The sequence below is a fragment of the Vibrio sp. GJ43-1 genome (assembly GCF_055808835.1).
Genome location: NZ_CM147885.1, coordinates 576,716 through 633,333 on the forward strand (window position 1 = coordinate 576,716; position 56,618 = coordinate 633,333).

Consider the following 56,618-nt stretch of genomic DNA (forward strand, 5'->3'; position numbering starts at 1 on the left):
CAACGTGGCGTCATCAAGCGCCGCAAAGTCAACTTGGTGTGATGATTGATGAACGTCCATACGAAAGTATTGCAGTTAAAACTGTAGGTAACGAATACGTTCATTTACCCGCAGGAGTAAATGAGCAGTCACTTGCAGACTCAGGGATTGATGCAACAGGCGCGATTGCCATACTTAACATTGGATCTTGGTTAAACTGGGCGCAAGTGGTGTCGGAGCATACACCGGGTAGCAACAAATTTACCTATAGTAGCGATTTTTCTGGCTCTGGTACGGCGATGAAAAATGCGGCCAGTATTTTAAGTAACGCGTCATTTTGGCAAAACAAAAGTGTGAAATATGAAGAGGGTCATTACTATTTAGAAGGTAAGTTAGCGCTGCTCGATAGCCCCAATGAATGGTTCTTTGATCGTAACAGCAAAACCCTATATTTGTGGGCGCCTGATAATCAGGATCCAAATCAACTGGTTATTCGAGGGAAAACCCAAACCTATGGTTTAACCGTTCGTAACTCTAGTTATATTGTGGTTAAGGATATGGACTTCTTCGCCACCGCTTTTACCGTGATCAACTCACACAACATTACCTTTGATGATATTGACGCAACGCATTATGCCTATTCTCAGCGAATGCTGGGTAATTTGACACGTCCAGACACCATCAAATTTATCAATAACAATTCAGCGATTACTCGCACCCACAACCGTATTGTGAATAGCTACTTTGCTTACACTGACGGCCCTGCAATGGAAATGATCAAAGAGCAAGGCGATGTGATTGATAATAACCTAATCCACGATATTGATTATTCAAACTTAGGAACGGGTGGGGAAGGTTCAATCAACATGGCTCAGCAGAGTCGGGATATTACCTTTAGCAATAACACCTTCCATACCGCAGGCAACTCTGAAGGTGTCAGGGTTGGAGCCGAGTCGAAGGTGACCGGGAATCATGTCTACAATACCAGCTTATTACAACATGATGGTGCGGCGATTAACGTGGGTATTGATGAGCAAGCAGGGACTGAAATTGCCTATAACTGGGTTCATAGTACACCAAAAGCCGGAATTCGTTTTGATGGCGTAGAAGGTGCTGCGAAAACAGGGCGGGATGGTGTTGTGCACCACAATGTTATTTGGGATACCAATTTCTCAATTATTAAAGGTGACTATCAAGGTACTTACAATAACTTAGCGTTTAATAACCAAGCGGTTGACCTGATTATCTTTAATAAAGAAAGTGCCTATGGCATCAACCACAATTCGGAAACGATGAATAATTTAGTGGGGAGCTTAGTGGGGAGAAAGTCCGGTACAGCAGAGCAGCTTACAGTCCCTGGCATCACGGGTTCGAACTTAACCGCGACGTCGGGTGATGTTTTAGCTCACCTTGAAGGCGCATTGTGGGGAGACTTTAGGCCTATTCAAAGCAGCCCTATCGTCGACACAGGCTCAAGTAATACTCGATTTACGACACTAGAGTATATCGGTAACGCCCCGGATATTGGCGCTTATGAGCGAAATGACCCGCTTTATTGGCTACCTGGACATCAAGGGTTGAAGCCGAGTAATCCCGTGCCATTTAATGGCTCTGAAGGTGTGTCATTAAATCCCTATTTACGATTCAATGTGCAAGCTTTAAGCTCGGATGTCAGGGTACTTTTTGGCGCGACACCCATGTCTTTAACGACGGTATCTGTCATTGATGCAGCGTATAGAATGAATGGTTTAATTGGGAATACGACTTACTACTGGCGTGTAGATACTGTACAAGGCGAACAAACTATTGAGGGTCCTGTTTGGTCATTTACGACGAAACCATAGAGCGCTGAGAGTACCATCGGAGAAAAGAGCCACTGTGCTTTTTTCTCCGATGAACCATGCTTTTAGTCGACATGGGCCAAAATGAAATCAATGCATGTTCTCACTTTGGGGATGTGGTACTTAGCATGCTGGTAAACAATAAATATGTCTAAATTGCTGGCTTATTTATTAGATATTGGATGGCGTAGCACCAAGGCTATTGGCTAAAAAACAACACGCAACCAAAGTAGATCATCACCACACCGGCATGATTCGGTTTACCCAAGAGCCTGCGGAGGAATGTTGCGTACTGCCCTTCATTTTCAAGATAACCAGCGCGACAAAATAAAACCAAGTTAATAGCACAAGACTGTGAATCGCCACTAATCGATAGGCATCGACATATTGGAAGTTATCAAAGTCGACAAATTGAGGAAAGGCTGCCAAATAAAACAGTATGCCTTTGGGGTTTGAAAATTGAGTGAGAAAGCCCTCGAGAACGGATTTATATGCTTTGGGAGCGGCGTAGTGTTTCAAGCCGGGTACACGAGTGGATGCCTTCGTACTATAGGAGCCGACGAGCATTTTTATCCCTATGTATAAAAAGTAGCCCGAACCAATGTATTTTAATGTGTTGAAAAAATAAGGAGATCCTAGCAATAGCGCTGAAATGCCAAATATCCCTAAACTAGCCTGAATAAACATAGCGAGAATAAAGCCAACAATATTACAAAGAGCGGCCTTTTTCCCAAACAGAGAGGTACTTCTGAGGATGAGCACCCCGTTGGGACCCGGAGACATGACTAATAATATAATAATTAGGCTAAAAGAAAGTAGGTCTACCATATTCAATTCTTGATGAAACAGAACCACGAGTGTAGCAAGCTCGTTAGTCACTGAGAATATTTTAACATGGAGATTGTGAAGAATTACGTCTGTTGAGAGTTAGATTACCGACCAAACCCGTAGAGCGCTTTGATCGCATGGTGAACGGGCCCGGTTTCCGCGCCAACCTTCCATATGAGGGCCGCAGGTATTTGTTTTTTCAGTGATGATTCGACATTGAGCTTAACTAGCTGACCGGATTCAATCTGAGGCCGAATAAATGGCTCTACAGCCATGCCCCAACATAGCCCATAACCGATGGCTGTTTTCGCAGCAGAGATGGATTCACATTCCCAAATGTTCGGCGAAATTGCCGTCTCATTGTTGTTTGCATGATTCGGTAAGTAAGCTTGTCGGTAATGCTTTAAGTCGATGAGAGAGACGGTATCTAATGATGCTAACGGATGTTCTGGCGTGGCAACGTATAGCAACTCAGCTGGGGGGAGGGCAATGGATCCCAAGTTACTGAATATCGGTTGCTCTAGCAAGGTGAATCCAATATGAGCTTGCTCTTTTATGACTGAGCGGATCACTTCCGATGAGGTTTTCTCAATCAGCTTGAGTTTTAAGCGAGGAAACTGCGTTGCCAGCATCGCCAATATCTCTTTTTCAAAAGGGACGCTGTATACACTATCTAGTGCGAGCGTAAATTCGACCTCTTCTTCTGGCTCAATGTCATTTGCCAACCTTTCAAAGTTTTCACATTGCGCGACAACAAGCTTGGCTTCTTTGAGAAGTAATTCTCCAGCTGGCGTTAAGGTTGGGTTTCGCGTGGAGCGATCAAACAACTCTTGATTCAGATCTAATTCTAGATTGGAGATGGTCATGCTTATCGCTGAGTGGGTTTTCTTCATCTTTCTGGCGGCAGCGGAAAATGATCCCGTTTCGGCGGCGCTGACAAAGGCTTGAAGCTGTAGCAAGTTGACGGTCAACATGTCAGTAATATTTACACCTTATAGAGTGAATATGTCGTTTCTACTTAATAGTAGAGCATTGGTTGTCCGTTGCAACTTTGTCTATCAAGCCGCCGTAGCACTTATTAACTGTCAATTTTTCTTAAGGTTTACTGAATTTTTATTTAAGAAAAAATGACTAATATGGTCGGTGTCAGAGGGGAAAGCGCTAAACACGCACTGACAATAACGTTGAATGGATGCGCTCAACTAGGTGACACGAGAAGGTAAACACTATGACGACTGACATCCAATCGGTTTATAACGAAGACATTGACCCAGTAAAAACATACGAGCGTAAAGTTTCTCCAAACCTTGAGTTTTATGACCATGTTCGCGGCACAAAAGCGTTTGAAACTCGCCAGCATGTCTATGACGATATTCTACTGCCACATACTGGCAACGCATTTTTAGTGAAAGCTTGGTCAAGTGATTCGTTTTGAACAGCGCCCGAGCTTGCATAATAACCGCACGCAAATTATCGATGTGCATTTTGTTACCCCTGACCTCGAGCAATATGGTGACCATTTGAATACGAGTGCAGTAGAAGGGTTAAACCAAAGACTGTACAGCGCGGTTTGGTCACAAAGCGGTCATATGGAGAAAATGGTCACTCTGGTCGAAGGTGAGTTCCCTTATGAAAAAATGGATGACGGTTTTAGCCATATCTTTTTTGCGGCGCACTGTTGTCCGGAATGGTTACACATGTGCTACGGCGAAGAAGGGAATGTAAACAGTTGCCAGGAGAACTTTATTCAAGCCTTTAACCGTGTTCCGGCTATTGCCGCGATGGAAGACGAAGTTGAACGTCGTAAAGTAGTGCAAACGTTCGCTGACCGAAATGATGTCAATATGTTCCAGCCTAATAAATTCACGCAAGACGACAATGGGATTACTCGTTGCGTATTGGCACCCACTCCTTCTGTTGCAGATGGCGTAGGCTGTGAGTTTTATGCGGAAAAAGATATTTACGTTGTTGTGAGTAACTGCCCTTACGCAGACCAAGCTTTGCCTTATCCGGAGGCGAAACCGAACCCAGTTTACGTGAGTGTCTTTGATACTGGAATCGAGCCAGAAACTATGCATTTAGGCAAGATTGGTGGATGGGAGCAACGTATTTATGAGCGCATTGCGACGAAAGACAATTCAATTAAGTAATGTGGAGTGGTTATGTCACATCAACCAGAAATAGGCATTAAAGCCTTGGTCGATACACCACTAAAGAAGGTGGCGTTAGCCGCCTTCATATTGACCAACATAGGCATGTTTGCTGTGCCCGCGCTAGTAGGTGCTGTGGGGGCATTAATGAACTGGCCAGCAGCCGATACTCTTTCTTTAGCAGGGATCAGTTTTGCCGCTAATGAAGTCGTTCTCTTTGTATCCATTGCTATTTTAGGAAAACCGTTAGTCAGTCTGTTAAAGCAGAAAATTAAAAACTACTCAACCCGACTAGCCATCAATAATTGGTTATTTCTTCTCTTCCCCGCATTAATGCGGGGTTAAGGGGTTGTAACTTGCGTCGAATGGCGCACCATTTCTCAAGAAATAGAGGTTTTAGAATGAAAAAAGTACTGTTAGTTGCACTGATGGTTGGTTGCTCCAGCATGGTTCAAGCGAGCAATGACTATACAGGCCTTCGGATAGGCGCTGGCGCAACAACAGGGATGAAAGTGGATACGATAGGGACACTAAAGGCGCAGCCAAAAGTCGAATTTGGCTATGATTTTAATAGGATCTTCTCAATTAATACGTCATTGATGAAGTTCCAAGGCGACCATAACCACTATTCATCAGGTGTTTACTCTGGTGGCAATACTGATGGTTATGATGTTCGACTTGAAGGTGAAGTAGGGTACGCGTTTAATTTAGGCGGCAGTTGGGATCTAAAGCCCTACATTGCGATTGGCGGTGCGCATGTGAGTGGCAATAGGGAGTTATATAATAGCGGACTCATCGTCCTCCCGCTAGTTTGAACTATGACGGTATTGATAGTCATAAAGAGAGCTTCTCAGGAAATTATCTTACCTCCGCGGCGGGTATTAGGTTGACTGCACCGTTAGGTATCTATGTTGATACACGAGTACAGAGCCTTTATATGACAGATAATCAAGAAGTAAGAACTCCGGTGAAAGAAAACACCCAGCTTGGCGTTACCGTCGGGGTTAAGTTCTAATAAAAAAGCGAGGATAGTCTCCTCGCTTGCTCTCATATTCACTAACTCATCGTTCGGCTGAATCTAAGGCTCGTCATCCAAGCCAACACACCAATGCCCATGTAAATTGCAATGTGAGTCCACCCCGCTTTGGGTATGGCATTCAGTGGATTAGCGGCAAGAATAGCGTGCAGCGGTAAATAGAATATGTCGGAAAAGAACTGGTCGACACCGTAATAACCAAACAGGGCGATTGGCATCCAGCGTAGCGCATAAATGGCAATTAATAACACCAAGAGCGGGGAATTCACTTTCTGAGAAATAGCCATTGCTGTCAGTGCGAAGGGTAATAGAAGAATGCCTGCGATTACCATTCTTAAACAAAATGAAAACCAGTTGAACACCACGTCCACGAGAGATGCATGACGATAGAGCAGCGCCAGCTGGTGGTCAGTTGAGGCATTGAGCATCCACAGCATCAGATCGGCAAAAAAGACCAATATCGAGCACACCAAAGGAATGACTAATAAACCAAACGCCAATTTTACTATGTGCGTTTTCACATCACTCACAGGCATACTGCGCCAAAACATCAGGCTGCCCTCAACACGCTCTTTACGAAGTGTTCTAGGGAAATATTGAGTGCCAAGTAAAATGGACAGCAGCCCCACGCCACCCGCTACCAGCATATTGACGTTGTCACCCATTTCTCTGTGAATATCACTGACATCGCCGCTAAAGCTCATTTCGTAAAACATATTATGCTGTAGGGTAGTGCTGCTCATCAAAGTCACAAAAAGTAGCAGTCCGCAGGCAAACATGAATAAAGGAACACGCGTAACCAGTGGGTTTTCCAGCCACTCTTTACGTAACATGGCAATAGTCGAACGCATTATGCTTTCTCCTTCTGTAACGCTAAAAACAGATCCGCTAACTTCACGCCATACACATCCCCAAGCGCTTTTGCCTGTGCGGCATATTGAGATGAAAGCAGCCACTTAGTGGTGCCTAGCCCTTTTTGAGAAGAGAGCGGGTTCATGGTTGTAATGTGGTCTTTATGTTCATCGCTAGCATCAAGAATAAAGTAATCGTCGCTAATACTATCCATTGAGGTTTGCAGTACTGGGCAACCATGCTTAAGAATCAGCACGTCGGTGAGTAGATGCTCGATCTCTGCTACCTCATGACTGGCAATGATTAGCGCTCGCTCACCATCGTGAAACCACTCTAATAGGTGGCGGTAGAATGTGTCTCGGTAGACGAGATCCAGCCCAAGGGTAGGTTCATCTAAAATTAAGATTTGCGTATTGGTGGCGATCACAATCGCTAGGTGTAATTGAACCTTCATTCCTTTCGACAGGGTTTTTATCCGTGATCGGGGTTTAATGTCGGTTTGCTTAAGGGCTTCGTCTGCTTTGCTGCGGTTAAAGCTGGGGTGAACGCCTTCTGTATAGTTGAGAAGCTGGGCGACAGTCATCCAGCCGGGCAGCACATTGACATCTGAGATATAAGACAAGCTGTGCATGATTTGATCGCGTTGCGAGACGGGCTCAAAGCCATTGATGCGAATACTGCCTTGGTATTGGTGCGCGCCGAGCAACGCATTAATCAAAGTGGACTTTCCTGCACCATTATGTCCGAGCAGACCAAGGATTTGGCCTGCATGTAATTCAAAGCTAATGTCATGTAAGGCTTCACCATTTCTATGATATTGCTTAGATACGTGCTTGACGCTAACAAGTGCGTTCATTGGTCACCTTCAATATGTGGTTTCAGTTGCTGGATAAACTCTGACAGTGACATATCCAGATGTTGTAACGTGGCGGCGATTTGCGGGATTTGTTGTTGAAGAAAGCGCGCTTTTTCGTCGGCCAACAATTTTAGTTTTGCTCCGTGAGTCACAAACATGCCCTGACCACGCTTCTTTTCAACCAGTCCATCGTCAACGAGTAATTGATAGCCTTTCATGACGGTAAGGTGATTGATTTTCATATCCGCAGAGACGCTTCGTACCGAAGGCAAGGCTTGACCCTCTTGCCAAATTCCTTGCAGGATTTGCTGAGTGATTCGATCAGCCAACTGCCGAAATATCGGCTGGCGATCATGCCAATGCGTCATATAGGTTTCCTTGGCTGTTTTGGTGTTATATATAGGTATATCACCAATGGTCGCTAGATGGGAAGAAATTATTTTAAGATGATAGCTTAGTGTGTTGTCTCACTTTGTTAGTCATTGAAATTAATAGATTAAAGATATATTTGGTCATGACGTTTTTGAAACCAGTTTGCGTTGGTTTGTATGTGAACATGAGTTCCTATAAATATTGGCGCGGTCACATAATAGGCAGTTTGAACAAAATGTGAGCCATAATGTGATAGCTATCACGCACTATACTGGTATAACAGGTATAGTTATTACAGCCCAATACAACATTCAAGGAACACAGATGGATTTTTCAGGTTTCTATGCAGCAACGCTGACACCATTTAATAAAGACGAAAGTATCAATTATGAAGATGTCCAAAACTTGGTGAAATTCAATTGCGACTCCGGACTCAAAGGCCTCTACGTAGGAGGTTCTACGGCGGAAGCTTTTCTATGTAGTACTGAAGAAAGAATTGAACTACTTAAAGCCACGGCAGAAGTCGCCTCAACTTCACAAACAACGCTTATCGCTCATGTTGGCGACATCTCGACAAGAAAGAGTGAATTGTTAGCAAGAGCTGCCGCAGATCTTCCATACGATGCAATATCTGCGGTGACACCTTTCTACTACCCGGTTGGGTTTGACCAATTAAAGCAGCATTATTCAGACATCATACAAGCGGCTGGGAAACCGATGATTGTTTACAATTTTCCTGCTTTTTCTGGATCAAGCTTGAGTGGTGCACAGATCAGTGAACTTCTTAACCTTGATGGTGTTGTTGCGTTAAAACAAACATCTGCTGATCTTTATCAAATGGAACAACTCACCCGACGGAATCCGGACAAAACTGTTTTCAATGGTTTCGATGAAATTCTGGCTTCTGGCCTTGTTGCAGGGGCAACGGGTGGTATTGGCTCTACTTATAATATTCAAGCACAACGGATCTTAAACATTAATGCCGCTATCCAGGCCGGAGATGTTGCTTTAGCCAAAAAACTGCAACGAGAAGCCAATAAGGTGATTGATACGTTAGTCGATGCAGGTGTGATTCCGGGATTAAAGTATGTGCTTAAATTAAAAGGGGTTTTGTCATCAGAACTGTGTCGTCGCCCATTTAACGCAGTGTCTGATGACAGCAAATCTCAGTTGGCGCAATTGGTAGAGTCTGGCTTATGTTAATTGGTCTTGATATTGGTGGAACTAAGATTGAAGGGGTTATTGTCACGCCTAACAATCCAGACGTTGTCTTTCGATTGCGTGTATCAACCCCAAAATCTAACTACGTTGATTTTTTAGACGCAGTCAAAGGCGTCATCAATGACTTGATTGAAAAGAACGAACAGTTAGATATAGCGGCGATTCAATCGATTGGGATTGGTTGTTGCGGTTCTATTAATAAGACCAGTGGAACAATGCAAGGCGCTAATATCTTGTATTTGAATGGTGAGGATTTTCTTGGTGATGTTCAGTCCGCGTATAGACTGCCCGTTGCATTAACCAACGACGCAAACTGTTTAGCGATTTCGGAGTTCAATACAGGAGCAGCGAAGAGCGCCCAAAGCTCTTGCCTTGCGGTGATTTTAGGGACGGGGTGTGGCAGTGGTGTAATCATTAATGGCGATATTGTTGATGGTCTGCATGGTCTCGGGGAGAAATAGGCCACAATCCGTTACCTAGCTTCGATACAAGTGTTGATGGCCCTAATGTGACCTGTTATTGCGGCTCTGAAAACTGCATTGAATCCTTTCTTTCTGGCACAGGCTTTGAGCGTACATGGGCGGTAAAACATAAACCATTGCCAGCGACAGTCATATTTGATGCGTATATCGATGGTGATAAAAACGCTGTGGCGCATGTTAACCATTACACGGATTGCTTGGCACGAGTGCTGGGTTCTATCATCAATGTCATTGACCCAGAAGTCATCGTGCTTGGGGGCGGTGTATCAAATCAAGAGATTATCTACCCTCTCGTTCAAGGTAAGTTAAGCCGCTATACCTTCAGTAAACATGTATCAACACCTATCGTTAAGGCCTTGCATGGTGACTCTAGTGGTGTGCTCGGCGCTGCTTATTTACCGCTAATGAAGGGACTAGTTTGATGGTAACCATTAAGAGCGTTAGACCCGTCATTCTAACGGGTAAGTATGGTTTTACTGGCTGTGCTGAAAATCAGCTCCACCTGCCCGAAGGATTACGTTGTTGCTCCATGGTAGAAATTACGCTTAGTAATGGCTTGAAGGGGATAGGCGAAGGTTACTTAGGAGTATTCGCACCGGATGTATTTAGTGCCATTGTTCGGCTCATCGCTCCAACTATTGTTGGCTGTGATTTGTCATCAGGCTACCTAGCAACGGTAAAAAAAGCCAAAAACATAACCGCATATTGGTCACTGCAAGGCGCTGCTCAGCATGTCATTTCAGCGATTGAAATTGCATTGGTTGATGTATTTTCTAAGTACAAAGAAGTGCCTGCAATAGCGCTTTTTGGAGGCGCGAAAAAAAACGCTATTGCCATGTATGGTTCTGGTGGTGATTCACTCCATCCGGTTTATATGGCGCAAGAACTAAAACTATTGGCTGAGCGTGGAATCAAAACAATTAAGATTCGATCTAGGGTGCATCAAGTTGAGAAAGCGGTTTGGACAATCAAAGCTGCTAAGCAATACGGGATAGGTGTAGCGGTTGATATGACGCAAAACCTTGCTGTAGATGGACAAACACCTGAAGAGGTCGTGTCATTTTGTGAAAAGGTATATGAACAAACAGGTGAAAGGTTGGTGTTTGTTGAAGAGTGTTTAGGTCTTGATAAGTTAACAGAGCTTCCACGGTTGTCGCTGTCACCAGATATCCAGATTGCTGGTGGTGAAATCGTTACAACTAAGCAAGAGCTTTTCGAACGCATTGACAGCCACTATTACAACATCGTTCAGCCAGATGCCTCCGTGATTGGTGGGATAAAAGAAACCATCGATGTATGCCAATATGCGCAAGGTTCGCATACCAAAGCCGTCGTACATTCATGGGGAGAGCTTGGTCGCGATGATGGCCAATTATATTGCTGCCTTTGCCTCTGATTGCGAACTTATTGAATATCCAATGCCAAATTTTGAACTTCGCCATGCACTTTTTGACTTCGAATCCTATATACAAGATGGAAAACTCACGCTTCATGAAAAAGTAGGAATAGGTATCGAATTAAATGAAGAGGTCGAAAAAGAGTTTGCCTACCAAGAGAGTGCGGTTTATCACTGTATCCCACTTGCTAGTGGTCTTGAAGCGTTAGAGGAAAGTCACTCAAACTGGAAAGAGGGGGAATCATGAAGCTCTATATTCACCCTGTTTTAAATAATGATGAGAAGGTCTACTTTTCTGAACAATCAGATACTCGTGTAGAGCTTATTTTCAATGATGGTACGAATGATTTCAGTCGATGCCAACACTGTGAGGTTGCGATAGGTAACTTTGACACTGATTGGATTGAGCGGATGGGTAACTTAACAACGATCTTGCTAGATTCTGTGGGAACTGACAATTTCAATAATTTCCAGTGGCCTATCGAGCGAAAGATATCAGTACACAACCTGAATGATTTCTTTTCTGTTCCCGTCGCTGAAGAGGCATTGGCTAGTGTGTTGTCGGTTTATCGTCAATTACCCGCTTTAAGGGAAGCCCAACGACAGGGACGATGGATAAAAGACGAACTAAGGCCTTTAAAGCGTCTAATGTCAGGGGAAAAAGTGCTGCTGGTGGGTTATGGCAATATTGGCCAGAGGTTGGAGCAATTGTTGACGGTGTTTAACTGCCAGATTACCACTTTTAATAAGCAAGACATGGAATTGGGGGAAAGGAAAACTTAATTAGAAAAGTGTCAGAGAGTGACATCATTTTTTCGACTATTCCAGCTACACCAGAAACCCACGAAATATTTAACAGGGACGTTTTTTCAGCGATGCCAAAAGGTGCCACATTTCTAAATGTTGGCCGTGGGCAAGTTGTTGACGAGTTTGCACTTTGTGATAAAGCAAAAGCAGATCCCAGTTTTAACGCATGTTTGGATGTCACGGTTCAAGAACCGATAAACCAAGATTCTGAATTATGGCAGCTACCAAATATTCATCTGACCCAACACACTGGTGGTGGTTCTCTGGATGAAAATTATAAGAAAATTGACAGTTATATAAGTCAAATTAACCGATTGCTAAGTTCTGAACCACTTATCAATACGATCCAATTCTAAAAAAGGATAATTAGAAAATGACGATGAAAGCAACCCTTAAACTCAGTGTGATCGCAGCTGCTTTACTGACGGCTAATGTATACGCAAAAACGGAGCTTAAAGTAGGCTTTAATGAAGCGTATAACAGCCCAATTTACCACGGAATGGTGAAAGCCTCTGAAGAGCTAGAAAAGCTGTCTGGCGGTGAACTAACCATGAGACTGTATGAAGGTGGTCAGCTAGGTAGCGTCCACGAAATGCTAGAGCAAGTTTCATTAGGTGAAATTGATCTGTCAATGCAGGTGTTTGGTGGTTACGCACAGTATGTACCAGAATTGGGTGCGTTAGAAACAGCATATATTGTTAAAGATTATGCTCATCTTCAGCAAATTTTCAACAGCCAATGGGGGCTGAAAATTCGTGCCGAGCTAGAAGATAAATTTGAACTTAAACCTATCGACAGTTGGTATTTCGGTGTTCGACAAACTACATCAAATCGACCAATTAATTCATACGATGATATGAAAGGAATGAAACTCCGTACTCCTAACGCCAAAGCTTTACTCGATTACGCAAGAGCAACCAAAGCAATTCCATCTCCGATTGCGTATGCAGAAGTGTACCTAGCGCTACAAACTAATGCTGTAGATGGACAAGAAAACCCAATCCCATCGATTGAAGCGATGAAATTTTATGAAGTACAAAAGTATCTAGCAATGACCAATCACGTTGTACAAGATCAAGCTATTTCCATTAACTCAAACTCCTGGAATGACCTATCAACTCAAGAGCAAAAGTGGTTAATTTCAGCATTGAATGCAGGTGGTCAGGAAGCCGAAAGTCGAATTAACGAGAAAACCGATCAATACCTCGCTTTATTTAAAGAGTCTGGTGTAACAGTCACTTACCCAGATCTTGCGCCATTTAGAGCAGCAATGAAGCCGTACTATGCTGCTTTAGATAAGCAATATGGTGAAGGGTTTACTCAAACACTGATTGACGCGAGATAACTTCACTGGTGGCGAAGCCTTAAGGCTTCGCCATGCTATGGGATTTAGGTATGTATAAATTAATAAAAAAAATGGAGTGGGTAGAGAAGCACCTATCAATATTTCTGTTTTTGGCCATGTTGTCGGTGTTAACTATCCAAATTATAAGTCGTTACTTTTTAAGTATCGCGATACCTTGGACTGAAGAGGTTTCCCGCTGGTTATATATTTATATCGTCTTTATTGGTGCAAGTGAGGCAGTCTCTAGGCGTGACCATATTGCCGTTGATATTGTTCCCAATCGGTTAAGTAATAGGGCTAATTTAATTCTAGATATAATGATACACGGCGTATTCTCAGTAATATCACTAATCATTATTTATCGAGGTTATATTTTTGCAGAACGAATGGACAGGTTAGGTTCCGTGACAATGGATGTTCAGATGTCGGTACTTTATGCTGCGATTCCACTTGGTTTCTCTCTGATATTCATTAAATCGTTTTTAAATACGGTGATCTCTTTATCAAAGCTAGTTAAGCCTAATAGAGATAACGCCACCGTCACTTCTCATTTATGTGAGTAAGGTAGAGTACTATGTTTGGTATTTTTGGTGGCTGGGGTGCTTTGCTCGCAGTAGGTATGCCAGTCGCGTTTACACTTTATGTTGTTTCAATCATCTATTTAATGGTGAATGGAGGGATAGCCTTAGCACCACAAAAGGTAATCGCGGGGTTAAACTCTTTTCCGTTGCTTGCTGTACCATTTTTCATTTTTAGCGGATTATTGATGAATTCAGCGGGTATAACCGACAAAATGTTTAAGTTTGCCCGTGATTTGACAGGGCATTTAACGGGCTCATTAGGGCATGTTAATGTTCTAGCCAGTCTGTTGTTTTCGGGTATGTCAGGTTCAGCGCATGCTGATGCGGGTGGACTAGGACAATTAGAAATAAAAGCTATGCGTGATGAAGGTTATGATGATGGATTTGCAGGTGCGATTACTGCTGCGTCCAGTGTTATCGGGCCTCTGATGCCACCGAGCATTCCTATTGTTATCTATGGCGTGATGTCGGGCGCTTCGGTAGGGGCATTATTTTTGGCGGGCATAGTACCAGCATTGTTATGTGCGGCTGCTTTGATGGTTATGGTGTATTTAATCGCCAAGAAAAAAGGTTATCCGGTTTACCCTAGAGCTTCTTTTAGAACGATTGCTTACTCCTTTAAAGACGCCTCTTTGGCTCTATTTACCCCGGTTTTAATTATTGGTGGAATCTTCTCTGGAATAGTGACACCCACAGAAGCTGCGGTTGTTGCCTCTTTATACGCGATGTTTTTAGGGTTTGTCGTTTATCGTGAACTTACCTTTAAACGCTTTATAGAACTGGTCCATGAGACCATTAATACATCGGCAGTCATCGGCTTCCTTATTGGTGGCGTGGGTTTGTTTGGTTACGTGATCATCAAAGAAGACATCCCGTTAAAAGCCGCCGAACTGTTTTTGCAAGTAACCGACTCGCCGCTTGTATTCTTACTGCTTGTTTCCATTATGTTATTTATTCTTGGAGCATTTATAGAAACGTTAGCGTTGCTACTGATTTTGGTGCCAATTTTATTGCCGATTACCGTCAACTTGGGGATTGATCCTGTCCATTTTGGCATTGTCGTTGTAATGAATATGATGCTGGGGATATTGACGCCACCAATGGGCGTGTCTCTATTTGTCGTCGCTAAGGTCGGTAATATAGCTTACGAAACATTAGCGAAATCTGTCTTGATATTTTTAGTGCCATTGATTTTTGTGCTTGGGCTCATCATCTTATTCCCTGAGATGGTGCTGTTCTTACCGAACTATTTCCTTTAATTCAATAGCAGGCAGCAGCGAGTGATCGATGCTGATAATGATGATAATTTCAACCATCGACAGCTCATCCATAGATCCATTGCTTCATCCTATTATTAACAGGGTGCTTGCTGAAGATTTGTCAGCATTACCTGATGGGATTAGTGCCATTGATGGGGAGGATATTTTTGTTAATCGAGTTCGCGCTAAAGCGAGAAACATTGCAGATTCAATGGCGGAATTGCATCGAGAGTATATCGATATTCACCTTACCTTATCGGGTACTGAAACAATTGGATTTGGAGTTGACCCTGAAGATTTAGGTAGTTTAGGTCTTCTACCCTTTAAGAATGATTGCGTGCTCCAGACTAACGTCCCCAATGAACAGTTTGTCACGTTAGAAAAGGGGCAATATTGTGTGTTCTATCCTCTTGAGTGGCACAGACCAATGATTGGAAAAGAAGGGATTGATGATGGTGTTGATAAAGTCGTGATTAAAGTGAGGGCATCAATACTGTGAATACTAACGGTTTAATTTCGGGGAACTGGGCAACACTTTTACTGCCTATTCATGATGAGTCGATTGAGTTCGAAAAGTTATCTACTCAGATTGATTACTACATTGCTGCTGGGGTAGACGGTATATATTCCAACGGTACGGCTGGGGAGTTTTATACTCAGACAGAGAGTGAGTTTCAAGCCGTCAATCGTTTGTTGGCAGAAAAGTGCCACCAACATGATATGCCGTTTCAGGTGGGGGCTTGTCATTGTCATCCGCAAGAGGCATTAGAGAGAGTGAAATTTGCGTCAAGTCTTACGCCCACGGCGATACAGGTGATATTACCAGATTGGTTTCCATGTTCGTTTGATGTTGCGATGGAGTTTATGAAGGCCGCTGAGCAAGCCGCGAATGGAGTGAGCCTTGTTTTATATAACCCACCTCACGCCAAGGTTAGGCTCTCAGCCAATGAACTTGCTGATCTGTATGATAATATACATAGTTTAGTCGGTTTTAAGCTGCCAAGAATTACACCGGATATAGAGAAGACTGGTCTTGCTAAGAGAGCCTCCATATTTGTTGCGGGGCACTTCTTAGCAACCGATGCATATAAAGGGGCAAAAGGGGCATATTCTAACGTATGTTGTCTTAACCCAAAATCTGCACAAAAATGGACAGATGACTGTTTAAAACTGAAGCCTGCTGCCCTAGAGCTAGAGGCGAGAATTCAACAATATATGGCACAAGAAATTGCGCCATATATAACAGAGCAAGGCTATTGCAATGCGGCCGCCGATAAATTCATGGCAACACTGGGAGGTTGGTCGAATCTGGAATCAACAATGAGATTCCCATTTGCATCAATCCCAAAGAGCGATATAGCCGACAAATTGATAGTGATGGGTGAACTGCTTCCGGAGTTTAGAAGCCAGTACTAAATTCGATTTCAACGGTTCACGGTTACTTAGGTGTTGAACATAGTATATGTTCTTCAAGTCGAAATTATTTTAATTAAAGGAAACTCTTATGGAGTTAGCGTCCTTTCCACTAAAACCAATGAAAAAAACAAAGCTATCCGATAGCGTTGCTGAAGAGCTGGAAAAGCTGATTATTAACAACACGCTCAAAGAAGGGGACACATTACCTTCCGAACGTGAACTAATGGGAGCATTTGATGTTGGGCGACCGTCAGTACGTGAAGCGTTGATAAAGCTATCTCAAAAAGGTTTAGTTGAAATAAAGAGCGGTGAAAAAACGCGCGTGACCAAGCCATGTACGGAAACGTTGATGAACAATGTTTCTGGCCTTGCTATTGCACTCTTGTCTCAAAAAGACGAGAAACATCAATTCGAGCACCTAAGACAACTTTTTGAAATTGCAATTGTAAGAGAGGCTGCGCTTGTTCGTAGCGAAGACGATTTGAAAAAATTACATGCTGTGTTGGAACAAAATAAGGCCCATTGTGAGGACTACGATGCATTCGTGAAGTCCGACATTGCGTTCCATCGTTGCATAATAGACATGATTAATAACCCGATGGTTTCATCCTTGTATGAATCATTGATTTCTTGGTTAATATTGACGCGAGATCCAGCCGATTACACACCGTATCATACGCAGAATTATCATGAGCATGTGATGATTTACACGGCGATTACTGAACGCGATCCAAATAAAGCAGAGCAATGCATGCGAGATCATCTGGATGCGGTAATGAGAATTGAGAAATAGCATTTTAACCTAGGTTGAATAGCAAGACTGAATTTTATCCGTAACATTCTGATTAGCAATATGATGACTTAAAGTATTTGTCTCTTCGGCGCTGTGATATGTCGAAGAGATGGATTGAAAACTTACTGCGAACAAATCGATCCAGTGGGTTGTCATCGAACCATTGGTATAACAGGTATAGTATCGCATAGGTGTCATTTTATGATGTTTGTACTGTGCACGTGAGCAATGATGAATTTGCTCGTTACATTCACCCGAAAAGCAAGGAAGAAGCATGAATAGACATATAATATTGTTAGCTATTTGCAGTGCAAGTCTTGGGGCTAATGCCTCGAATGGGATTGGTGTGCCAGCACAAACAGAACAGTTTGTTTTTGAAAATGGTAAAAATTACGGAAACCCTATCGTTCCAAATTATGCGTGTTATAGAATACACAGCGATTGTAAAGCTCGACTCTGGAGAGCTGTTGGCTTTTGCCGAAGCTCGTGAGTTCAGTTGCTCTGATCATGATGCAAATACTGAAATTGTGATGCGTAAGCGAAATGAGTCCGGCGTTTGGGGGCCAATATCAATCGTTGCAGATCATGGTGGTAAAGTAACGAGAAACCCAGCACCAGTGGTGGATGACCAAGGTAACATTCATCTAGTGTATAACGTCAATTATGACTCACAGGATCTAAGCAGTGAAGCGGCAATTAGTGAAGGAAAAATAAACGAGGACAACAATCGTTATCGCGCCGCTGTTTATTACATTCGTAGTGCCGATAATGGCCTAACTTGGACGGACTATTCTTCTGAGCCTGCGAATATCGATTCAATTGTTCATCCAAACGCAGGGAATGACTCGTTTGAAACAGGGCTTTGGACTTGGTACGCCATTACTCCAGGGCATGCATTGAAATTGGATAATGGAAAACTGCTTTTTCCTGCAAACCATACAGAGTCTAAGCACGGATTTACATCGGGCACTCATCGCCATTACTCCCATTCTTTCACACTTGACACCGCCACCGATACGTTTGTTTTAAATGCAACGGTTGGCCCTGATACTAATGAGAATATGGCGGAACAACTCGATAATGGTTGGGTATATATGAATATGCGTAACTATCATCGTTCAGTCGGAGAAATCCGAGCGGTTTCTTACAGTAAAGATGGTGGCAAGAACTGGATGGGGACGGAATACGATTATGTCCCTCAACCGGGAAGTACAAATTATTGGCGGAATATTGGTTATGACCCCACTCTGATCTCACCACGTGTGCAATCTTCAGTTATACGTTATACATCTGATAAAGATGAGACAGGGGTATCTCGTTTACTGTTCTCAAACCCTGCACACACGTCTGAACGTAAATTTGGCACCCTCCGGCTCAGCTATGATGAAGGAAAGACATGGACACACGCCTACCGCTATAACAGTAGCGTTTCTCAATACAGTGACCTCGTGATTAACGATGACAAGTCTATTGGCATCTTATATGAAGAAGGCTCAACGGGTCATGATGGCATTTATTACATAGAGGCTAACTTAGAGAAAGTTACTGATGCGAAAGATGCCTATATTCCAACCGTAGTTAACCAGCATTACGCCGATGGCGTCTCTCCAATCACCACCCCATTAGGGGCTCCACACCAACTTGAGCTTGATCCGCAAATCGGTGACTTAACGATTACTGTTAACTTTGCTTTGTCTGCGACGGCAAACAGGCAAACAACTCAATTCCTAGCAAGGAAAGGAAATCGACTTTCTAATGACGAAGGGTGGGGTTTATTTATAGAAAGCGGGAAAATAAAATTCCGGGCCAATGAACTTGGTAATCGATATGGAATTCAAGCTGATTTGCCAAGTTCTTTGGGTATAGAAAAGCATACGATAACCACAACGTTTGACCGCACGCCTGAAGCGGGGAGCGAGATAATGAGCATTTACTTAGATGGGGTTAAATTGGCAAGCACACCACTTTATGATGCACTCCAATCTAACACCGCGATAGCATCAAACTCACCGCTGTCAGTCGCTGGGTCAGATGGTGCCCACCCTTTGGATGGTCTAGTGTTTGGGTACTCTGTTTATGGTTATGGACTGGATAGTTCCACCATCGAGAATTATGCGAAGTCACATCTGAAAGATTACGACTTCTCGGCGTTTTTCGATAATCCTGAAAACAACAATTTCGAAGATTTCTTTAAGGATTAATCAAAGACAATCCTACCTCTAATTTTGTTTTAAAACGGCTCACTTCCATTATCCATTCTTCGGTGAGCCGCCCTTTTCAATCTCAACTCCAATCAGCAGATATAGGACGACTATGCCCATGATCCGTTTAAAATCCGATTTTTACCCGATGGAAAACGTAATTAATACTTACAGTTGGGGGAGTTATACGTCGATAGAAGAAATATTTGGTATCAAAAATCAAGATAACCAGCCGCAAGCGGAGCTGTGGATGGGCGCACACCCGAATGGTTGCTCTAAGGTAAAAACGGAAGATGGGACGGTATTTCTTTCCGATTTCATTAGCGATGACGCAACTAACATTCTGTCACCGGAGACTGAGCAAACTTACGGTGAACTGCCTTTTTTATTTAAGGTGCTGGCGGCAGAACATCCTTTATCGATTCAGGTTCATCCCAATAAGCGAGATGCGGAAATAGGCTTCAAAAAGGAAGAAAAAGCTGATATTCCACTTACAGCTGCGTACCGAAATTATAAAGACTCTAACCATAAGCCTGAGCTTATCTACGCATTAACACCTTTTAAGGCAATGAATGGTTTTCGTCGTTTGGATGAAATTTCCTCGCTGTTATCGTTAATCGACTCAGTGGTTGTGAATGGTCTCTTAAAGAAGTGCTCGGGAGGTACAGAGTCAGCCTTTCTCAAGTCGGTATTTACTGGACTATTATCGTTAGAAGGTAAGGATAGGGTAGCGGCAATTACTTCCCTTACTAAGTACGCAAAGGCTCACTCTACATTATCGCCTTTTGATCTCATTACTAAGCTGGTGGCGCAGTATCCTAGTGACATCGGCATATTTTCACCATTGTTGCTAAATGTAATTACTCTAGAGCCAGGAGAAGCGATGTATCTTGATGCCAGGACACCTCATGCATATATTGGAGGGACAGGACTCGAGATAATGGCAAGCTCGGACAACGTTTTAAGGGCGGGCTTAACGAGTAAATATATCGATATTGAAGAGTTAGTAAAGTGTACAGATTTTGTATCGAAAAACTTGAACACCCTGATTTTACAACCAACCTTTAGACATGGTGAAATGGTTTATCCAGTGCCAGTGTTAGATTTCAAGTTTTCTATATTATTAACAAGTGAGAACAGAGAGATTCATGTTGCAAGTGCTGAGATTCTACTCGCACTGGACAATGACATGATATTAACTAAAGGAGAGGAGAGTGCGATTACCATTACCAAAGGGAGCTCTGTGTTTATCCCCGCTTATGTTAATCGCTACACCGTATCATCCGTTGGAAGAATTGCTAGAGCCACATCCTCTGGTAATTGAATGAAACAGAAGATGCTCTCACCATTTTTCAGGCAATTAAGCTCCGCCTTTGATAAAGGCAGAGCTTGGCTTAGCCATGAGTCGAGTTAATAATAAATTAAACCGCTTCTATAACGGTACCGGACGTTCTTTGCATGATTTCAGAGGCATAGGCTAAATCACCGATGTAGCTCTTATGGCCAGTATTCTCAACAAACTGACAGCAAGCATCCACTTTTGGCCCCATAGAGCCTGCTGGGAAGCTGTATTGCTTCATCTTAGCAACGGCAATGCGCTCGATTTTCTCTTCTTGCGGTGTGCCCCAGTCTAAACAGACGTGAGTGCCGTCGGTGAGGATCAGCAAATGTTCTGCGCCAAGTTCTTCTGCAATTAATGCCGCTGTCATGTCTTTATCAATCACCGCTTCAAAACCCACATAAGCGCCGTCTTTTTCAATCACAGGTGCGCCGCCGCCACCGCCACAAATGACGAGGTGTTCTTTATCAAGAAGATCTTTAATCGCTTTGATTTCTAATACTTCTTTTGGTGCAGGGGACGGGACCACGCGACGCCAATGTGCGCCATCGGGCTTGACTACCCAATTGTTTTGTTCGGCTAGGGATTTTGCTTGGTCCTCGTTATAGATAGGGCCGATAAATTTGCTCGGATTAGCAATGGCTGGGTCATTTTCATCCACCACAATTCGAGTCAGAATTGTGGTGGTATAACGATCGTTAATGGCCGCATTTAGACCTTGTTGGAATAGGTAGCCAATCATGCCTTGCGTCTCTGCCCCTAAGACGTCAAATGGATATGCAGGGCACTCTTTGTAAGCGTCATTTTGCAGTGAAAGTAGACCAACTTGCGGGCCGTTACCATGAACAATGACTAAGCGGTAATCTTTGCTTAGCTCTGCCAGTGAACGTGCCGTTTGAGCAATACTTTTCTGTTGGTTTTGACAGCTCATTACTTCACCACGTTGTAATAAAGCATTGCCACCAACCGCGACAACAATAATAGGTTTTGACATGTTTAACTCTCCAAGTGACGGAATTAACCGAACGGCTAACAAAGTGAATTTAGTGTATTGAAATGCTTATTTATGGTTGGAGATAAAAATCACAATTCGGTTTTTATTTGGATTTTAGATAGTTTTGTTACGCACCGATCACAGAGTGGGATAATAATCGAAACCGGCAGCGGATATGTGATTCTAATTGCAGGTTTTATAAGTGGTAAATAATAGCAAGTTAACTTGATTAAAATCAATAATATGGTTTTCTCCCCCTGTTTAATGCAGATCTGTCGTGTCCATATTAATTTTAGCCATCATTTGTTGCTTCAAAACCGATACCAAATTCTCATCTCAGTTTTAAGTGTGTATTTACCGTTAAATAAACCTCGTACCAGATAACGGACTAAAACTAATTACCCATAACTTTATGAATATAAAGTGAATTAAATTCTGAAATGAGGGACATGTTATGAAATTACCGACTTCTAGCGCGACTGAACTCAAAAAAGCAAACTTACAGCACATGGTGTCAATGAAAGACTTCTCTGTCGAAGAGATGGATAACATGATGGAGCTGATGGCGTATCTAAAACAAGCGCGTAAAGACAACGCAGTACCACAGCTATTTAAAGGGAAATCAGTTGGGATGATCTTTGAAGCTGGGTCAACACGGACGCGTGTGTCGTTTGAAGTGGCTGCGACGTTATTGGGCGGTCATGGCTTATTCCTATCACCAAAAGATATTCATTTAGGGGGCAAAGAGTCAATTGATGATACCTCACGTGTGCTTTCTCGCATGTGTGACATCATTATGGCGCGTACCAATAGCCCAGAAACATTAGATGGTTTACTTGAAATGTCGACCGTACCGGTTATTAACGGCCTAGATACTCGTTTCCACCCAACGCAAATGCTCGCCGATTTGTTTACCATTAAAGAGCATATTACCGATGGTCGTAAACTGTCTGACTTAACGCTGGCCTTTATGGGTGATGCGACTGACGTATGTCGCTCCCTCATGTTGACGTGTGCCAAATATGGTATGGGCTTTAAGCAAATTGGTCCGAAAAAATATCAGATGCAGCAAGAATGGGTGGAAATGGCGCTGAATTTCTGTGAAGAATCTGGTGGCACCATTGAAATTACCGATGATGTAGAGCGTGTGAGCGATTGTGATGTGGTTTACGGGGACAGCTTCTACTGGTCGACGCAAATGGATGAGAAAGAAGAGCGCCTTGCTGCTTTCATGCCTGATTACGTGATTTCAGAAGAGTTGATGGCAAAAGCCCGTCCGGGAGCAATGTTACTTCACTGTCTGCCCGCTAATGACAAAGAAGAAATTACCCGTGGCGCATTAGAAAGTGAATATTGTGTGGCGTTTGATGAATCAGAAAACCGTCTCACGGCTCAAATGGCAATTCTAGTGTACTTTACCCACAAAGATGAAGTTATTCCTACACAACAAACCATTAAATATCATGAAGATAAAATCACTGGATTCCTTAAAACCTTGTAATCAATTTATTGGCGATATTTAGCTAAAGCCAAACCAGTTTATCTTCCTTTAGCTGGTTTGGCTCTCTTTGCCTACGATTACTCAACTTCATAATATTCATGTATTGAACTGGATATTCACGCATTAATTTGGAGATAGAATGCGATGACAACTAGTATCATTAAGATCTCAAGAAATACTGAAAAGGCTCCATTGAATGTTCACTCTTCTCAATCCGTTGCCTTTTCCCATTATAATAATATTTCTGCCCAATTGCCGATCGATCCAGACACTAATACGCTGGTTTTTGGCGGTGTCGAAGAGCAGGCCAAACAGTGCTTGAGTAATATTAAAACGATTGTTAACAGTATCGACCACACCATGAGCGACGTGGTGAGAATCAATGTCTATCTGAAAAATATTACCGATTTAGATAAAGTGAATGAAGTCTATTGCGGATTTTTCAATATGTATGTTCCTACTCATACTTCTCTCGCTGTCGCCGCATTGCCTTTAGAAGGGGCGTTAGTACAAATGGACGCTGTTATTTCCAATGGTGAGGGAACCTATCCGCAAGAAGCGTGTGACTTAGTAAAATTGGCAAGAAATACACCAAATGCGCCAGTGACGTCACTGTCTACACAAAGCGTTGCTTTCTCTCATTACAGTCACGTGTCAGCACAGCTACCTATTGAGGCGACAACAGGTAATGTGATTGCTGGAGGAGTGCGAGAGCAAACTCAACAATGTTTAAAAAACATTAAAGCCATATTGGAAGGCATAGAAGTGCCTGTTGATGATGTGGTAAAAATAAACGTTCATTTAAAAAACCTTGCGGACTTGGATGCCTTTGATGAGGTGTATACCAGGTTCTTTCCTGACTCATCGATCGCAAGAGCGGTGAATTATATGCCTGCGCGCTCGGTGATTGTGGCAGAGGGGTTACCCATGAATGCCTTGGTGCAAGTCGATGCTACCGTTTCTCATGGTGATGGGACTCCGCCGCAAGTGGTTGAAGATCGCCATGGTATTGTGATTAGAGCTCACAATACTAACAAAGCGCCTGTTAGTGCTTTGTCGTCGCAAAGTGTGGCTTTTTCTCACTACAATAACCTTTCCGCTCAACTTCCTATAGACCCGTCGGTAGGGGCGATTGTGGCCTTTGGAGTGAAAGAGCAAGCCATGCAGTGCCTGAACAATATTACGTCCATTGTAGAGAGTGTTGGTCATGTTATTGATGACGTGGTGAAGCTCAACGTTCAGCTCAATGACATGGAAGATTTAGCGGCATTTAACGACGTGTTACCAAGCTACTTTGATAACACATTGCCTGCAGTGACGGTAATTGGCGTGTCTAGTCTACCCAAGGATGCGGTAATACAAATGGATGCCATTGTGTCTAATGCTGAGGGAACGTCACCGACGAAATCTCAGTAAGTCATATAGTGAATATGACCAAATGGGGCACATTAACATGTGCCCCATTTGATCTGACCTTAGTCTTTAAATCTAATACCTACACTTAATCTAATTTTAACATCTAATCTAATTTCAACACCTTGGCTATTTGCCTCTAAACAAGCTGGCTAAGATGATGAGGTTCGGCTGGCCGCTCACTTGTTGGCTCAATACGCTGTAGATACTGTGGTAAGTAAACAGAGAGATAAGCAAGCGCTAGTCTGTACCCTTCTTTTCCTGCTTCCGAGCTGATCTGGTTTCTTCCCGTTGCGTTATAAAATGTGCTGTAAACCTTATCAGCCGCCTGAAGTGCTATCGCAAAAATATTGTAGTTATTAGGTAAAGCTGGCAGTACAAAATGCTGTTGGTAAAGATTACGAATACGTTCACCCAGCGCTTGGTCATGTTCAAAGTCGGCCTTTCTTAGGTCATAAAACTTGTGTTGCCCAAGCACGAGCTTCGTGGCGACTGGATTATTTTGGTAGTATTGAAAATAAGCACTTTCAATACGCCATGTAATAGCCTGCCAGTTATCAAAAAATGGCGTTTTCTCAATGTTAGCGAGCATGTGGTCAAAGTCACGAAATACATCATCAGCAATACATAGAAGTAATGCTTCTATATTAGGATAATGGTGATATACCGTTGAAGTGGCTATTTTGGCATGTCTGGCAATATCATAAATAGAAATGTTATTAATATCACTGCGTTCAATTATTTGAAATGTGGCTTCTTTTATTTTTTTAATTTTTTCTGTTTTGGTTATTGATGTCATTGTTAATATCCTACTGCCGTTGGATGAAGGGAGTTGAATTTGACCGATAGAATATATTTAGCCCATCAATGTAAGGCAAATATTAAGATAAACACTACGTCAATATATGTTGCAATGATTGATTAGAATCAATCATTTTCAAAGTAAATGCATAGCTTGTTAATACTGGTATGAGGGTCACGATTTTCTGGGTTAATACACCACTATTACCGATGTCAGATTCCAAGCTCAGTAATAGTAGTACTGGCTTGGTTTAATGGTTTCAAGGCTACACATAACGCCGATTAATACTACTTACCTTGCTGGTTCCATTGGAGAATCTATTATGGAAGAGAAAACAAAGAAAAAACTAGGGCTTGTCGATATTGTTCTTTTTGGGGTATGTACCGTACTGGTTGTGGATACCGTTGCGGCGACCGCAGTGGCTGGGCCGGGGGGAATATTCTGGTGGTTGGTTATTTTGATTTTGTTCTTTTTACCTTATGGCTTAATTACCGCGGAGCTTGCGACAACGTATCCAGCCGAAGGTGGGATCTACGATTGGGTGAAACGCGCATTTGGTCGTAACTGGGGAGCAAGAACGGCGTGGTTCTATTGGGTCAACTATGCCTTGTGGGTGCCTGCGGTATTTTATCTCTTTGCGGTTGTGCTAGCGCAGGTATTAAATACTGAGTTTTCACCATGGCAGATAGCTAAGTGTTTCCATTGCAATGAGTTGGTTGTGCTCTTATATCAGCACCAATGCGTTTGCCGACGCGAATTGGATATCTTCCCTTGGCGCTATTTTGAAAGTGCTTATTATGTCCGTTTTGGGTATTGGCGGTCTGATTCAAGCGTTTAATGGTGAAGTGGCGAACGACTTTAGTGCCAGTGCTTTTGCGCCATCATTTCAGGTTGGTTTTGCTATTCTTTCCGTGATGTTGTTTAACTTGCTGGGTTTTGAAGTGGTGTCTGCAGCGTCGGATTCCATGGAAAACCCGAAAAAAGACATTCCGAAAGCGACGGTACTTGGCGGAATATTGATTGCCTTTTTCTATCTTCTGGCCACGTTTGGTGTGCAAGCAGCACTACCTCTGGATCAAATTTCAGCGTCGGCGGGTTTGTATGAAAGCTTAGTCATCTTATTTGGTATTGAAGGCTTTACTGGTGTGGTTATTAATATTTTGGCGATTTGTTTTATGTTTACCTTGGTCGCGAATATTACCAACTGGTCAGTGGGGGTTAACTATGTGGCGCTTTACGCGGCCAAAAATGACGATATGCCGAAAGTATTTGCTACCACAACTCAGTCGGGTACGCCGAAGGGAGCCGCGATTTGGAATGGTATTGTCGCCACGATCACTATGATTGCTTATGCACTGATTGCCACATTTGGCGGTAACGAAGATCTATTTTGGAACGTATTTTCACTTGGCGCTATCATTCTATTATTGTCTTACGTTGTTATGTTTCCTGCATTTCTTAAGTTGCGTAAAATCGACGCGGTACTGCCACGTCCTTATAAAGTGGCAGGTCAACCGTGGTTAATTCGACTCATGTGTTTTGTGCCAATGTGTTTGTTGATTGGCGGTATTATTACGTTTTTCTGGGTGCCGGGTCAGCCATTTGATTGGACGTACTTCTGGCAAGTAGGGACGGGTATCGGTATCGCGATATTATTTGGTGAAGTGTATATTTTTAGAACAACAAAGCCGGAGCAAGATTCGCAGCCAGTATTAGGTGATTCATAACGTAAAAAATCAAGCCAGAGCGAATGTTCTGGCTTGATTCACATCACAATTCACGACGTGTCATTTATTGAGGGAGCACCACTTGCCCCGCCACAATAGGGAAGAGACTGGTTTGTGGCTTTTTGTCCATGTGTACGGTGGTTTTGGTACCTAAGCAACGTCATACGTGACATCGTACCCAGAGACTTGAGTCGAAGTGACATATTCCGTCTTGCAACGTCGTTCTGTAGTGCTGACGGTGCTATTTTTCTGTGCATTTTCTTGAATCTTTCGACCTGTCATGGCACCAGCAACCGTGCCAACCGCAGTGGCGACAGTTTTTCCAGAACCTCCACCGACTTGATTACCTAATGCAGCGCCTGCGGCGGCGCCACCAAGCGTACCAAGCAGTTTATCTTCATCTTTTATGTCAGCTTGGCGTGTTACGACGACATCGTTGCATACTTGTCGCGGCGTTTTTACTGAGCTGGTTACCGCTTCAACTAACGTGACCGTTGCGTGTGTTGGTGCTTCTTCTTTACAGGCTGAAAGGACAATCATCCCTGTTGCTGCTAGTACCACTGCTTTCATTTTCATTGAAAATTCCTAATTATGTTTTTGTATAGGCAGTATGGTAAGGAGAAAAATGATAGATAAATCAGCAGTAAATGAAGTCTATGTCAGTGTCTGGTGAAGAGTCAGGGCAGTATGAGCATTGTGTAAAAAGCGATAAGGGGTTGGGTAATCATTACGAATAAGGAGCAAGTTACTTGGGAAGACGCGGGAGGAGGTTGGATACATCATGACCTATATTCTTTGCAAACCAACCAGATTTTCTGATGTGGTTAAGGTATGATGCCTGCGTATTAAATATCGTGTGGTGTGCATGCTTTCTTGTCGTTATCATTATCGAGGGTATCTCTTAATGTCAGTGATGTTGCTGGTATTGAGTTTTTTTGCCGTTAGCAATGAAGCGAATGAGGCGATGTCGCACCAGGGCGTTCTCAACTTCAGCCAAACCCCTATCTCATTTGCCACGAACTCACACAAACTGGAAACAGCCACGCAATCTCATTGCTGCGCCTCATTTTGTTTGCTTAAAGTCCCGTGTGGTCAGTCTGTTACTTTTCTAAATCAACATCGAGTAACACGAGCACTTATGCCAAGGGACGAAGCCGAAAAGGCCATTGCTCGCATTCAAACCTTGTTCCGCCCTCCAATCGCATAATCCTTATTAATATCAATTTATTGCGAGTTTTCGCACATCATTAATATTTTTGGAATTATGCCCAATGAAAACACTATTTACTTTATTTACAGCGCTTATGCTGAGCGTGTCTGTGCAAGCGTCAACCTTTGAAGAGGGCACGCATTACACCGTTTTGGATGTTGATAAATCGACGATGCCAAAAGTGACGGAGTTTTTCTCGTTCTATTGTCCACATTGTTACAAATTTGAAGCTGTGGTTGAAAATTTAAAGCCCGCACTTGCAGAAGGCGTTAAGTTTGAAAAGGTTCACGTTGCCTTTATGGGTAATGACATGGCTGTGCCAATGGCGAAATCGTACGCGACGATGGTGGCACTCAAGGCGGAAAAAACCATGGTGCCCGCGATGTTTAACCAAATCCATGAGATGAACAAAAGACCGAACAATGAGCAACAGCTCCGTCAAATCTTCTTAGATAATGGTATTGACGCGAAAGCCTTTGATTCGGCATACAGCAGCTTTGTGGTTAACTCAATGCAGAAGAAGTTTGATAAGCAGTTTGAGGCCAGTACATTGACGGGCGTTCCCGGTGTGTTGGTCAACAATAAGTACATTGTTCAGCCGTCTGGAATCAAAAGCTATGATGAATACAATGAGCTCGTGAATTACTTGCTCACCCTTTAATGGGGGTTACACATCGTTGATAAAGAAAACCAGAGCTTTGACTCTGGTTTTTTATTTGAGGCGAGAGCCCTATAACAGACCCCGAGGATGCGTTAGTTAATCGCCGGGGTAAACTATTATTAATAGGCTTGGTTTCATGATTTATGTTGAGGAGAACTAACCATGAAAAAGGCCGCTTAGAGGGGCATTTTTATAGGGAATACTGACGCCATACGCTTTACTGTAAGCGGCGAGAATTTGACCTATTGGCCCAACATTTTCCATTAATCGTCCTCCTTTTTCCGTGGCGAGCTTTGTATTGTTTCCCCCTATCAGGACAAACGGGAGATCGGATGAACTGTGCGCTTGGCCATCGTCCATTTCTGATGTAACCATAATAATGGAGTTATCAAATAAGGTACTGCCGCCAGTATCTGGCATTGTTTTTAATAGCTCTATCAAGCGCGTCACTTTGCTAAGGTACCAACGGCGATGTTGAATATAAATCGGTAGCGTTGCTGAACTATAGTGCGATGCATCATGGGGTACTGTCCTACTGACGCTCTCGACGACCTTTGAGTCATTTGAAGTGCCGAGTTGTAAAGACACAATGCGTGTTTTTTCACACGATAACGCTAGGGCAGCATTGGCGACCTGTAGGTCTGCTCGCCTGTCACGACCTTCTGCGGTACTTGAAAATATACTTGTGTTGCAGGTTTTTCCTGCGTTACCAATAGCATTATTCAATTCGGTGTTTACGTCTTGCGATGTCGTTCTGAAAGCATTCGTTTTTGCTGCTTCTAAGCCGCCAAGTTGTTGCTCTAAAAGCTCAATATCTGGAATGGATTTGGACAGTAGCGCGAGTTTTCTGCTCTCAATCGAGTTGCCCTCCGATATGTCTCCCCAAATAAGTCGTTAAAGATGGCTTGAGGATCATCATTGTGCATGAGAGCGCCATTTAAGTTACGGCTTGTGACAAATCCGCCATGGCCCCAATAGTTCGTATCTACCCCGAGGCGTAAAGCCCTTTTGGGCATTCCAGAGGAAAAGTAGTTCTCAAAGTGAAAATCAATAGAGCCTTGACCGACATTTTCCTGCCAAACCCCTTTATAGCCATCATGTCCGGTTCCTCCGGTACTTTTACATCCCGAAAAGAACACGATATGGTCTTTGTACTGCTCTAACTCGGCGGTGCAGTCATTCATTTCTAGACCATTTGAGCTTTGTTTGGGATGCCATTTTCCTCTAGGATAACCATCAGAAAAGTTAACAAAGATAAACTTGGTATCTGAATTGTTTGTTGTGGTACTTTTTGCAAAGGTTGGGAGAGTGCAAAACCCTAATCCGACACCAGCCGCTATACTGGTTTTCAATAAGTTGCGTCGCGATTGATTAAAATGATTTGTCATGTTGTTACTCCTCGCGCTCTAGCACTGTATCGGAACTTAAGATATTGATAATTAGCTGTTTAAACTGTTCAAAAGATGCAAGCTTGTTGTATAAAGTACTATATTCAGGTGAATTAGAGCCTAATGTGTAAGTCATGTAATTTTTCACAAAGGTTTTTTTAGCATCAGTACTGATGCTCAGCGCTGTCGCCATATCACCAAGTCCACTAATTGCGACATCTTGGTTATCAATACCGCTAAGTGTCCCCGATGTCTCTAACAACACATTTGGATATTCTTCGCCGGATAAAGAGATATAGTCTTCGTAGGTACGATAACGACCATTTTTGTCTAGTACGTCATAAGCAAAGCCGATATCGTTCATTTTTACATGACAGCCCCAACAGCTTTGACTTGGCCCTGTAGCTTGAGTCCAGAAGTCACGCGTTGACACCTCACCGATTACATCATCGGGTGCGGCCCCTGAGGGGACAGATTGATTCCAGCCAAGTAAAGAGTGTTGCACCATGCGGCCACGAGGAATCACTCGAGTTTTATCACTGGTACTATATGCCACGGCAATTGCTCCTAGGCTTAGTAAACCTTTACCGCGCGTTGGTGGGATAGTGACGGCCTTGAAATCGGCGCCAAATGAACCAGATAGGCCATAGTGCTGTGCAAGGGAATGGTCGACAAAGGTTGTTGTGGAAGACATTAAATCTTCAAAGCGCCCTTGATTATCGTCAAATACAGCATGCTCAATGTAGTGCCTAAATTCCTCTAGCATGGCGGTACCGATTTCTTTACTAAGGCCTTCTCGATCGACAATGACTCGGTCATCACTAAATTCGAGCGTTTGCATCATAAAGTTAGCGAACTGCCTTTTCGCATTGTCATGGTTTAGCATGCGAGTAATTTCGTTTTTGAGAACGTTAGACTTAAGTAACTCGTTGTTCTTAGCAAGAGCCCAAAGCACATCATCGGGCACGCTTCCCCATAAGGTATAGGAAAGAATCGTAGCCAGTTCATAACTGTTTAAGCTGTAGCGGTGGTTAGCATTAGAGGCGCCCACCTCTCGACGATAAAGAAAGTGTGGTGACACCAACATCGCACTTAGGTTTTGTTTTATTGTAGGCACATCTTCGCTGATATACGTTTTGATCTCACTATCAGTGAGTGGTCGATGGAACAGTTTTTCTGCGGTATTTGTTAGCCATTTAGGTAGGCATTCTGAGTCACCTTCGCCGTGAGGGCCAATGTATTTCCAATGGTCACCGGGTCGATACTCCTTCTTAATCGGTTCAATATTAGGGCCGACCCAGTACATAGATTCATAAATATCACCTTTATGAGAGACTCGAGTCCCTGAAGTTGGATAGTTGATTTCGCTGTTCCAAGGTTCAACGGAGCCAGTATTGATCTCACACCCACTCGCGGCGGAAATATCGAGATTGTCCTGAACAAAGAGTGCGGAATTCAGGTACGCATTGAGTTTGTCACTTGTTAGGTAGCCGAGGGATGGAGGGTTGTCATAGAGAGAAGACACGGAACGTTCATCTAATGGCAATACATTCGGAGGAACGTGAACCCCTAACAGATCTTGTATGGAGTTAATGTACTCTTTACGCGTCAACATACGAATATGTCGCTTGCCATAAACATCGTCACGTGGTGCGATATTTCCTAATGCTTCAGACCACAGTTCGTCCTCTAAGTAACGAGACATCGTTTTCTGACACTGTACGTCGCAAGTGACACCAAATCGAATCGCCATTTTGTTCAGCTTCTGACTGATAATGTTTGGGTTGGTCGCGTACTCAGCTAACAACCCTTCACTAGGACCATCAGTTAGCTTTGATTTATACCCACCATTATGACAAGCCGAGCAGCTCTGAGAGTCCATTTGTTTGAAGTAAGATTCATCAGAGCTGTGCTCGTTATAGCGCCAACTTAGTGAAGCTGGGTCTGTTTCAGAAATGGCAAATGTCGCAGACATTGGATCAGGGATAGCGGACTGAGTGAAAGGCAGCACGGTGTTGTAATTGGCGTTTGGTATCGTTGCATTGGTTGTCTTGCTCCAATCAACTGAGATAATTTCGACCGTTCCAGTATCAGACGTTAAAAAGAGCGAAGCTTTATCAGGAGCATTGCTCGGTTTAGCTGGCGTTTTAATCGTCAATGAAGACGATGAGCTTTCAGCTTTACCTGGTTATCTTTACTTGAGCTGAAGTTTCGTCTTCGCCATCACTGACCATGACTTGAAAGAGGTATTCCGTATCTTGTGATAGAGGAGGAATAGAAAAGTAGGCGATAGCTTGATCTTGATTGTTGATAGCGACATCGGGACCACTTTCCTGTGTCCAGTAGTAAGATAATGGGTTGCCATCTGGATCGAAAGACTTACTCGCATTCAGTTCGACTTGCGGGGCTGGAGATTGAATGGAAACGTCACTGCCTGCGTCTGCGACTGGAGGGGTGTTACTTGGGGGAGGCTCTACCGAACTGCATTGTTCTGAGTCCAGCAAGGGAAGCCAAGGTGCTACTCCCCAGTTTGGTTGTGTGTCCTCTGTAGGGCCGTTCACGTCAGGTACATCGTTACTATTTGCCCACCATTTCGCTTGAAAATGATTGGATTGGTAGCAAACTTCGGCGCCACCACTATAGTTTTGGGGCTGCCAATCTTCTATAGCGAGTACATTACTAGAGAAGGAAAGTAATGCTGTAGTGACTAAAGCACTTATTACGTTCTGCTTCATAACATTTAGGTATCCTATTTTAGGTGAAATAGACCAGATATCTCTCTGGCGTGTTTAACACGAACACCATTGGGAATAATGGTATTTTACGATGCCATTATTGATATTAATGGCATTAATATTTGTATGGTCTTTATGCAAGTGACTTTATAGACTGAAAATTAAAATATGCTAGTTTAATTGAGTTTTTGTTCTTCCTGTTCGTGAAAAATGGAACGAATCACAAAGGTTTAATCTAATTGTATTAATGTCAATAATAGTGATTACGACATAATGTGCATGTGGATTTATGTTCGTGAATATAAGAATAATGTTTTCCATAAAGTTTGTATTTTGTTTGCCTATGAATATTCATAAACGGTTGGTGACCATACGTGTGAGTTGTCTAAGAATACGTGTGAGGCTTATTGCTATACCACGCTGATAGGTTAATGATGTTACTGTTGCTATGTGTAATCTTTCAGTGGTGAATAAATGGCAATAAAAACAGTTGGTTAATTCTATTTTGGTTATTGATGCGAACAGGCGGCTTAGAAATAGGGGGGCCCTTAAGTAGGGTCTTAAACGTATTCATAAACGTAGCGGATTATGGGGGATGACTTTCATTGACATGTTGTTAGACGTTATTTTAAGTATTCTATAAATAGTGGTGTAGGTTATAATGCGAAGAGGTGCAAGAGTAAATATAGGTCATGCTGTCAATGGTGAGTAAGTTGTTGTTCGTGAGTGTGTAATTTGCTCACTTTTCGTTATTGTTTAATTTTGACGTAGAGTTTGTTTGGCTGGCAAATATGTAACACAATGTTAATGCGGCAGGTTTTTGAATAGAGGTGAATGTGTTTATCTAACTTAATGTGCTATTTGCTATTTGCTATTTGCTATTGTATAGAGGGTGTTTCGTTATCTTTGAATCTATTATTAGAGGCTCAAGCCTCACGTTATATTAAGGTGTGTACTCAATGCAGAATAAGTTCGATAAGTAATGTCAGGCAAGCGTATTCTAGTATACAGTGAGTAATAAGTGCGTTGCACTGGCATCAAACTCGATAGTGACGACAATAGTTAGTGAATTACCGATATTTCCCCCTAGTGATTGTCGCCACTCATTGAAAGGCCAGAGCTTTTACTCTGGCTTTTCTTTCTCTATGTTTTTTTCTTCAGCGTAAACATTTGATAGCCATACTCACCTATCGAGTGATTAAACACGTCAACCTCTCTAGCAATGTCTTTCAATGCCGTGGACTCTGCCATAGTTGGAGCAAGAGTTTCAATGCGACGCTTCAGTGGTTCATAGTAATTTTCCCATGCCTCAAGGCTGAGTGTGAAGTGGCTTACCACTTCGTATCCCGCAGCCGTCATTTGCTCAAGGCGAGTCTCGACAGTTTGCATGTCGGGGTATTCACTTTGGAAGAATGATTGCGCTTTTTGGCTTGGTGAATCGGTTAACCAGACCATGTCACTTACCATAAGCAGACCGTCGCGCTGTAATAAAGGCCTCCATTGCGATAACGCGTTGGTGACGCCCATTATATAGGCGCTGCCTTCCGCCCAGATAAGCTCAAAGCTTGAACTCTCAAACGGAAGCTCCGTCATGCTGGCGCAAACTGGGGTAACTTGTGATGATAGCGCGGAGGTTTCTAGTCGCTGTGTAAGCTGATCTAGAGCGCTTGGCTCATTATCTACCGCAGTAATTTCAGCCCCACTATGGGTTGCGAGTATTGTCGTCGCGAGTCCTTTCCCACAGCCGATTTCAAGAATTTTCTTTGGAGTGCTTGGAAGCGCTTTCAGGGCGCGTAAAGTTTCGCTCTCGCTGCCTGGACCCCATCGTTCGAGTGTTTCAAAGACAGTCATAAAGTCTGCCATGTATTGTTCATGTTCATTCATGTTTTTTGATAACCATTTTAATCGCAGGGCTTCTTTCTCGTTAAAGCCTTGCTTCTTTAACCAATCTAAATGTGCATCGGGGGCAAGTTTGTCGGTTTGTTCATGCCAGCTTCGGGTATCCCCTTCACCCAACATTGCCGCCAGCAGTTGACGAGATTGTTGCTTTTGCGCAATCTCTTCATCTAAGGCTTTTAACCGCTCGAGTAGCAAGTGCCGATCTACTTTTGCTTGTAAGCAAGATTGACACTCTTTAAGCGTCAGTCCACCAGCTTGTAGGCGCTGGATCAAAAGAATTCGTTGCACATCATGGTCGTTATAAACGCGATACCCATTATCGAGTCGATGACCTTGGATAAGGTCTTGCTTCTCGTAATAGAGCAGTGCGCTGCGCGATAGCCCGACTTTGCTCGCTAACTCTGAGATTCGATACACGTTAGTACTCCACATCATTGATGTATTAACTGGACTGTAAACTATGAAGCTATAGACAGGTCAAGACCAAGTTAGTCCTGTTTTATCTAGTTGTCTAGTCATTCGAGTGATGCTAAAGGTTATGAGCAAAGAATGGCTAATCAGTATGCAAAATAGGGTGAGAGTGCCTTTATGTCTAATGCTATGGTGCTGCCAAGATACTGATCTTCTCTTGCATCTTGGAATGCATCAAGTCGTTTGTAGATAGTAAAGTAGCGCTTGATATTTGCCACATAGTTGACTAGGTTCTTTGCTAATGTTTGCTTTGGCGACAATCTCGACATTGTTGAACCATTTATTGGGGTTGTAGCCTTGTTTCTTAGCCAGTGCTCTCATGCGGCGGATTTTAGCAGGACCCGCATTGTATGCGGCTAAGCTGAAGTAAACTTTGTCTTCTTTTGAAATCTCTGGTTTATCGAAATAGCGGTCATGGATAAACCGCAGATACTTTGCTCCTGCATGAATATTACTTTCTAAGTCGTTGACATTATTGATGTCTACATACCAATCTAGCGCAGTCTTTGGCATGACTTGCATGATGCCGACAGCCCCTCTATGCGAGACTTTAGAGTGATCTAGGGCGGACTCTTGAAAGGCTTGTGCGAGCAAAATCATCCAATCGATGTCGTATTTATCACCATACTGCCCGAAGAGTATTTCTAGTTTTGCGCGTTCTTGGTTTTTTATCGGGTTGGATGCTCGGTTCATCCAATTGGTCTTTTTTAGGTAGCGATTATCAATGACATTTCCCAGTAGCGTCCCTTGCTTTGACGATGCGAGATAGCTGTTAATGGTTTTGCTTAGAAGTGGGCTGTCTTTCCTCATTGCCCAAGCCACTTCGCCTTTATTACGAAGCGCTATACTGTCGTGAATTTGTATTTGACTGCTTAATTGGGTCCAGAGTTTGAGTTTATGGTTGTCGACGATGGTTGCGGTGATCGCGCTAGATTCGAGTAGCGTTAACAAATCTAAGTCTTGCAAATTGTCATCAATGATTCGAATCGTTATCGGTTTTCTGCCACCGCGTTTAAGCATTTGATTGACATTTTGTACGCTGTCTAAATGGCTAGACCCCGCTTTTACCCACACTTGTTTCCCTGCTAACTGCTCAATTTTCGTTAAAGCGGGCATGGATGGATGCGTGACTAAATATTCCGTCACATTTCGTCGAATGGGCTGGCTGAAGTCTACCTTCCTCAGCCGTTTTTCTGTGATGGTTAAGTTGGCGATGGCAATGTCTCCCAGACCTTGCTCAATATTGTCGATGATATCTGAGCGTTTGACCGGAACGACAATGACCCTTAACAGTGGGTGACTTTTTTTAATAGCGCGTTCAAAGTGCTGGATATGCTCTGCCGTAATACCCTTCGGTCGCCCATTTTCCATGTGATAAAAACCGAGATCGGCTGAGACTAAAATACGGATCACGCCCTTTTTTTGCATGCTATCAAAGTCACCTATGTAAGTATTTAAGGTCGAGGTGGGTAACTCAAGTGAAAAAGAAACCGGAGTTACAAACAACGCGAAAATACAAACGCTGGATAATATAGAGAACTTAAAAGGTTTAAACATGTACAACGTACCTCATGTTAAATACGGTTGGGCGTTAATCACGGGATCACACTTTGTCATCGACAAAGCGCCGTAAAAATAAGTGGTTTGGTGGGCGCTATACGCTACGCGATGAACGTTTTATGGTGTGGGAGGATGTGATATTTCGCTCTCAAGTGGGCACTTATTCCAAGCCAGCTTGTTGTTGCTCGCCCGTTAAGGTGTGGTAGAGCCATTTCACGGACTCCGCTTCGCTCTGCTCCGCAGGATAGATTAACCAGTAGTTAATAGGTTCAATGACTCCCGGAAAAGGCAGGGTTTTAATGGGAAGGAGTTGTGCTTGTTGCAGGGCAAATTGTTTAGGACACAAACACAGGGCTTCTGAGCGAGCCACCAGTGATAGCATGGAGGTTATCGATGTTTGTGTTGATAAAATTTTGCGTCTTATCGGTGGTCGGTTATAGAACATTTCAAACAGAGAAGCATTTCGAAACTGATAGTTCAAGATGACATGAGATTCACGCAGGAACTGGGCTTCAGTAATGCTGTCACTTACTCTAGGGTGATTATTGGCAGCAACCACAACCATTTCATCTTCAAATAAAAAATCGTTGCAACTATTGGGCTCGGTGATCTGGAATATATCGATGATCGCATCAGCATTATGAAACTTTAGTGTCTCATAGCTATCACTGCTTCGATATAAGATGTCTACCCACTCGATGTTATATCGAGTGGTGTCATTATTCACTTTCTCTGAATCTTTTATATGCTTGTAAATCAGGGTTTCTGGAGCGTGAACGATGAGCGTTCTCGAATTGGGCTTTTGCTCGTTATAGATGCAGCCCTCAATGACGTTGTCAAACTGAGAAATGAGCGGTGACACTTGTTCGATGAGTTGCTGAGAGTGAACGGTGGGGGCAATTCCTCGCCCTTGGCGTACAAAAAGAGGGGTATTTAGATCGGAGGAGAGTTTTTTAATGGACTGGCTTACTGATGCTGGTGTCACTCCTAATGCTTCCGATGCGCGACTGATAGAGCGGTGTTGGAATACCGCGACAAACACTCGAAACAGGTTTAAATCGATATTGTGATATTGAGTCATAATACGGTCATCTTTAGTAAATTAGCCGAGTAACCATCCTTGGCTATGTTATTAACTATAGATATTTATTGCTATGAAGCTGAAAATTCTTTCTCTAATGCGTCCAATGTTGTTCTAGAGACTAATTGACCTTCAATGTAATAGCTGATGGTATCGCCTTCTTGAACACCAATGACTTTTGAAGATTCGCCATTACTTAATACCACTTCCATTTCAATGGTATTTTCGTCTAGATAACGGATCGTTCCGTTATTCGGCTCTGTCATCGTTAGGGGATCAATGGGCGCGTCGTGTAGGCTTGAGTCAACTTTATCGTTAACTTCAATATAAGTTTCAGTTTTAGAGTCAAAAACGTGAGTCTTCCCATTGATTGGGTTGGTACCAGACCAAAACTCAATAGAGTTCACCACGAATACATCGGATAACAATGTGAAGCCATACACAGGAGACAATAAAAAGTTAACCCCTGCTCGAGCGTAGCGGTTGTCAACGACCTTAACGTTAAATCCCATCAATTTCTCTGTCACGGCGTTACTACCCACGCAGCCACTTAAAGTAATAGAAGAAGCAATTAATAGCGCGAGTTTGATTTTGGTATTCATAATTTTCCTATTTGTCAGTCTAAAGTCTTGGTCGCTCACTTCATTCGCAAATCGCGTGTGTAGATAAGGTCTCAACAGTGCTGAGCGACAAGGGAGGCGGAGTCTATAACCAGCAAACATAGTGATAAATGGGAATGGATTAAGAAACAGTTAACGATAGCTTAAAGGTTAGTATGAGTACGATTTATGACTTTTAATCATGCGGTTACCTTTTGTTTAGCTCGTGGAAGGACATACAATGAAACATTTTGGTGTTATTTTTACGATTTTACACATAGGGTCATAAACATAGCTGCGCTTACTTAACGTTATAACGGAGAGTTAAAGGGCTGCAGTGACAACGCGACGTTTGGATATATAAAAAAAGCGACCGTGCGTGTCGTCTTAGAACGGTATGAAAAGTTAAAGTCTGAGGCGATCTTTGCTACAGTTCGTCGCGAACGATAGGGGTGAGTGACGGGAGTAACAAGTGGAAGAGATTTATTTTGCTGGTGGTTGTCTATGGGGCGTGCAGGAATTTATGCGCCATTTACCCGGTGTCATTTCAACGCAAGCAGGCCGTGCCAATGGTTCTGCAGAGACGACTTTAGCCAACTATGACGGTTATGCGGAGTGCGTTCGGACTCAGTTCGACCCGAAACGGGTATCGGTAGAGGCGTTAATGGGTTACTTTTTTGAAATCATCGATCCTTACAGTATCAATAAACAGGGTGATGATGTTGGAGAAAAGTATCGAACGGGTGTTTATAGCCTTGATTCAGAGCATTTAGTTAAGGTGAAGCGTTATCTACAAGCGCGAGAAGATGTGGATAGGATTGCGATAGAAGTACTGCCGTTATCTAATTATGTGAAAAGTGATGATGAACATCAAGACAGGCTAACAGTACACCCCAATGATTACTGCCATATTCCGCAAAACATTCTGCACCGATACAAAAAGCGTTAGCGACGACTTTTTTCTCTGGAACTGTAAAGAAGAACACCAGGCTTGAAGAAGAACACGGACGGGCCGCCAGTGTTCTTCTTACTTTTTATTTCTTATTGTATTTACCCAAGCTGTCGGTCACAAATGAACGATGGCGCACTAATAGCCACAAGAGCCCTCCTGTTATACCAACAAACAGCTGAATAGCGCCTAAGTTATTGATCAGGGATTCAGGATGAAGGGACACTAATACCATGCCAATGGAGCCGCAAATCATGGCGAAAAACTGAATTAGAGCCACGGCAGAGCCTGTGTCGTGATCTTGTTGGTCTAGCATTAAGTTTGTTCCCGGCACTCGCATAGCAATAACCATCACCGTGGCTGGCGCTGCGATGCAGGCAAAAAGCCAAGGAGAAGTGTCGCCAATGGTGAGGGTGAGGATGCCAGCAATCGCGAGTAGTACAAAGCAAAGCGAAATGACGTTTTGTACTGATATGTGGCGAGACAGCTTCATATAGATTGTTGGACCAAAAGAAGCACACATGGCATTAAAGGCAAAGGCGTAGCTAAACTCTTGTTCCGTTAGGCCAAACCCATTGATATAGATATAAGATCCGCTAGCAAGGAACGCCATGAGTGCCATCGGTGTCACGGAAAAAATGGCGAGCAATGCAACAAATCTTGGGTTTTTCATGACAACACCGAGTCGGCTCCATGACCGAAGCATTGAACCATCGTATTTGTTTTCGAGTGTTTCTCTGTAGCAAAATGCCAGTATAGAGGCAAAGCCCCCAAATACTGCGAGTGTGACAAACATCATTCGCCATGATGCAATCTGCAGCAAAAAGGCCCCAAGCACTGGTGCAATCATCGGGGCGATGATCACTAGTGACATAATGGTGGCCATTATCTTTTCTCGTTCCCTACCATCATAAAGGTCTTTAACAATGGCCGTTGCCACCACGGTAATGGCACTGCCAGCAAAGGCTTGTAGAACGCGCGCAGCAATGAGTTGCTCAATACTACCCGCTAAGGCACAAAAGAGGCTCGCAAGCATATAACCACCAATACCCGTTAATAATATCGGTTTGCGTCCAAACTTCTCACTGAGTGGCCCCCAAAATAGCAGACCGATAGCGTAGGTCACAAAATAGCTGCTAAGGGTCAAATTGACCATGGCTTGCTTGGTATCAAATACCTCAACCATTTGTGGTAATGCAGGTAAATATAAATCGATGGTGAGCGCTGGAAAGGCACTAATAATAACCAGAAAAAAGAGCATGCCTTTTTGACCTAGTATCGGTTGAGGTTTTTTCAAATGGTAACTCCTGAATGCGTCCGTGAATATTTTGTTGTTGAGACGTTTAAATGGATGAATGGTTGATGAGTACGGTCCGAACTTAACTAATAAGCCAGGTTGTTGTTAACGCGTTTAAGCAGGGCGCGTAAGGTTTCGGATTCGTCGTCCGAAAACCTAGGTGAGCATATCGTTGATCATGCCCATTTCGACCTCGTCTAATCGCTCAAGCAGTTTTAACCCTTTGTCACTTAGCATGAGTTCGACTGAACGTTTGTCAGTAGTGCTTGCCTGTTTGATGATCAAATCTTGTTTATGTAGTCGCGCGACGATACGGGCAATTTGCGCTTTGTCGCGGTTCATTGACTCCACGAGCATTTGCTGTGACGCCCCTTGGCTGTCTCGAATATCACTCATCGCTTTATGTTCAAGCGGAGAGAATTCAACTTTCTGGCGAGTGACTTCCGCCACCATTTTCCCACGAGTCTTCATGCGAATTTCACGCAGGGTATGGCTGATGTCTCGGTATGTTGTCATTGATTGCTGAGATATTTGGTTGATTTAGTCAACGATTGTCGGCTTTTTAGTTGATTTGGTCAACTAAAAAGCCGAAGAAGGCGCCTTATATCCGATATCGAACGGCAACAATATCAAACTCGTCTATTGATAACGTTCATACCATAGTCATAAAAACATCGAAAAACCGTCAACTAGTTGCGTTGAAATAGCAGTCAAATAAATGAAAGGTGATTCGGAGAAACGTTATGGCGATGATTGCGCCGGAGCTGACCGTTGTCAGTGAAACTAGTAATGTAGTCACACCCCTATTAGGGCGTAAGGTGCTGGAGACTCGAGCACTTACCAAGTCGTATCAAGACGATAAAGTAGTGCTAGATGGCATTGATTTTACGCTGCATGCTAGGTGAGTTTGTTGCGATTGTTGGTCGTTCTGGTGCGGGTAAGTCAACGTTATTACACACACTTAATGGCACGATTGCAGCGACAAGTGGTGAGATCTTAAATGTCCACACAGACCAATCTACGGACAACGTTTTGTCGATGACTCGCAAGGAACTTCGCGATTGGCGAACACACTGTGGCATGATTTTTCAAGATTTTTGCCTCGTACCGCGTCTTGATGTGATTTCAAATGTATTGCTTGGACGTCTGAGCCACACCTCAACATTTAAGTCGTTATTTAAAGTATTTAGTGATGAGGATCGAGCGGAAGCCATTCATTTACTCAAGTGGCTAAACATGCTGCCTTATGCCCTTCAACGAGCGGAAAATCTGTCAGGCGGTCAGCAGCAACGGGTCGCTATCTGTCGAGCCATGATGCAAAACCCTAAGATTCTGCTAGCAGATGAGCCCGTTGCCTCACTTGATCCCAAAAACACCGTAAGAATTATGGAAGCATTGCAAAAAGTCAGTACTGACGGCATCGCAGTGATGGTGAATCTTCATTCTATTGAACTGGTTCAACAATACTGCACGCGCGTCATTGGTCTGGCAAAAGGACGAGTGATATACGACGGACATCCGTCAGGATTAAATGATGACGTTTTACATCGCCTGTACGGTGATGAACTCGATCAGGTTGGCTGATCACAAACAATTTTGCTGACTGGCACCTCGGCCACCAGCGATCATAATGAACAAGGAAGACAAAATGAATAAGCTTTTTTCAGTAGGTTGTGCCATTGCGGCTGCCCTTTCTTTTAACGCGCAGGCGTCTGCACCAAATGAAATTAACCTCGGTATTTTAGGGGGGCAAAATGCAGCAGCACAGATCGGTGATAATCAATGTGTGGCAACGTTTTTCCATAAAGAGCTGGGCGTAAAAACCAACATACGAAACTCAACAGACTATAACGCCGTCATTCAGGGACTATTGGGCGAAAAAATTGATCTCGTGATCAATATGTCGCCAAAATCTTATGCGGAGATTTATCTAAATGACCCGAACGCGGTCGATCTTGTGGGTATTACCGTCGATAACAGTGATGACTCACGTGGTTATCACTCGGTGATTCTTGTTAAAGAGGACAGTCCGTATCAGTCCATTGATGACCTTAAAGGTACGGCTTTTTCATTTGCCGATCCTAACTCAACGTCAGGGTTTCTTATTCCCAATAATCAGTTAGAGACTCGCTTGGGAGGCAATATGGATAATAGCTTCAATAACTATTTTACATCCGTTAGCTTCTCCGGTGGTCATGAGCAAGACATTGTTGGTGTACTTAATGGGCAGTTTGATGCTGCAGTAACCTGGTCTTCAATGCTCGGCGATGCTCAGCAAGGGTATACCGCGGGCGCACTACTGCGCTATATGAGCCACGACCCTAAATTGATGGATAAAATCCGTATTATTTGGGAATCACCACTTATCGCCAATGGGCCAACAATTGTTAGCAACAAGCTTGAGCCTCAGTTTAAAGACGACTTAGTTGCGGCAGTGAAGAAACTCGCTAAAGAAGACAATGAGTGCTTTAGCAAGGCCGCGGGAGGGAAGTTACATCTTGCTGATACCAGCGTTGCAGAATATCAGTCGATCATTGATTTAGTGAAGGCGACGAAGTTTGCTCAGAGATAGTCGGCTGGTTCAACGATGATACGTTAATTTAATAATAAAGCGTTTGCTTCGCGATAATTTCTTTTCCCACCCATAGAGGGAGAAATGCCGACTTGGTCTTTGCTCCCGCTATCTCATTTTGGTTTTCATCATGTTGTTTGAACACTATTACCAACAGATTCGACGTAAGCAGAAAGTGGACGCATTTATGTGGTCTGCCATGTTTATGGTTTTATATCTTATTTCCGGGCATTTTGCCGAGTTTAGTCTTGGTCAGATTATTCATAATGCCCCTGCGTTTTTTGACTATATCTTGGATACGGTTCCGAATCTGTCTTGGGACGTTTTGTTTGCGGGGCGAGATGAAGCAGGACACGCAGTACCTGGCTCTCTTATTTACTGGGGTTATCGGTTACCTATTCAGCTTCCGCTGCTTTGGGAGACGCTGAATGTAGCAATGGCTGCGACGCTTGTGTCTTCGATTATTGCGATTATTTTGGCGTTTCTCGCGGCGGGCAATGGTTATGCGCCGCCATCAGTTCGTATGGGTGTGCGCGCTTTTGTCGCGTTTTTGCGCACGATGCCAGAGTTGGCGTGGGCGGTCATGTTTGTGATGGCTTATGGTGTGGGTACGTTCCCTGGATTTGTGGCATTGGCTTTACATACGGTTGGGAGCTTGACCAAACTCTTTTATGAATCGATTGAAACGGTATCTGATAAACCGATTCGCGGGTTAACGGCCGCAGGAGCAAGTCCGTTGCAGCGTGTGAGGTTTGCATTCTGGCCTCAGGTCAAGCCGATTGTTCTTTCTTATGCCTTTTTGCGGTTTGAAATTAACTTTCGTTCGTCAACCATTCTTGGGTTAGTAGGGGCGGGAGGCATTGGGCAAGAATTAATGACGAATATCAGTTTAGGTCGTAATGACCAAGTCAGCATGACATTACTGCTGATCATTCTTGTTGTGGCCTTGATTGATATGTTGTCCGGGTTTTTGCGCAAGCAAGTTATCAGCGGAGAGATAAAATGAGCACTTTAACGTTGCAACAAGTAAAACAAGAAAATAAAGAAATTTTTGCAAGCCAAGGGCGTTATCTTCGCGTGGTCATTATTGCCGCCTTAGCTGTGGTGGTTTATTACCTAACATTTTTTGCCTTTTTCGGTGTTACACAACAGCAGTGGGAAATGGGAAATAGCAAAATTAGCAGCTATTTTTTGCATATGTTTGTTTGGCGTGACTTTTGGAATTGGCCGTTTGCGTATTATTTTTCTCAGATTGGAATCACGCTCGCGATTGTACTCGGTGGCACGTTAACCGCTTCTGTTGTGGCGCTTCCCCTGTCATTTTTTGCGGCGCGTAACGTTATGACTCGGCCCCTTTGCGATAATCGCTCTATTTATTCGCCGTATATTTGATGTGCTTCGTGGTGTCGATATGGCGATTTGGGGGATGATTTTTGTACGTGCGGTTGGGTTGGGCCCACTTGCTGGCGTGATGGCGGTATTTATCCAAGATCTTGGGTTGTTTGGCAAGTTATTTGCCGAGAGTCATGAAGCCGTCGATCGAAAACCGACTAGGGGGCTAACTTCTCTAGGCGCGAACCATATACAAAAGCATCGCTTTGGGATTTTTACCCAGTCCTTCCCCACTTTTTTAGCGCTCACTTTATATCAATTAGAATCTAATACTCGTTCAGCCGCGGTACTTGGCTTTGTTGGTGCGGGGGGCATTGGATTGGTCTATGCAGAAAACATGCGTTTATGGAACTGGGATGTGGTGACTTTTATTACTTTGATACTGGTTGTCATTGTGATGGCAATGGATAAAGTATCGAGTGTGCTACGTCAAAAATACATTATCGGTGAGAATATCCCGCTATTTGATAGTAAAACGTCGTATGGCAAAGGATCTTAGGTCAGCCTTCAACATCTAATGTGTCAGCTGGCGTATGTAGGCTCGGTGATTCAGGGGGGAGATCCGCTGCGCGAACGAGTAACCGTAAGGCTTAAAAAGCAGGAACAGGGGAGGCCTTGTTCCTGCTTTTCTATTCTTTCGCTGGTTTCTTGCTATTGGGAGAACGTAGCGTTATTGCATTTCTTTCATCGCAGAGATGACAGAAGGGTCATTCAGAAGATTGAACAGAAGGCTCTTAGCGGAAGAACGTTGAGCGTCGGAGAGCATTTTCTTTGGGTTCTCTCTAGACTGAGTCAGAATGTTTTTGACGAATCGACTGTTGGTTCCTGACAGTTCGTACACGAAGCGGAGAGTGTCGAGTAACTCATCTTGAGCCAAGCTATAAACGGCCATTTCACAACTTAGGTTGTCCATAGATAGAAAGTTGTTTACCACGATCTGGCGTTCAGCGTTAAATTTCTCTTTGGCTTCAAAGGCATCAATCAAAGCTTGAACCCTATCGGCGATCGCGACAGGCACTTCCATTGTTTTTGTTTCATGAGTCATCGTTGATTTTCCTTTTCTTACTGGCACTCACCATATCCGTTTCAATGGGCTATGGATCACTCCTGATTGCTTTAGATGAGCCGCCTGTGGCTGATATCATCTATTTCTACTGTCTGTCAGTCTACGCTGTTGTTTCTCTTTCAGCATCTACTTTAGGGAGATTGTGGGGTAATGCAATGGATATCAGTTGAATTACATTTTTTTACGTTCGTTAAGGCCATGCCTTAAGCAATTGGTGGTGACTTTATGAGCAAGTTGTGTTTGTGGCCATGGGTTTGAGCGTTCTGTGCGCCTGACAGTCCGTTTCGGTCCTATTTAAACAGAGGGGGTCTCTCCTAAGGATAAATAGCGCACAGATTCGTGAATATGACCTCTACAGAAAGCGACTTGAATTAAAATCTGATTAGGTTTTAGTTTGTCTAGGCGTTTGGTTTTATATCATCTTGGTGAATAAATAATAAGAGAGATATATTATGAAACGGACAGGGGCTTGTATGATTTTGGCATTCGCCTTTAGCGGATACAGTGCCGTCACTCATGCTGACACTATTTTGCATGCTTTTAATTGGAAGTATGCCGATGTTAAAACCAATGCGACTGAAATTGCGCAGGCAGGGTATAAGAAAGTATTGATATCACTAAGCGATGAAATCGAGTGGTAGTGAGTGGTGGGCGCGTTATCAGCCACAAGATCTTCGTACTATCGATTCTCCCTTAGGCAACAAACAAGATTTGCAAACCATGATTGATGCCTTGAAAGCGGTGGGTGTCGATGTGTATGCGGATGTGGTGCTTAATCACATGGCGAATGAAAGTTGGAAGCGTAGTGACTTAAATTACCCTGGAGTAGAGGTGCTGAGCGACTATGCTAATCGCTCAGATTACTACGCTAGTCAGACCCTATACGGTAATCTTGAACACGGTTTATTTTCTGAAAATGACTTTCACCCGGCGGGCTGCATAAGTGATTGGAATAACCCTGGTGATGTTCAATATTGGCGCTTATGTGGCGGTGAGGGAGATACGGGATTGCCGGATCTCGACCCCAATGATTGGGTGGTTTCTCAGCAACGTTTATACCTTAATGCATTAAAGACTATGGGCGTGAAAGGTTTTCGTATTGATGCTGTTAAACACATGAGTCAATATCAAATAGATCAGATATTTACAGCTGATATTACCTCAGGCATGCACGTATTTGGTGAGGTGATCACAAGTGGTGGTAAGGGGGATGGAGGCTATGAAGCTTTTCTTGCTCCTTATCTTAATAACACCAATCATGCGGCTTATGATTTTCCTTTATTTGCCACAATACGCTCGGCATTTTCCATGAATGGTGGCTTAAATCAGCTGCATGACCCAAAAGCCTATGGTCAAGCACTTGATGATTCTCGAGCGATTACCTTTACCATCACCCATGACATCCCTACTAATGACGGCTTTCGTTATCAGATAATGGATCCGCAAGACGAACAACTCGCCTACGCGTATATTCTTGGTAAGGATGGGGGAACACCGCTTGTTTATAGTGACGATTTACCCGACTCCGAAGATAAGGACAACGGTCGCTGGGGGCAGGTGTGGGACAGTACCTTGATGAAGAGTATGTTGAGCTTCCACAATGCCATGCAAGGAAAACCAATGACGGTTTTGTATAGTGATCAATGTAGTTTGCTCTTTAAGCGAGGCAAAGAGGGCATCGTGGGCATTAACAAGTGTGGTGAGGCCAGAACGATTACCGTGGATACGTATCAATTTGAGTTTAACTGGTATGTGGAATACCACGATGTATTGAGTGATGCTAAAGAGACTATCACGACTCGTTACCATGCGTTTGCTCTGCCACCGCGCAGTGCCAGCATGTTTAAGAGATGAGAACAGTTGTAGTGAATAGTGAATAATGAATGACGGATCGTTAAAGATGACCCGTTATTGATGACGACATCATTGCTATGTTCATTGAATACGACAGACCTTAAAGCGCTCGTGAGTATGAAAATTACAGAGCGCTTTATTATTTAATGTGTGAATTACTTACTGTGTGAGTTACTTAACGTGTTAATAGTTAATAGTTAATAGTTAATAGTTAATAGTTAATAGTTGATGCCAATCGCTTAATGACCGTTTTTTGAACGCCTGGTCTAACCTACGCTTTGGAGCAAAGCGATTCCTTGGAAGCGAATATAACTTTCTTGAACTAGACTCATTGTGCAGTTAACGCATTGTTTCAGTACATTGTTTAAGAGGTCTTAAATGGAAAATTCGAATCAGTCACCACAGTCTGCTTTTCTGTCTAAAGGTTGGAAATACTTTGTCATCGTCGGAGTGGTTATTTCGCTGGCAGGAATAGGGGCGATGAGCTTACCAATACTGGCGGGTGTGACGATTTCAACGCTTATTGGAGCGGTATTACTATTCAGTGGTTTAGTGCAGGCATACCACACATTGTCGATCCATTCGTGGAAAGAAAAACTGTGGTATGTATTAAGTGCGGTGTTGTATATCGTTGGAGGCTTATTTATTCTCTTTAAGCCACTTGCGGGGCTAGTGACTATCACAATGCTCATGGTGATAGTCATGATATTAAACGGTCTGACTCGCGTGTTTTTTGGTCTTGGCAATCAAGGGTTACCTAGCCGGGGCATTATTATTGCCAGTGGTTTACTGTCGACGGTGATTGGTGGCTATTTCTTTTTGTTACTCGACGACCCTGCATTCTCTACCGCACTGTTGGGAACGTTTATTGGAATTTCGCTGTTAATCGAAGGCATCAGCTTTGTGTTTCTCGGCATGAAACTAAAAAAGCTCTCTTAGCTCCATAGTGAAGAGAAATTATTTTCTAAACTTGCTCGTACCAATAAAAGAAAACCCCTTGCTTAGATTGCGTTTTTAGTGCCTTAAATTGGCGATTTAAGCTCCATGTAAATCACTGTTTTTAATGGGTTTCTATTTCTAGGAATTAAGATTGCTGGATGTTAGTCTTCTTCTGTAGGTAGGAGCACTAACATGATTTTTAAAAATAAACATTTTGAACACCACGATTTTTCTAACCAAGACTTATCTGATTATCGGTTTGACCATTGCCAGTTTACCCATTGTGACTTTTCCAGAGCAGATTTACGTGACAGCGCTTTTATGCACTGTAAGTTTGTAGAAACAACCGATTTAACAGGCTGTCACTTTGATTATGCAAACTTAAAAGACGCCAGCTTTAAGCAGTGTCAAATGGCGATGTGTAACTTTGAAGGTGCCGAGTGCTTTGGGATAGAGCTGCGTGAGTGTGACTTAAAAGGTGCGAATTTTTCACGGGCTCGATTTGCCAACCAGGTCAGTTACAAGATGTATTTTTGCTCGGCGTATATTACCGACTGCAACTTGTCTTACACCAACTTCGAACGCTCGGTCATCGAGAAGTGCGATTTGTTCGAGAACCGTTGGGTAGGCGCGAACCTTCAAGGCGCGTCGTTTACTGGTTCAGATTTGAGCCGAGGGGTTTTTTCTCCTGATGCTTGGTCTCAGTTTCGTTTTCAAAATGCTAACTTGTGCCATGCGGATTTAGAAGGGCTTGATCCGCGACGCGTTGACCTGACAGGAGTAAAAATTTGCTCGTGGCAGCAGGAGCAGTTGCTAGAACCACTTGGGTTGGTTGTGATGCCGGATTAAGACCTTAGTATGGAGTCTTTAATGTCGATAGGCATTAAAGACGGGTGTTGTCTTAACGCGTCTAAAGCTAAAGCGCAAAAAGGAATAAGGCATAGCCGCATGATTGGGAAAGTGCTTATTTAGTTAACGATCAAGGCAGTGCTAAAGCTATTGGTATAGAGCTGGGGAAGTCTGTTTTTCATCTAATCAATATAGTGTCTACTGAAATCGGGATATCAACACAGATTAAGTGCTTTTAGAAAAATGCTAATGTTTAGGCACTAACATTTTTCGATGAGATTCATTAAAGCAGTTACGACTCAAGCAGTTAGATGGGTCTTAAACTTATGATGATTTTCTATTCAGCACAACTAACTTTCTCAATATTCGGCATCACCCAACTATTGTCATACCATGCGTCAGTAGGACCATAGATTCTAAAATAAGGAAAAAATCCTTCATTAGAATTAGTTTGAATTGAGTTCTCATTATTCTCGATGTCTGGCCCCCAGAAAATACTATAAGACCCATCTTCATTCTGTTTCAAACCTTCTTGGTAGCTGTTAATTCCCCATGAAAAGTGATCGTTTTGAATCATTGAGCGTTCAGGCGCGTTGTATGTGACCAACGACCAGAAGTTACTGTATGGAACCTCTGCTGGTATGTTCAGTTGATAACATTGTGAGCCATTCAAATAGTTTCCCTCGTTATCCACATAAGCCGCGACGTATACCGCCCCAGTCCCCTTAGGCGGTCTAGTCATTGCTGCTGCAGTAAAGGTCGCTTGATGAGCCCAAACTACCTGAGCGATGGGGTCAACAATATCAAAATTGCGATGCGTCCAGTTTTCATCGGCAGTTGTATTAGGTAGAACCCATTGACTCTGCCCTCGATCCCATTTGAAGGCGTTGTCCTCTCTGTTGGCAAAAGTTAATGTAAGTACGCGCTCCCATGCTAAGTCCTTTGCCTCTTTAAGCAACTCAGCTTCCACTGAATTGTCAAAGAAGCCCGCATGATGAAGGTGTGCGGTATTGTAACTGTGCTTCTCAGCATCATGGCCATTTAACAAATAATACTGCTTAATCAACGCTGGAATATCCTGTTTGTGGAAGAGCATGTCTTGATATCCACCATCATCGTATACCGGAGCAGAAGTATTGTAGAAGGTCGTTTTAGGAGGCGCATTCAAATTGGTGAGAGAATAAGTCTTAATGCCATTTGTTAATTCATTGACGGCTCCTTGCATTCCCTCATTCCCTTGAAATGCTCTAATTAACCAGACTATGGTGTTGGTTGGAGAAGGTGCGTGAATCATGCCTTCGGGGAGCTCTCCTTCCCACCCTGGTGCGGTCAGTAAGTAGGTGCCTCCTTTGCCTCGATCAGGACCTGTCAACCCAAAATCTGCAAATGATGTCCATCCGGGACCGTTTGCCATTCCCATCACACCGGGTGGGACTTCTAACACTACAGCTCCTCCTTGTACTTCTAGATTCACTGGGTGTACGGCATAAACGGTTTCGGAGTTTGCGGTGAGTACTACTTGTCTAGGATCTACGGATGTTTCCATAATGCCAATATTTTGTTCTGTTGAACCGAGCATCGAAGTAGGAGTGGTATAGAGACATAAAAGCCGCTTCAGGTTGTAAATCGACAAAGGCTCTTGTTAGATTCTCGAGGTCCATTTGTTGATAGACGGCTTCACTATCAAGATGCGGATAACCTGATGGAACTTCTACGGCGGCACTATTAAAAGCGACAGTCGCTAAGGCTATAGAAATCATTGATTTTTTCATAATACAAAGCTCACTTATGGAGTTGATTAAGTACAGCGCAATAAAATCACTAAAGTTATGGAACCTAAGGATGGAATTATTGAGCTTACTCTAGAAGAGAAAAATAGACATTCCATAGTCAGCATTTCTGCAAAAATATGATGAACACTTTCCATGTCATCGACTGGCTTCAATGTTAGTACTTTTTTAAATAAAGGCGAAATAACAATTTTTACATTGAATAATAACCTAGTGGAATATCTATTAATAGTCGACTGATAGAATGTATTTAATGGTAGTTATAGAGATAACTTAAGGTAATAATTAAAAGTACCTATTCTCATTTCTTGATGTGTTGGTCTTGACATAATATTTCTCACAACGCAAAGACAAATAGGTACAAGTCTTTGTCGTTAATTATTATACGGTTCAGTTGGAAACTGCCTTACATACTCACCAAGGAGGGAGTAGATAAAATAAGAGTTATTATGAAATCAATCAATTCTATGAAAGTAGCAACCATCGCATCAATTCTATCTGTCGCATTTAATACTGCTGTTGCCGAAGAGTATCAAGACATGTCAGATCCCCTAGCGGTCTATTCACAAGCAGGAATAGGTGCAACGAATAAAGGTCTCAATTTCAAATTTGGTCAAGCCTACGATACCAATAATGATTCAACAATGGCAATGCATGTTCTTGAAGCAAAGGGCTTTGCAGCTGATACCTTGGGTTTAAAAGGAAACGATAGCTTCGACTCTCTTCGGTATCGCCACTTTAATGTCAATATGCAAAATGGTATTGGTTCGCAAGTGGATATTAATTGGGATTTCAATCAAAAGCTGGGTTCAGCTTCCTATTCAATGATTCAAGCACTTCCAGCTATGGGAGCGATACAGTTATACCCTTTAGCTGGTATTGGAATGAACGTTGCCGATGTTGATTCAGCGCTATTGGTCGGCGAGGATGAAGCTGTCGGGTCAATAGGATATGCTATCCCATCAAGCTTTGGCTTGCTTGGTTTCTATTCAAAGATAGAGGTTAATGAGCATATTTGGTTAAACTATAATCCAATGTACACCACACAATTGGGTGGAGTAGAGTCTTTTAGCGATTTATATGGTTGGCAACATGAGGTAGCAGCAAGTTATCAAATAAACACTCAAAGTAATATCAGGGCTTTTTGGAACTTTGGCGAAGTAATAAAAGGCACTGATTTTAGGGTGGAATATAATTATCAATTCTAAAAAATAAAAAAAACAGCTATAAATTAAGCTAAGGATGGCGGTGAAATTGTTAAAGATTATTATATGTCGGAAAGTTAAATATGTTGTCTAGAAAAACACTGGTCATTTTCATATTGCCAATCATAACGTTAAATGTTTGGGCCTATGGGATGATAGACGAGGAAAAAAACCAAGAGGATCCCACTAAGATAGTTACGCGAGTTGGAGCAGGGTATAACGGAGATTTGACGCTCAATGGGTCGTTGGGGCTTGATGAGTCGAGAATGGTAAGTGGTAATATTAATTCAGACGGAAGTGAATGGCGTATTGGTGGCTCTTGGTTATTTAGCAAGGGGATCGTCAACTTCAACTTCAAGAAAAATCAGTATGATAGTGGCGGAGACAGTACCAGTTATAACTTGGGAACATTTGTGCCTCTTAGTGCTTTTGGTGTAAGCCCAGCAGGCTGGCAACTTTTTCCAGCCTTTGGCTATAACTACACAGAAGGACGTACTGTGATTTCTACTGGTCATTCATATCAAGATACACCGTTAATGATGCCAATAAAAAGTCATGGAGGGTATGTAGGGATGCTCGCGCTAAAGCCTATGAGAAACGGACTAACACTAATGTTGGGTGGTGGAGGGAGTGCAGGTAGTAATAATACCAATAATGCTTATCTTGGTGGCGGAGTGAGTTACCGAATCGATAGTCATCAGTCGGTCAACGGTCTTGCGGCGGTCAGCAATAGCTCTCAATTTGGTTCTAAAGATACTTATTCAATTAACTATCGATACGAATTCAATTAGTTATTAAAAAGGTTTGCTCGCGAGATAAAAGGAGTGCATTGGAAAATGTACGCCTTTTATCCATTCTCACTACCCACGATGAGATATTGTGCAATACATTTAACTTCATGATAACCTGAATTAATGGTCATGAAGCATGGATTGCCGATGAAAGAGTCAGAGATGTTAAAACTCGACTTTAATTCTCTAAAGTTACTTAAAATACTAGGAGAAGAAAAGAATACTAAACGAGCTGGTGAGAGACTTTTTATCAGCCAGCCTGCGGTAAGTAAGTCTCTACGAAAACTTAGAGAGCAGTTTAATGACCAGCTTTTTTTAAGGAAAAAGCATGGATTAGAGCCGACACCAAAATGTGAGGATTTACTTCGACAATTGCCCGATGTTTTATCGAGGTTAGAAGCCATATTTGAACAGGGCAGCAGTTTCAAACCAGAAGAGTATTCAGGTGAGATCAGTATTCACATTAATACTGTCCTCTGTTACCCATTAATGGGGTCTTTATTTCATGCCCTCACTCAAGCGGCACCCAAGGCAACGGTCAACATTCAAAATTGGTCTCACGATACTGAACTAAAAATTAAAACCAGCCAAGTGGATTTGGGGATTAATTTTATGCCAATAGCTATCACCAAAGAGATCGTTCAACAACATGTTGCCGCGACTAATTTCATGCTTTGTTGTTCAATACATAATCCAATAAGTAGCAAAGGAAGTATTACACCAGAAGATGTTGGAAGTATGCCATTAGCGTTGATGTTAATGCCTGATTACCACAAAGGGGAAACGTTCGCAGAGACCTATTTGAGAGCGCGGGGCATTGAGCCAAGAGTTATGCTGCGATCAGATAAAATCGATCTTTGCTATCAGGCTGTGAGCGAACACCATTGCCTTTTCCCAGTGAGTCACATTGTTAGACATTCTATCCCCGACAATATGACGTTACTTGATATCAAGCATTTTGAAGATGGGCCAGATTTCTCTATTGGAGGCTTTTATGCTCACCGCTCTAGGCACTCATCATATATAACTTGGTTAAAAGAACTTGTTTTTAAGAAGGTAAAAGACTTAGGTTGATCTTGTATGCTTAGATTAATGCCTCGCACTTAACTTTGCCGAGCTTTTTGTAGCACACTAAGGTTGGAAAAATCGTAGCGAGAACAGGGTTCACTTATCCTTACCCGTTTTCAACGGTATGCTTTACACCAAGGTAGATGAAAGGCTAAGCCCTTATAACGCTATGCTGTTTTAAGCTTCTTAATAGTTATTATCGACTAGGTCATTTGTACGATACTCGGAAGAATCTGTGATTTGACAGGCTAACGCCTCATACAACTGAGTTAAATAAAGCGTTAAAATACCGCCAGTGTTAAACAATAAAAACTAATCAATACGACAAAGAATCCGATTAGTACCTAAGGTACTGGTCTGGTTTAATGCGCGCATAAATGTTGTTCATTTTTTTATTTGTTTATTTCAAGGTGTATACATGTTCGCGATTGATGATCTAGTAGTAGCAACGAAAGGTGTGGATTTGGGTCAAATGGTAGTTGTTGGCACAAGCGCTGGCGGTCACTACGTTCACGTTAAAGTGGATGGCGCGACGCTGACTTACCCAGCACGTGACCTTCAAAAAGCATAATTATTAGCGTATTTGATTTTAAAAGGCAGCCTTCAGGCTGCCTTTTTCATTTTGGGGCAAAGAAAGGCGTTTTTGTTATGACTATTGGGCATCTTACGCTAAGTTGAGTGACTGGGTGTGGCGACATGACCTAGATTGATCTTCATTGAGTGAAATGGATAAGTAGGATGATTAAATTTGAGTAACGATCGAAACCCAATAAAAAAAGCGACGCGAATTGAGAGCGTGATGAACTCAGCTTTGTGGCATCTTGGCCGCCAAGACATGACGCAAAGCGAGTTGCTGAGCAAGTTGCGAGTCAAAACAGACAATGAAGAATGGATCGCAGACACAATGGCCAAGCTGCAAGACTTTGGCTATTTAAAGTCAGATAAAGACTTTGCACTGCAATTTACCGAGCGTGCATTTATGGGGGAATATGGTTCTGGTTATATTATTAAAAAATTGAAGCTCAAAGGGTTAACAGACGCGCTTATTTTGGAATGCATCGATAGGGTAAAAGCAGAGAAAGCCATTGATGAACAAATCATTTTGAATGATAGGGTAAACCACTACTATCAAGAGCTTACAATGAGTAAAGAGAAATTGTTCTCTACTCTACAAAACCGTGGCTTTAGCTTTTCCCAAGTAAAAGAAGCCGTTAACCAACACGCCGATGTGGGTCAACTTCAGTCTAAGCTGGAGATTAAGGCTCAAAAAGCCGACATAGAGAAAGAGGTTTTAAAGCTGGCACGTAAAGGGAAAGGGCTGATTGTGATCCGCCAAGAGCTAAGGCAAAGAAAGATTGATATTTCTGATTTGGAGGCGGTCGTCAATCGTTTGACTGAGTCGGAACAGGTCGATTTCTTTCAGCAATGCTTAGAGCAGCTAGAGAAGAAAGCGTATGATCTTACGAATCGAAAAGAACGCAGCAAAGCCTATGGAATGTTGAGTCGTAAGGGATACTCCTCGGAAGAGATTCAATTTGCTTTAAGTGAAGCAGAACAGTAATTCAATGGTCGAACAATGTTTGGCTTTGCGTTTTAAGACACATTTCTGCGCGCTGATAACTTCTATACTCATAAGTAATTAGACGGAAGAGGGAATGCCGATGCTCAATGAAAATCATGCTTTTATTTTGGATTTTCCAGAACTTAAACTCGATATTGTTCAACTTAACCACGATGACCCGACATTTAAAGCCGACCTTCAACAGTACCATCAGCTTGATTATGATATCCGCCAGCTAGAGATTTCCGGCAGTCCTATTGACGATGAGAATATGCATATTCTTAAAGTGAAGCGGATGGAGCTAAAAGACCAACTTTATCTACAGCTAACAGAGCACCATAAGCACACCAGTCCGCAATAAGATCACTGGCTATTATAGGCGTAATTAGCGATGCCAACTCTGAACTCCATCATGACAGAGTTGGCAATGGTTTGTGTTGCACATAAAGACAAGTCGCCATGAATAGCAAAGAGAAGAATTATGAGCGGC

General features: G+C 43.0%; 62 protein-coding genes and 2 pseudogenes (2 of these 64 running past the window's edge). 42 read left to right on the forward strand and 22 right to left on the reverse strand.

Annotated elements, in window-relative coordinates:
* Positions 1-1,823, forward strand: partial view of a right-handed parallel beta-helix repeat-containing protein gene (locus AC0L66_RS19810; RefSeq protein WP_473570531.1) — the 3' portion only. The gene continues 637 nt to the left of window position 1, outside the view; only the last 1,823 of its 2,460 coding nucleotides appear in the window; the start codon falls outside the window, past its left edge; it ends in the stop codon at positions 1,821-1,823.
* Positions 1,824-2,057: 234 nt separating this feature from the next.
* On the opposite strand, the gene AC0L66_RS19815 is transcribed toward AC0L66_RS19810, so the two are convergent.
* On the reverse strand, positions 2,058-2,648 hold the full coding sequence (locus AC0L66_RS19815; RefSeq protein WP_473570532.1) for a LysE family translocator: 591 nt from the start codon (positions 2,646-2,648) through the stop codon (positions 2,058-2,060).
* Positions 2,649-2,752: 104 nt separating this feature from the next.
* A complete protein-coding gene (locus AC0L66_RS19820; RefSeq protein WP_473570534.1) occupies positions 2,753-3,622 on the reverse strand; it encodes a LysR family transcriptional regulator in 870 nt (289 codons plus the stop codon).
* A 254-nt stretch (positions 3,623-3,876) separates the two neighbouring features.
* Between AC0L66_RS19820 and AC0L66_RS19825 the strand changes: the two genes are divergently transcribed.
* From AC0L66_RS19825 to AC0L66_RS19840, 4 genes are read left to right on the forward strand one after another with little or no spacing between them, the layout of a single operon-like run.
* The gene (locus tag AC0L66_RS19825) at positions 3,877-4,083 is read left to right on the forward strand and encodes a hypothetical protein (protein ID WP_473570536.1); all 207 of its coding nucleotides are present in this window, start codon (positions 3,877-3,879) and stop codon (positions 4,081-4,083) included.
* Positions 4,070-4,798, forward strand: a complete 729-nt coding sequence (locus tag AC0L66_RS19830) for a DUF1989 domain-containing protein (RefSeq protein ID WP_473570537.1) — start codon at positions 4,070-4,072, stop codon at positions 4,796-4,798. Before AC0L66_RS19825 ends, AC0L66_RS19830 begins: the two co-directional genes overlap by 14 nt.
* Before the next feature lie 12 nt (positions 4,799-4,810).
* Complete coding sequence (locus tag AC0L66_RS19835) at positions 4,811-5,143, forward strand: hypothetical protein (RefSeq protein WP_473570539.1); 333 nt, start codon at positions 4,811-4,813, stop codon at positions 5,141-5,143.
* Between the two features lie 56 nt (positions 5,144-5,199).
* Positions 5,200-5,613, forward strand: a complete 414-nt coding sequence (locus AC0L66_RS19840) for an outer membrane beta-barrel protein (RefSeq protein ID WP_473570541.1) — start codon at positions 5,200-5,202, stop codon at positions 5,611-5,613.
* Positions 5,614-5,854: 241 nt separating this feature from the next.
* Here the strand turns inward: AC0L66_RS19840 and AC0L66_RS19845 are convergent, their stop codons facing one another.
* From AC0L66_RS19845 to AC0L66_RS19855, 3 genes are read right to left on the reverse strand one after another with little or no spacing between them, the layout of a single operon-like run.
* The gene (locus AC0L66_RS19845) at positions 5,855-6,685 is read right to left on the reverse strand and encodes a hypothetical protein (protein ID WP_473570543.1); all 831 of its coding nucleotides are present in this window, start codon (positions 6,683-6,685) and stop codon (positions 5,855-5,857) included.
* Positions 6,685-7,542 carry an ABC transporter ATP-binding protein gene (locus tag AC0L66_RS19850; RefSeq protein ID WP_473570544.1) on the reverse strand — a complete coding sequence of 286 codons (858 nt, stop codon included), beginning with the start codon at positions 7,540-7,542 and terminating at the stop codon, positions 6,685-6,687. The genes AC0L66_RS19845 and AC0L66_RS19850 overlap by 1 nt, the downstream gene beginning before the upstream one ends.
* Positions 7,539-7,910, reverse strand: a complete 372-nt coding sequence (locus tag AC0L66_RS19855) for a GntR family transcriptional regulator (protein WP_473570545.1) — start codon at positions 7,908-7,910, stop codon at positions 7,539-7,541. Before AC0L66_RS19855 ends, AC0L66_RS19850 begins: the two co-directional genes overlap by 4 nt.
* Before the next feature lie 328 nt (positions 7,911-8,238).
* Between AC0L66_RS19855 and AC0L66_RS19860 the strand changes: the two genes are divergently transcribed.
* The 15 genes from AC0L66_RS19860 to manA all read left to right on the forward strand — a co-directional run bounded on the left by AC0L66_RS19860 (position 8,239) and on the right by manA (position 20,739).
* Positions 8,239-9,117: an N-acetylneuraminate lyase gene (locus tag AC0L66_RS19860; RefSeq protein WP_473570547.1), complete on the forward strand. Its 879-nt coding sequence runs from the start codon at positions 8,239-8,241 to the stop codon at positions 9,115-9,117.
* Positions 9,111-9,596, forward strand: a complete 486-nt coding sequence (locus AC0L66_RS19865) for an ROK family protein (protein ID WP_473570549.1) — start codon at positions 9,111-9,113, stop codon at positions 9,594-9,596. Before AC0L66_RS19860 ends, AC0L66_RS19865 begins: the two co-directional genes overlap by 7 nt.
* 47 nt (positions 9,597-9,643) lie before the next feature.
* The gene (locus AC0L66_RS19870; RefSeq protein WP_473570551.1) at positions 9,644-10,039 is read left to right on the forward strand and encodes an ROK family protein; all 396 of its coding nucleotides are present in this window, start codon (positions 9,644-9,646) and stop codon (positions 10,037-10,039) included.
* Positions 10,039-11,013, forward strand: a complete 975-nt coding sequence (locus AC0L66_RS19875) for an enolase C-terminal domain-like protein (RefSeq protein WP_473570552.1) — start codon at positions 10,039-10,041, stop codon at positions 11,011-11,013. Before AC0L66_RS19870 ends, AC0L66_RS19875 begins: the two co-directional genes overlap by 1 nt.
* A gap of 22 nt (positions 11,014-11,035) precedes the next feature.
* Positions 11,036-11,260, forward strand: coding sequence for a hypothetical protein (locus AC0L66_RS19880; RefSeq protein WP_473570554.1), 225 nt, complete (start codon positions 11,036-11,038; stop codon positions 11,258-11,260).
* Positions 11,257-11,796 carry an NAD(P)-dependent oxidoreductase gene (locus tag AC0L66_RS19885; protein ID WP_473570556.1) on the forward strand — a complete coding sequence of 180 codons (540 nt, stop codon included), beginning with the start codon at positions 11,257-11,259 and terminating at the stop codon, positions 11,794-11,796. Before AC0L66_RS19880 ends, AC0L66_RS19885 begins: the two co-directional genes overlap by 4 nt.
* Before the next feature lie 8 nt (positions 11,797-11,804).
* A complete protein-coding gene (locus AC0L66_RS19890; RefSeq protein ID WP_473570558.1) occupies positions 11,805-12,176 on the forward strand; it encodes an NAD(P)-dependent oxidoreductase in 372 nt (123 codons plus the stop codon).
* Positions 12,177-12,193: 17 nt separating this feature from the next.
* Complete coding sequence (locus AC0L66_RS19895; RefSeq protein WP_428794047.1) at positions 12,194-13,165, forward strand: sialic acid TRAP transporter substrate-binding protein SiaP; 972 nt, start codon at positions 12,194-12,196, stop codon at positions 13,163-13,165.
* Positions 13,166-13,215: 50 nt separating this feature from the next.
* The gene (locus AC0L66_RS19900; RefSeq protein WP_473570559.1) at positions 13,216-13,728 is read left to right on the forward strand and encodes a TRAP transporter small permease; all 513 of its coding nucleotides are present in this window, start codon (positions 13,216-13,218) and stop codon (positions 13,726-13,728) included.
* A gap of 11 nt (positions 13,729-13,739) precedes the next feature.
* On the forward strand, positions 13,740-15,005 hold the full coding sequence (locus tag AC0L66_RS19905; protein ID WP_428794049.1) for a TRAP transporter large permease: 1,266 nt from the start codon (positions 13,740-13,742) through the stop codon (positions 15,003-15,005).
* Between the two features lie 37 nt (positions 15,006-15,042).
* On the forward strand, positions 15,043-15,504 hold the full coding sequence (locus AC0L66_RS19910) for a NanQ anomerase/TabA/YiaL family protein (protein ID WP_473570561.1): 462 nt from the start codon (positions 15,043-15,045) through the stop codon (positions 15,502-15,504).
* On the forward strand, positions 15,501-16,421 hold the full coding sequence (locus AC0L66_RS19915) for a dihydrodipicolinate synthase family protein (protein ID WP_473570562.1): 921 nt from the start codon (positions 15,501-15,503) through the stop codon (positions 16,419-16,421). Before AC0L66_RS19910 ends, AC0L66_RS19915 begins: the two co-directional genes overlap by 4 nt.
* A gap of 88 nt (positions 16,422-16,509) precedes the next feature.
* Positions 16,510-17,214, forward strand: a complete 705-nt coding sequence (locus AC0L66_RS19920) for an FCD domain-containing protein (protein ID WP_428794052.1) — start codon at positions 16,510-16,512, stop codon at positions 17,212-17,214.
* Between the two features lie 380 nt (positions 17,215-17,594).
* On the forward strand, positions 17,595-19,415 hold the full coding sequence (locus tag AC0L66_RS19925) for a sialidase family protein (protein ID WP_473570564.1): 1,821 nt from the start codon (positions 17,595-17,597) through the stop codon (positions 19,413-19,415).
* A 118-nt stretch (positions 19,416-19,533) separates the two neighbouring features.
* On the forward strand, positions 19,534-20,739 hold the full coding sequence (gene manA / locus AC0L66_RS19930) for a mannose-6-phosphate isomerase, class I (RefSeq protein WP_473570565.1): 1,206 nt from the start codon (positions 19,534-19,536) through the stop codon (positions 20,737-20,739).
* Positions 20,740-20,836: 97 nt separating this feature from the next.
* On the opposite strand, the gene arcC is transcribed toward manA, so the two are convergent.
* On the reverse strand, positions 20,837-21,748 hold the full coding sequence (gene arcC / locus AC0L66_RS19935; RefSeq protein WP_473570566.1) for a carbamate kinase: 912 nt from the start codon (positions 21,746-21,748) through the stop codon (positions 20,837-20,839).
* 454 nt (positions 21,749-22,202) lie between these two features.
* On the opposite strand from arcC, the gene argF reads away from it, so the two are divergent.
* Together argF and AC0L66_RS19945 are read left to right on the forward strand one after the other, a co-directional pair.
* Positions 22,203-23,249 (forward strand): ornithine carbamoyltransferase, encoded by a 1,047-nt coding sequence (argF, locus tag AC0L66_RS19940; protein WP_473570567.1) that lies wholly within the window; start codon positions 22,203-22,205, stop codon positions 23,247-23,249.
* A gap of 144 nt (positions 23,250-23,393) precedes the next feature.
* Positions 23,394-24,665: a RidA family protein gene (locus tag AC0L66_RS19945; RefSeq protein ID WP_473570568.1), complete on the forward strand. Its 1,272-nt coding sequence runs from the start codon at positions 23,394-23,396 to the stop codon at positions 24,663-24,665.
* Between the two features lie 136 nt (positions 24,666-24,801).
* Here the strand turns inward: AC0L66_RS19945 and AC0L66_RS19950 are convergent, their stop codons facing one another.
* Positions 24,802-25,461 (reverse strand): TetR/AcrR family transcriptional regulator, encoded by a 660-nt coding sequence (locus AC0L66_RS19950; RefSeq protein WP_428752901.1) that lies wholly within the window; start codon positions 25,459-25,461, stop codon positions 24,802-24,804.
* Positions 25,462-25,786: 325 nt separating this feature from the next.
* On the opposite strand from AC0L66_RS19950, the gene AC0L66_RS19955 reads away from it, so the two are divergent.
* Complete coding sequence (locus AC0L66_RS19955) at positions 25,787-26,302, forward strand: APC family permease (RefSeq protein WP_473570570.1); 516 nt, start codon at positions 25,787-25,789, stop codon at positions 26,300-26,302.
* Complete coding sequence (locus tag AC0L66_RS19960) at positions 26,193-27,191, forward strand: APC family permease (RefSeq protein ID WP_473570924.1); 999 nt, start codon at positions 26,193-26,195, stop codon at positions 27,189-27,191. Before AC0L66_RS19955 ends, AC0L66_RS19960 begins: the two co-directional genes overlap by 110 nt.
* Positions 27,192-27,255: 64 nt before the next feature.
* Here the strand turns inward: AC0L66_RS19960 and AC0L66_RS19965 are convergent.
* A pseudogene (locus tag AC0L66_RS19965) lies at positions 27,256-27,767 on the reverse strand (glycine zipper 2TM domain-containing protein).
* A 328-nt stretch (positions 27,768-28,095) separates the two neighbouring features.
* On the opposite strand from AC0L66_RS19965, the gene AC0L66_RS19970 reads away from it, so the two are divergent.
* A complete protein-coding gene (locus AC0L66_RS19970; RefSeq protein ID WP_473570572.1) occupies positions 28,096-28,398 on the forward strand; it encodes a hypothetical protein in 303 nt (100 codons plus the stop codon).
* Between the two features lie 64 nt (positions 28,399-28,462).
* A complete protein-coding gene (locus tag AC0L66_RS19975; protein WP_428752908.1) occupies positions 28,463-29,062 on the forward strand; it encodes a thiol:disulfide interchange protein DsbA/DsbL in 600 nt (199 codons plus the stop codon).
* 156 nt (positions 29,063-29,218) lie between these two features.
* On the opposite strand, the gene AC0L66_RS19980 is transcribed toward AC0L66_RS19975, so the two are convergent.
* The 8 genes from AC0L66_RS19980 to AC0L66_RS20015 all read right to left on the reverse strand — a co-directional run bounded on the left by AC0L66_RS19980 (position 29,219) and on the right by AC0L66_RS20015 (position 38,798).
* Entirely contained in the window at positions 29,219-29,950 is a 732-nt protein-coding gene (locus AC0L66_RS19980; protein ID WP_473570926.1) for a DUF1552 domain-containing protein, read from the reverse strand.
* Positions 29,863-30,450 carry a DUF1552 domain-containing protein gene (locus AC0L66_RS19985; protein ID WP_473570574.1) on the reverse strand — a complete coding sequence of 196 codons (588 nt, stop codon included), beginning with the start codon at positions 30,448-30,450 and terminating at the stop codon, positions 29,863-29,865. Before AC0L66_RS19985 ends, AC0L66_RS19980 begins: the two co-directional genes overlap by 88 nt.
* Positions 30,451-30,454: 4 nt before the next feature.
* Complete coding sequence (locus tag AC0L66_RS19990) at positions 30,455-32,608, reverse strand: DUF1592 domain-containing protein (protein ID WP_473570575.1); 2,154 nt, start codon at positions 32,606-32,608, stop codon at positions 30,455-30,457.
* Positions 32,609-32,630: 22 nt separating this feature from the next.
* Positions 32,631-33,185: a PKD domain-containing protein gene (locus AC0L66_RS19995; RefSeq protein WP_473570576.1), complete on the reverse strand. Its 555-nt coding sequence runs from the start codon at positions 33,183-33,185 to the stop codon at positions 32,631-32,633.
* Positions 33,186-34,328: 1,143 nt separating this feature from the next.
* Positions 34,329-35,501 (reverse strand): MerR family transcriptional regulator, encoded by a 1,173-nt coding sequence (locus AC0L66_RS20000; RefSeq protein WP_473570578.1) that lies wholly within the window; start codon positions 35,499-35,501, stop codon positions 34,329-34,331.
* A gap of 228 nt (positions 35,502-35,729) precedes the next feature.
* On the reverse strand, positions 35,730-37,112 hold the full coding sequence (locus tag AC0L66_RS20005; protein ID WP_473570580.1) for an MltF family protein: 1,383 nt from the start codon (positions 37,110-37,112) through the stop codon (positions 35,730-35,732).
* Positions 37,113-37,275: 163 nt separating this feature from the next.
* Entirely contained in the window at positions 37,276-38,196 is a 921-nt protein-coding gene (locus tag AC0L66_RS20010; RefSeq protein WP_473570582.1) for a LysR family transcriptional regulator, read from the reverse strand.
* 71 nt (positions 38,197-38,267) lie between these two features.
* Complete coding sequence (locus AC0L66_RS20015) at positions 38,268-38,798, reverse strand: DUF3332 family protein (RefSeq protein ID WP_473570584.1); 531 nt, start codon at positions 38,796-38,798, stop codon at positions 38,268-38,270.
* A 469-nt stretch (positions 38,799-39,267) separates the two neighbouring features.
* Here AC0L66_RS20015 and AC0L66_RS20020 point away from each other — a divergent pair, with 469 nt between their 5' ends.
* A complete protein-coding gene (locus tag AC0L66_RS20020) occupies positions 39,268-39,744 on the forward strand; it encodes a peptide-methionine (S)-S-oxide reductase (RefSeq protein ID WP_265675732.1) in 477 nt (158 codons plus the stop codon).
* 85 nt (positions 39,745-39,829) lie between these two features.
* Here AC0L66_RS20020 and AC0L66_RS20025 read toward each other — a convergent pair whose 3' ends face one another.
* The gene (locus AC0L66_RS20025; RefSeq protein ID WP_473570585.1) at positions 39,830-41,041 is read right to left on the reverse strand and encodes a multidrug effflux MFS transporter; all 1,212 of its coding nucleotides are present in this window, start codon (positions 41,039-41,041) and stop codon (positions 39,830-39,832) included.
* Between the two features lie 156 nt (positions 41,042-41,197).
* A complete protein-coding gene (locus AC0L66_RS20030) occupies positions 41,198-41,557 on the reverse strand; it encodes a MarR family transcriptional regulator (RefSeq protein ID WP_473570587.1) in 360 nt (119 codons plus the stop codon).
* A gap of 227 nt (positions 41,558-41,784) precedes the next feature.
* On the opposite strand from AC0L66_RS20030, the gene AC0L66_RS20035 reads away from it, so the two are divergent.
* The 6 genes from AC0L66_RS20035 (at position 41,785) to AC0L66_RS20060 (ending at position 45,504) form a co-directional block, all read left to right on the forward strand.
* Entirely contained in the window at positions 41,785-41,946 is a 162-nt protein-coding gene (locus AC0L66_RS20035) for a hypothetical protein (RefSeq protein WP_473570588.1), read from the forward strand.
* The gene (phnC, locus tag AC0L66_RS20040) at positions 41,915-42,625 is read left to right on the forward strand and encodes a phosphonate ABC transporter ATP-binding protein (protein ID WP_473570590.1); all 711 of its coding nucleotides are present in this window, start codon (positions 41,915-41,917) and stop codon (positions 42,623-42,625) included. The genes AC0L66_RS20035 and phnC overlap by 32 nt, the downstream gene beginning before the upstream one ends.
* A gap of 64 nt (positions 42,626-42,689) precedes the next feature.
* Positions 42,690-43,613, forward strand: coding sequence for a phosphonate ABC transporter substrate-binding protein (phnD, locus tag AC0L66_RS20045; protein ID WP_473570592.1), 924 nt, complete (start codon positions 42,690-42,692; stop codon positions 43,611-43,613).
* 130 nt (positions 43,614-43,743) lie between these two features.
* Positions 43,744-44,619, forward strand: a complete 876-nt coding sequence (phnE, locus tag AC0L66_RS20050) for a phosphonate ABC transporter, permease protein PhnE (RefSeq protein ID WP_473570593.1) — start codon at positions 43,744-43,746, stop codon at positions 44,617-44,619.
* The gene (locus tag AC0L66_RS20055) at positions 44,616-45,005 is read left to right on the forward strand and encodes a hypothetical protein (RefSeq protein ID WP_473570595.1); all 390 of its coding nucleotides are present in this window, start codon (positions 44,616-44,618) and stop codon (positions 45,003-45,005) included. The genes phnE and AC0L66_RS20055 overlap by 4 nt, the downstream gene beginning before the upstream one ends.
* Positions 45,006-45,024: 19 nt before the next feature.
* On the forward strand, positions 45,025-45,504 hold the full coding sequence (locus tag AC0L66_RS20060) for a PhnE/PtxC family ABC transporter permease (protein ID WP_473570596.1): 480 nt from the start codon (positions 45,025-45,027) through the stop codon (positions 45,502-45,504).
* A gap of 171 nt (positions 45,505-45,675) precedes the next feature.
* On the opposite strand, the gene AC0L66_RS20065 is transcribed toward AC0L66_RS20060, so the two are convergent.
* The gene (locus AC0L66_RS20065; RefSeq protein WP_265675738.1) at positions 45,676-46,050 is read right to left on the reverse strand and encodes a hypothetical protein; all 375 of its coding nucleotides are present in this window, start codon (positions 46,048-46,050) and stop codon (positions 45,676-45,678) included.
* A gap of 473 nt (positions 46,051-46,523) precedes the next feature.
* Here AC0L66_RS20065 and AC0L66_RS20070 point away from each other — a divergent pair.
* The 3 genes and pseudogenes from AC0L66_RS20070 (at position 46,524) to AC0L66_RS20080 (ending at position 49,713) form a co-directional block, all read left to right on the forward strand.
* A pseudogene (locus AC0L66_RS20070) lies at positions 46,524-47,925 on the forward strand (alpha-amylase family protein).
* A gap of 378 nt (positions 47,926-48,303) precedes the next feature.
* Positions 48,304-48,864, forward strand: a complete 561-nt coding sequence (locus AC0L66_RS20075) for an HdeD family acid-resistance protein (RefSeq protein ID WP_265675739.1) — start codon at positions 48,304-48,306, stop codon at positions 48,862-48,864.
* Between the two features lie 192 nt (positions 48,865-49,056).
* Positions 49,057-49,713 (forward strand): Qnr family pentapeptide repeat protein, encoded by a 657-nt coding sequence (locus AC0L66_RS20080; protein ID WP_473570598.1) that lies wholly within the window; start codon positions 49,057-49,059, stop codon positions 49,711-49,713.
* Between the two features lie 337 nt (positions 49,714-50,050).
* Here the strand turns inward: AC0L66_RS20080 and AC0L66_RS20085 are convergent, their stop codons facing one another.
* Both AC0L66_RS20085 and AC0L66_RS20090 read right to left on the reverse strand, forming a co-directional pair.
* Entirely contained in the window at positions 50,051-51,259 is a 1,209-nt protein-coding gene (locus AC0L66_RS20085) for a DUF1214 domain-containing protein (RefSeq protein ID WP_473570600.1), read from the reverse strand.
* Complete coding sequence (locus AC0L66_RS20090) at positions 51,237-51,473, reverse strand: hypothetical protein (RefSeq protein ID WP_473570602.1); 237 nt, start codon at positions 51,471-51,473, stop codon at positions 51,237-51,239. Before AC0L66_RS20090 ends, AC0L66_RS20085 begins: the two co-directional genes overlap by 23 nt.
* Before the next feature lie 479 nt (positions 51,474-51,952).
* Between AC0L66_RS20090 and AC0L66_RS20095 the strand changes: the two genes are divergently transcribed.
* From AC0L66_RS20095 to AC0L66_RS20120, 6 genes are all read left to right on the forward strand, one after another.
* Positions 51,953-52,711, forward strand: coding sequence for a hypothetical protein (locus AC0L66_RS20095; protein ID WP_473570604.1), 759 nt, complete (start codon positions 51,953-51,955; stop codon positions 52,709-52,711).
* Positions 52,712-52,791: 80 nt separating this feature from the next.
* Positions 52,792-53,499: a hypothetical protein gene (locus tag AC0L66_RS20100; RefSeq protein ID WP_473570606.1), complete on the forward strand. Its 708-nt coding sequence runs from the start codon at positions 52,792-52,794 to the stop codon at positions 53,497-53,499.
* A 147-nt stretch (positions 53,500-53,646) separates the two neighbouring features.
* The gene (locus tag AC0L66_RS20105) at positions 53,647-54,573 is read left to right on the forward strand and encodes a LysR family transcriptional regulator (protein ID WP_473570608.1); all 927 of its coding nucleotides are present in this window, start codon (positions 53,647-53,649) and stop codon (positions 54,571-54,573) included.
* Positions 54,574-54,985: 412 nt separating this feature from the next.
* Complete coding sequence (locus AC0L66_RS20110) at positions 54,986-55,138, forward strand: hypothetical protein (protein ID WP_250617636.1); 153 nt, start codon at positions 54,986-54,988, stop codon at positions 55,136-55,138.
* A gap of 228 nt (positions 55,139-55,366) precedes the next feature.
* The gene (locus AC0L66_RS20115; protein ID WP_473570927.1) at positions 55,367-56,128 is read left to right on the forward strand and encodes a regulatory protein RecX; all 762 of its coding nucleotides are present in this window, start codon (positions 55,367-55,369) and stop codon (positions 56,126-56,128) included.
* A gap of 100 nt (positions 56,129-56,228) precedes the next feature.
* Complete coding sequence (locus AC0L66_RS20120; protein WP_265675767.1) at positions 56,229-56,489, forward strand: HP1242/YdcH family protein; 261 nt, start codon at positions 56,229-56,231, stop codon at positions 56,487-56,489.
* A 118-nt stretch (positions 56,490-56,607) separates the two neighbouring features.
* Here the strand turns inward: AC0L66_RS20120 and AC0L66_RS20125 are convergent, their stop codons facing one another.
* Positions 56,608-56,618, reverse strand: partial view of a multidrug effflux MFS transporter gene (locus AC0L66_RS20125; protein WP_473570609.1) — the 3' end only. The gene runs 1,171 nt beyond the window's last position; only the last 11 of its 1,182 coding nucleotides appear in the window; its start codon lies off the right edge, out of view; its stop codon occupies positions 56,608-56,610.

What these genes read in the sequence shown, in the direction of transcription:
- AC0L66_RS19905 (WP_428794049.1), top strand. Translation starts at nt 13,740, where the DNA reads ATGTTTGGTATTTTTGGTGGCTGGGGTGCTTTGCTCGCAGTAGGTATG.
- AC0L66_RS19900 (WP_473570559.1), top strand. Translation starts at nt 13,216, where the DNA reads ATGTATAAATTAATAAAAAAAATGGAGTGGGTAGAGAAGCACCTATCA.
- AC0L66_RS20105 (WP_473570608.1), top strand. Translation starts at nt 53,647, where the DNA reads ATGAAAGAGTCAGAGATGTTAAAACTCGACTTTAATTCTCTAAAGTTA.
- AC0L66_RS20030 (WP_473570587.1), bottom strand. Translation starts at nt 41,557, where the DNA reads ATGACAACATACCGAGACATCAGCCATACCCTGCGTGAAATTCGCATG.
- AC0L66_RS19975 (WP_428752908.1), top strand. Translation starts at nt 28,463, where the DNA reads ATGAAAACACTATTTACTTTATTTACAGCGCTTATGCTGAGCGTGTCT.
- AC0L66_RS19815 (WP_473570532.1), bottom strand. Translation starts at nt 2,648, where the DNA reads ATGGTAGACCTACTTTCTTTTAGCCTAATTATTATATTATTAGTCATG.
- AC0L66_RS19875 (WP_473570552.1), top strand. Translation starts at nt 10,039, where the DNA reads ATGGTAACCATTAAGAGCGTTAGACCCGTCATTCTAACGGGTAAGTAT.
- AC0L66_RS19840 (WP_473570541.1), top strand. Translation starts at nt 5,200, where the DNA reads ATGAAAAAAGTACTGTTAGTTGCACTGATGGTTGGTTGCTCCAGCATG.
- AC0L66_RS20090 (WP_473570602.1), bottom strand. Translation starts at nt 51,473, where the DNA reads ATGATTTCTATAGCCTTAGCGACTGTCGCTTTTAATAGTGCCGCCGTA.
- AC0L66_RS20100 (WP_473570606.1), top strand. Translation starts at nt 52,792, where the DNA reads ATGTTGTCTAGAAAAACACTGGTCATTTTCATATTGCCAATCATAACG.
- AC0L66_RS19885 (WP_473570556.1), top strand. Translation starts at nt 11,257, where the DNA reads ATGAAGCTCTATATTCACCCTGTTTTAAATAATGATGAGAAGGTCTAC.
- arcC (WP_473570566.1), bottom strand. Translation starts at nt 21,748, where the DNA reads ATGTCAAAACCTATTATTGTTGTCGCGGTTGGTGGCAATGCTTTATTA.
- AC0L66_RS20110 (WP_250617636.1), top strand. Translation starts at nt 54,986, where the DNA reads ATGTTCGCGATTGATGATCTAGTAGTAGCAACGAAAGGTGTGGATTTG.
- AC0L66_RS19910 (WP_473570561.1), top strand. Translation starts at nt 15,043, where the DNA reads ATGATGATAATTTCAACCATCGACAGCTCATCCATAGATCCATTGCTT.
- manA (WP_473570565.1), top strand. Translation starts at nt 19,534, where the DNA reads ATGATCCGTTTAAAATCCGATTTTTACCCGATGGAAAACGTAATTAAT.
- AC0L66_RS19855 (WP_473570545.1), bottom strand. Translation starts at nt 7,910, where the DNA reads ATGACGCATTGGCATGATCGCCAGCCGATATTTCGGCAGTTGGCTGAT.
- AC0L66_RS19880 (WP_473570554.1), top strand. Translation starts at nt 11,036, where the DNA reads ATGCCAAATTTTGAACTTCGCCATGCACTTTTTGACTTCGAATCCTAT.
- AC0L66_RS20055 (WP_473570595.1), top strand. Translation starts at nt 44,616, where the DNA reads ATGAGCACTTTAACGTTGCAACAAGTAAAACAAGAAAATAAAGAAATT.
- AC0L66_RS20005 (WP_473570580.1), bottom strand. Translation starts at nt 37,112, where the DNA reads ATGTTTAAACCTTTTAAGTTCTCTATATTATCCAGCGTTTGTATTTTC.
- AC0L66_RS19820 (WP_473570534.1), bottom strand. Translation starts at nt 3,622, where the DNA reads ATGTTGACCGTCAACTTGCTACAGCTTCAAGCCTTTGTCAGCGCCGCC.
- AC0L66_RS20060 (WP_473570596.1), top strand. Translation starts at nt 45,025, where the DNA reads ATGGCGATTTGGGGGATGATTTTTGTACGTGCGGTTGGGTTGGGCCCA.
- AC0L66_RS19955 (WP_473570570.1), top strand. Translation starts at nt 25,787, where the DNA reads ATGGAAGAGAAAACAAAGAAAAAACTAGGGCTTGTCGATATTGTTCTT.
- AC0L66_RS19995 (WP_473570576.1), bottom strand. Translation starts at nt 33,185, where the DNA reads ATGAAGCAGAACGTAATAAGTGCTTTAGTCACTACAGCATTACTTTCC.
- argF (WP_473570567.1), top strand. Translation starts at nt 22,203, where the DNA reads ATGAAATTACCGACTTCTAGCGCGACTGAACTCAAAAAAGCAAACTTA.
- AC0L66_RS20075 (WP_265675739.1), top strand. Translation starts at nt 48,304, where the DNA reads ATGGAAAATTCGAATCAGTCACCACAGTCTGCTTTTCTGTCTAAAGGT.
- AC0L66_RS20080 (WP_473570598.1), top strand. Translation starts at nt 49,057, where the DNA reads ATGATTTTTAAAAATAAACATTTTGAACACCACGATTTTTCTAACCAA.
- AC0L66_RS20115 (WP_473570927.1), top strand. Translation starts at nt 55,367, where the DNA reads ATGAACTCAGCTTTGTGGCATCTTGGCCGCCAAGACATGACGCAAAGC.
- AC0L66_RS19850 (WP_473570544.1), bottom strand. Translation starts at nt 7,542, where the DNA reads ATGAACGCACTTGTTAGCGTCAAGCACGTATCTAAGCAATATCATAGA.
- AC0L66_RS20065 (WP_265675738.1), bottom strand. Translation starts at nt 46,050, where the DNA reads ATGACTCATGAAACAAAAACAATGGAAGTGCCTGTCGCGATCGCCGAT.
- AC0L66_RS19970 (WP_473570572.1), top strand. Translation starts at nt 28,096, where the DNA reads ATGTCAGTGATGTTGCTGGTATTGAGTTTTTTTGCCGTTAGCAATGAA.
- AC0L66_RS19985 (WP_473570574.1), bottom strand. Translation starts at nt 30,450, where the DNA reads ATGACAAATCATTTTAATCAATCGCGACGCAACTTATTGAAAACCAGT.
- phnC (WP_473570590.1), top strand. Translation starts at nt 41,915, where the DNA reads ATGGCATTGATTTTACGCTGCATGCTAGGTGAGTTTGTTGCGATTGTT.
- AC0L66_RS19950 (WP_428752901.1), bottom strand. Translation starts at nt 25,461, where the DNA reads ATGACATCAATAACCAAAACAGAAAAAATTAAAAAAATAAAAGAAGCC.
- AC0L66_RS19895 (WP_428794047.1), top strand. Translation starts at nt 12,194, where the DNA reads ATGACGATGAAAGCAACCCTTAAACTCAGTGTGATCGCAGCTGCTTTA.
- AC0L66_RS20035 (WP_473570588.1), top strand. Translation starts at nt 41,785, where the DNA reads ATGGCGATGATTGCGCCGGAGCTGACCGTTGTCAGTGAAACTAGTAAT.
- phnE (WP_473570593.1), top strand. Translation starts at nt 43,744, where the DNA reads ATGTTGTTTGAACACTATTACCAACAGATTCGACGTAAGCAGAAAGTG.
- AC0L66_RS19945 (WP_473570568.1), top strand. Translation starts at nt 23,394, where the DNA reads ATGACAACTAGTATCATTAAGATCTCAAGAAATACTGAAAAGGCTCCA.
- AC0L66_RS20095 (WP_473570604.1), top strand. Translation starts at nt 51,953, where the DNA reads ATGAAATCAATCAATTCTATGAAAGTAGCAACCATCGCATCAATTCTA.
- AC0L66_RS19845 (WP_473570543.1), bottom strand. Translation starts at nt 6,685, where the DNA reads ATGCGTTCGACTATTGCCATGTTACGTAAAGAGTGGCTGGAAAACCCA.
- AC0L66_RS20085 (WP_473570600.1), bottom strand. Translation starts at nt 51,259, where the DNA reads ATGGAAACATCCGTAGATCCTAGACAAGTAGTACTCACCGCAAACTCC.
- AC0L66_RS20015 (WP_473570584.1), bottom strand. Translation starts at nt 38,798, where the DNA reads ATGAATACCAAAATCAAACTCGCGCTATTAATTGCTTCTTCTATTACT.
- AC0L66_RS19860 (WP_473570547.1), top strand. Translation starts at nt 8,239, where the DNA reads ATGGATTTTTCAGGTTTCTATGCAGCAACGCTGACACCATTTAATAAA.
- AC0L66_RS19920 (WP_428794052.1), top strand. Translation starts at nt 16,510, where the DNA reads ATGGAGTTAGCGTCCTTTCCACTAAAACCAATGAAAAAAACAAAGCTA.
- AC0L66_RS20120 (WP_265675767.1), top strand. Translation starts at nt 56,229, where the DNA reads ATGCTCAATGAAAATCATGCTTTTATTTTGGATTTTCCAGAACTTAAA.
- AC0L66_RS19925 (WP_473570564.1), top strand. Translation starts at nt 17,595, where the DNA reads ATGGTAAAAATTACGGAAACCCTATCGTTCCAAATTATGCGTGTTATA.
- AC0L66_RS20010 (WP_473570582.1), bottom strand. Translation starts at nt 38,196, where the DNA reads ATGACTCAATATCACAATATCGATTTAAACCTGTTTCGAGTGTTTGTC.
- AC0L66_RS19835 (WP_473570539.1), top strand. Translation starts at nt 4,811, where the DNA reads ATGTCACATCAACCAGAAATAGGCATTAAAGCCTTGGTCGATACACCA.
- phnD (WP_473570592.1), top strand. Translation starts at nt 42,690, where the DNA reads ATGAATAAGCTTTTTTCAGTAGGTTGTGCCATTGCGGCTGCCCTTTCT.
- AC0L66_RS19865 (WP_473570549.1), top strand. Translation starts at nt 9,111, where the DNA reads ATGTTAATTGGTCTTGATATTGGTGGAACTAAGATTGAAGGGGTTATT.
- AC0L66_RS19825 (WP_473570536.1), top strand. Translation starts at nt 3,877, where the DNA reads ATGACGACTGACATCCAATCGGTTTATAACGAAGACATTGACCCAGTA.